Origin of the sequence: Pseudoalteromonas simplex, assembly GCF_015278155.1 — a bacterium.
Classification (GTDB): Bacteria; Pseudomonadota; Gammaproteobacteria; order Enterobacterales; family Alteromonadaceae; genus Pseudoalteromonas; species Pseudoalteromonas simplex.
Map to the genome: position 1 here is coordinate 1 of NZ_JADILN010000004.1, position 57,671 is coordinate 57,671.

Consider the following 57,671-nt stretch of genomic DNA (forward strand, 5'->3'; position numbering starts at 1 on the left):
GTCGTAGTGAAATGACAACACAAACGTATTTTTATATTGAAAAATACTACAACTCAGTAAGAAGGCATGGCACCCTAGGGTATAAAAGTCCCATGCAGTACGAACAAGTTAATTAAACCCCGTGTCTACTTTATCGGGGTCAGATCACTCGGCTAAAAACTGACAGCTGATGGCTGGTAGCTTTTTCAGACATAAAAAAACCCTAACCAATTGGCTAGGGTTCAAAAGTGGTACCAGTAGGCGGACTATTACTTGCTTCAGTGCCACGTCCCGCGTGGCGCTCAAGTCCGGTGACTACTTTTTCAGACATAAAAAAACCCTAACCATTTGGCTAGGGTTAAAAAGTGGTACCAGTAGGCGGACTTTTACTTGCTTCAGTGCCATGCCTCGCGTGGCGCTCAAGTCCGATGACTACTTTTTCAGGCATAAAAAAACCCTAACCAATTGGCTAGGGTTCAAAAGTGGTACCAGTAGGCGGACTTTTACTTGCTTCAGTGCCATGCCTCGCGTGGCGCTCAAGTCCGCTAACTACTTTTTTCAGGCATAAAAAAACCCTAACCAATTGGCTAGGGTTCAAAAGTGGTACCAGTAGGCGGACTTGAACCGCCACGCCCGAAGGCAACGGATTTTGAATTTGTGTAAGAGCATTGATTAAAACCTAAGTTATTGATATTTTAACACTTAATATTTTGTAACTGTGACAAAATGTTGTCACAATGGCAAAAAATCGTCACAGTTTTTTATATAATTTACTTGAAGCTAAACACTTACGATCACGGGCTTTGTGGCATTTTAGCCGTTGCTGTTAAGCTTAAAAAACACAAACCATCTGCACCTCAAACCGATAACTTTCTCGTTCTTCGTAAACCCTAACACTTAAAACCAGATCACTATGGCCTTCATTTCTCGTCCATAAATCCACTAGAACATCCCAATAACCTCTTTGCCAAACATAGACAGATGAATCCCATGCGTCTTCAGGTAAGCTAATCAACTCTTCACCGTAATCTTCAATGTAAGAATTGATTTGGATTGAGGTAGCCTCAGGTAATTTTGACACTAATGAAATTTTACTAATGGACTGGTAGTCATTTTTAACGAGGCACTCCACAACGGCGTGTAATATTTGTCGCCACTCAACAGGTATTGGTAGCTCTTTTTGTTCGTCCTTAATAACCATTGAGTTTCCTTATATCTATTTCTTATTTTCCCGTTATCGCCAATAGCGAACTTTCAACAATAACTCGTTTATGCCCCAAAACAAGCTAGAAAATTTTGCTTAACGGGGTATCATCGGTTCTGAGCGAATATTGCTTAGTCAGCATAAATTCGACGATATGGTTTAAAAATGGTGAACGAGTTCTCATTGAGTTAGTTCTAAATTTGACTGTACTTATATACAGTGATTCCGTATTTCTCCTATAGTCAAGAAAACGACCCATTGGGTCGATATTAAATTGTTATATTTATAGAGGAAGGTTATGAAACAAGTCCCTAACAAAAGGGTTTTTTCTTCAGCGAACCAATATCAAGATGCGGCTGTAGTATTGTCTAAAACCGATGGTTGTCTCTGGGTTGCCGCTATAAATGCAGCACTATCGATTGAAATCTATTTAAAGTCTTTCTTAGTCATCCAAGACAAAGTTGACGGCTATGAGGGATATAAAAAGGTTAAAAAAGGACATGATCTCCTTAAACTGTATTTAGAAATAGATCTCGATGATAAAGCAGCGTTAAAAGAAAAGCTGCCAAATCTTGACATTGAGTCGAAATTAGAACGCTATAAGAATCTTTTTACTCATGCTCGATACACGTTTGAACCTGTAAATGTTGATTCTGTTGGCACGGATATTATTCATTTGTCCAAGGCTTTTAGAAATGCAATCGAAGTAATAATCAGAGAAAGGTACCCAGAAAGAAACCCGCCACATTTACAAGAAGCTGTAAATTGCGCATTGGGAAAAGTGTAAATATAACAAGGCTATAAAAAGGGACGCTTTGTCAATGCGGAAGTTTTTCAAAGTGTTGTGAATATAAATGATTAAGCAGTTTTGGGCAGTTTGGTAAGCGCCCGTTATTGCGACGTTAAATGGAGTTGATAGCACGGTGAAAAATTTAAATATTGAAGAGTTAGAACATGCGAGAGTTTGTGTTTTACAAAATGCGCAGAGCTTGTATAAAGAAGCCCTATTACTTGAAAGCCATGGTTTTTATGCTCGTGCATACACATTAGCGCATATTTGTAATGAAGAGCTTTCCAAGCTTCCGATGCTCGTTGGCATAGCAATGGATGTAGCCAATGGTGAGTCAATCGACTGGAAAGTTTTTAACAAGAGGATATCTAGTCATATAAAAAAAATAGACTTCATGCATGTAGAAAACTATCTAAATAGTGAAATTCGTTCTGATGATTCAGATCTTCGTGATTTTCAAAACGGGTTGACGAGTACATCGAAATTAAATGCTCATAAAAACAATAGTTTATACGCAGGCGTTGTAGATAATAAGTTTACACAGCCGAATCATTTGTTTGATCAAACTAAAGTTCGAGAGTTGCTAGTTAAGTTAACGGAAAGGCTTGGTTATTATGAATCCGTTGAATCACAAACAGTCGGCAAGATAGCTCAAGCAAAAAGTTCTTTAAATTTAAGAAAAATAGCGAAAAAAACATTTAACAAGCAAAGGTAGCCGACGCTTACAGAGCAGCTGATTTGGGCGTTAGATGCTAGAGCAATTCACCATTGATTATGGAAATATTGAATGTTTAGTCCTGAACAAATAGACGCAAAGAAAGCTTATCTGACAATGCTTCTCACATTGGATGATATCACTGCATCTACAGAAATGATGATAGATGTTCGAAATGATGCTGATAGTTTATTGAGCTACTTTAGGAATTTCAGATTTCTCGTCATCACATTGACAAACCTAACAGATAATCTTAATCAAATAGAACGTTCCCTTAATGCTTTAGGTTTTAAAAGCTCGAATATGTCCCAGTTGAGGAGAAAACTCGATTTCATTAAACATATTAGAAATAAGGGCGTAGGCCATCTAGATGCTAAATTGCTTGAAAAGAGCATTCAATGGCAACCATCTCTCTTTAATTTAGAGATGAAAGGGAACTTGATACCAAGTGCAATTTTCTACAACATCGCTGTTTTGGAACTTGCAATTAACTCTTATGTAAAAGAATCAGGTGAACACAAGGTGTTTTCATCCTTTATTGACTTTGCATATCCTCCAGATTTCAAGGAAATAACTGAACATATACTGGCGGTATCTCAGGATTGTGTAGATTACATGGCTAGAAGATTAGAATTTCTTGAAGCGAATATAAAATATTATGAACCTTCAGAGAGACTTCATACCAGTAGTGTTGCTGCAAATACTGATTTCAATCTAAAAACACCTATTGATTATTCATACAATGAATCTGATTCTTTGGGTAGACTCCAAGATAGCTTAGAAAGATTATGTGATCTAATTGAGTCAGATGAAGAGAGAGAAAAAATAAGGGGGTTCCTTGAGTCTCGTCTTAAAGATAGAAGCATCTAACGGGGCCATCAACCCGACTCCTTCCGCTGAGCTTTTTGGGCTTGACGCAAGTGCCAGTTTAGCCCAAAGCACTATGGTCGGTTGTGGGTTATGGTCGCGCTAGCCATAGAAGTTTGTATGCGAAATTCATCAAATACAGCCGACGACCTAGCTCGTTTTTGTCCAAATATGAGTTTGTCCAACCACCTTTTCCTTGTTAAAAGCAGACCTTTAACGCTTTTACATTACCCTACTTTGAGAAAAAAATGAGTAAGCACTTATGATTGAAACCAGGCGAAGTCGTAAATACATATTAAACAGAACATACTGAATCAATAACAGGGTTTGAAAACTATAAAAGCCCACTAATGTGGGCTTTGGTAGGACTAACTACTAGGACAAAATTTTTAATTCTTTGCTTACGTAAACTAAGCTTTGCTTAACCTAAAAATCTGTATTATCACTGATACCTGCATCATCAAATCCCCAGTCCGTGGCACCATGGTCGTCATCAAACGTTATGATCCCGCCTTCATCCGATAACATAAAGCTATGGTCTGTGTGGTTTACATGGCACTCATCAGTACTCGATATTGACTCTGACAAAGCTAAGTTGTCATTAATATCAATTAACGATACAGGCTCTATAAAGTGCTCTGAAATATCGCTTTCACCTGTAAGCACGCAAGCAGTTGCAGCAGCCATATCTATCTGCGCTGAGAGATTTAAAGGGTTGGTCAGTATGTCATCACATACATCAATTGGGGTTACTTGTGTGTCTATATCTTCTTCTATAAATGGCTCTACAGAACAATGGCCGAATAGTTTTAAACTTAGTAACTCTGTCATAATTGCACCTTAATTTTAGTTTTGGTGCTATTTGACTTTAAGAATTTAAAACTCATTTGCAAACATATTTTTATAGAAACTTTTATCGGCTAAAAAGTTTTCAATGATAAAAAGTGTTGACTGCTTTTATCTATGGCTTTGCTTCTCGTGCAGCGCTAAACACCAGCCTGTTTACGGTTTAATCACAGCTAACGCTGTGCAGGCAAACCATCTTATCTATCTCATAATTCGTTCTCCTTGGCTCTTTGTAGAGCTTGTTCATTAATAAAAGCAAAGATACTCACCCCGCTACAATTCGAGATTGTGTATCTGTTTATTGTCAACGAGATAATCGTACACGCATTATCAAAGATTAATAAAAGTAGATTATGCAGAAAGTGTTCTGGTGTTAATTACAAAGCGAAGCGTCATCTCGCATCAAAGCAACCGCTTTGACTGCAATAAAAGCAGTTGTGAAACAACTCAATAAATCGCGTAGTAAGAATAATTGCGAAGCCAATTTTCGAGCGCAGCAGCGCATGTCCGACTGTGGCGGACTAACCCCGCTTTTGTTTTTGTGGAGCAAAAATTTACTGTGAAATAGCGAAGCAATGAAACAGTAAACCTAAAAGTGAGGACACGAACGACTGCCTGCTTTACAAGCAACATGATTTATCAATGCGCAGACTGGCATGGCAAAAGGGGGGTTAGTGCGGCGCAAGCCGGACATGCGCTAAGCGTCAACCCTAGAAGCGAACGCTTCGTGGAGCTAGCTCGTTGACGAATGTCAACATGAGAGCTGGCGTGGGTTGTAAGCGTTTAATCTCAAAGTGAAACCTTTGCGATTAATGAAGTGAAACTTCATATTTAGTTTATCTATAAGTATTTTCATTAGGTGCACGGAAGCGAATGCTTCTCCTAATGAAAAACCGATAATTCATTGCTATGTTTGCAAAATTCGTATCACTCAAACCTTCATATCTCCAAGTAAACAAATCACGATGGAGATAAAAATGACGATAGATAAAGATACTTCAGGTATTACCAACAGTAATGTATATCTGCCCTACTTTGACATCGATATGCATTACAAAAAATATAAAAACCGACGACAACAAGGCCAGGTAAAACTAGAGTGGACAATAAAACATGCAATGCGGTTTGGATTTGTATCAGCGATTGTATGTGCAGAAGTATGGCAAACAAGTAGAGCAAAAACCTTAGAGTTTTTAAACAAGCTCGTCGATATGGGGTTACTTCAAGCAGCTAAAACAATTCGTGCGGCAGATGGTCGCGTCTATGTATTATCATACGTAGGCGCACAATACGCGCGAGAGTTAACACAAATTGACTTCCCTTTTCGCTCAACATCAGAGCCAATACACCAAGTGAATCAAAATTCTATTATGCATGACAGCATTTTAAGCTTAGTTCTTGCGCTTGGTATTCAAAATAGTAATACAGACGGTACACCTAATCCGCTCTGGAAAGCCTATTTGACTGAGTTGGAGTTTAAACGCCTGTTCCCATCAAATGATATAAAAAACGTTGATGCGTTAGTATTACTGAACAATAACGAAGTCGCAGCAATTGAAATAGAGCACTCATTCAAGCGAAAACAACAGCATGAACAAAGCATTTTAAAATTTAAAAGCGCATTATTTGGAGAGCTGAAGTTATATGACAAAGTGTTTCTTATTGTGGCATCAACAAAAATTCAGCAAGACACCCAACGCTTCTACAAGCAGCTACTCAATGAAATGCCAACACGGTATGACAAAAAAACAAAGCAGCCACTGCTGACGGAGTCAGAAGCCGAGTTACTCAAAGAACAAATAATTATTAGAACTAAGTTTATTAATGTGATTGATGATAAGTTCTATTAGATTTCAATAATGCTTGCAATTGTGGTCACATGGTTTCCTGATTTGTATTAGCTCATACTTGATCTGACAGTTACCCTTTTTTCAATCAGTGACTGTCAGTTTAAATTTGAGCTAAACTCTTTTCTGCCCCAAAATGCGTTAATCTAAATACTGTAAAGCTCTGTTTTGAGAGAAGACTTTGTGAAATCTGCTTCTTTCTTTAATTTCTTTAGCTCTAAGTTAGAAACTGTAGAAGGTGATTGCGACTTTAATATTTTCTTATGCTCTGAATATGCTGTTTTCTGGCAAAGTAAATCAACCTCAAAAACTACTTAAAAAACTAAAAATAATATTTTAAGACTAATAAAAAAGTGTGTCGCAAATTTACTGTTTTAGCGTTATTGTAAGTAGGTACAAAGTATTGTGGGAAATCTAAATGGACAATTGCAGCGTTCTTATCATTGATGATGAAGAAATTAATACCTTACAGCTGGAGCATGCTTTAGAAGGAATTGGAGATATTTCAACATCTAACAACAGCTCTGAAGCAATACTGCTGATTGAAAAAATTAGACCAGACATTTTGATTCTTGATTTAGAAATGCCTAAAGTCAGCGGTTTTGACATTTTAGAAGTGATACAGCAAAAGCCTATTTTGGCACATATTAGAACTGTTGTTATTACGTCTCACAGCGATCCTGCGATTGAAGAAAAAGCCTTATCTTTAGGCGCGATAGACTTTATTTCTAAACCGCTAAACCTCAGACTCTGTCGAATTCGTATTGAAAATCATATAAAAATAAGAACGCAAGAAAAGGTATTACAGCTAACACAAGAAGAACTATTTGCTGAAAAAGAGCAGTTGAGAATTACGATAGATTCGATTGCGGATGCAGTTATTTCTACTGATAAAAACGCAAATATTGTGTACATGAACCCTGTAGCACAAAGACTAACAGGATGGTCACAAACTGCAGCAAAAGGTCGCCATATTGAAGAAGTCATGAAGTTATGCGACGCGACAACTAAAATACCATCCATTAATCCTTTATCTGTTGCTTTAAAAGAAAATAGACCTGTCGCCATGGCTTTAAATACGCAATTGATTAGTAAGCAAGGAATTGAACATCGAGTTGAAGACAGCGCAGCTCCAATTCTTGATAAAAACCATAATCAATGCGGCGCTGTTATGGTATTTCAAGATGTGAGCGAAGCCTTAGCTATGTCGATGCAGATGACATATCTATCTCATCATGACCAATTAACATCATTACCAAATCGAATGTTACTTCACGATAGACTTACGCAGGGTATTGCTAGGGCAGCTTTTAATGACACTAAGTTAAGCTTAATGTTACTTGATCTAGATAAGTTTAAGTTTATTAATGATGCCTTAGGGCACCATATCGGTGATGAGATAATTGCACATATTGGTCACAGCTTGGATCGATTCGCATGTAACGATATTACAGTCGCACGTGTTGGGGGAGATGAATTTGCACTCGTTGTTCCTCACTCGGCTAATTCTTTAAGTTTAGAGCCACTGGTTAATCAGGTTCTTAATGTTATTGGTAAGCCTTTCAGGTCAGGTGGTGAGCAGCATGTTCTTTCAGCAAGTTTAGGCATAAGTGTGTACCCTGATGATGCATCAAGTGTAGAAGAAATGCTTCGCCATGCAGACTCCGCAATGTACAAAGCAAAAAACGAATCTGCTAATAGTTACTTCTATTTTAGTGATGATTTACAGGTTGAAATGAATAGGCGTCTTGAGGTTGGAAATAAACTAAGAAAGGCATTAGATGAAGATGATCTCGACGTTCATTATCAACCTAAATATGATTTGAACACTGACACACTGATTGGTGTAGAAAGCTTAGTTCGTTTAAAAGATGGGCAAGGTGGCTTTATTTCTCCTGTTCACTTTATTGAATATGCAGAAGAAACGGGGCTTATTTTTCGCTTAGGAGAACAAGTTCTTAAAAAGAGCTGTATTGCAGCGAAAACTTGGCTTGATAAAGGTCTTCCTATTAAAGTTGCAGTAAACATATCTGCTAAACAGTTCACAGATACTAAACTTGTTGATACTGTTGCTGAGATTCTTGAAAGAACGCAATTACCTAGCCGTTATTTAGAATTAGAAGTGACAGAATCGGCCTTGATTGAAAATTTTGATTATACTGTAAGTCAATTAAAGCTTATTTCTGGAATGGGGGTGAGTATTGCTCTTGATGACTTTGGTACTGGATACTCAAGCCTTTCATATTTAAGATTATTCCCATTAGATGTGCTGAAAATAGATCAGTCTTTTGTTCGTGATATGCTTGATGATGCTCAAGCATTTAATATTGTTACTACTATAATTGAATTAGCTCATTCACTAGGACTGCAAATTGTGGCTGAAGGGATTGAAACTTTGGAGCAAAAAGGCAGACTGCAAGAGCTTGGTTGTCAAATTGGTCAAGGTTATTTACTAAGTAAGCCTTTGGATATCGACAGGGCTAACAAACTAATACAAAGTAGTACGGTTGAAGGAATATTATGCCCTTAAGTTTAAAACCATTATCACAATGTAAAGTATTCATTGTTGATGATGATGAGATGGTCAGGTTAAGTCTAGGTGTTATTTTAGAGGAGCATTTCTCCGTGGATGCATACTCTTCTGGTCAGGCTGTTTTAGAAGCCTGTGAGGATTTACTTCCAGATTTGATTTTACTAGATATTAATTTACCGGATATAAGTGGTCTGGATATTTGTAGGCGACTTAAGGCTAAAGCTACTTTCGAAAATATCCCAATAATTTTCATAACTTCGACTTTCGATACAGAGTGTCAAAATGCATGCTGGGAAGCCGGAGCTACCGATTTTATTGATAAACCCATCACAGCATCCACGTTGATACATCGTACAAAAAATCACTTAGAGAATAAGCTTCGATTAGAAAAGCTATTACAGCTTACTTATAAAGATTCGTTGACAGGCTTATTTAATCGGCACTATTTAGACCTTGAAGTTGCTAATGTTTTTAAACAAACTTCAAGAGAGAAGAAACCGTTCAGTTTGCTAATGCTTGATCTAGATTTCTTTAAGTTATACAACGATCAATACGGGCACCCGCAAGGAGATGCTTACCTGAAACTAATTGCTGATGTTATTGAGCGTTCTATTCAACGACCTCAAGATATAGCAATACGATATGGTGGCGATGAGTTTCTTATCATACTGCCATACACTGACTTCGAAGGTGTTAAATTCATATGTGACCGTATATCAACTGAGCTTGAGACAATTAATATCCCGCATGTTAAGTCTATTTGGGGCCGCGCGACAGTCAGTATCGGTGGGGTTATCTGTGAGCATCAAAATAAGGTGAGCTTTAATGAGCTAATTAATTGCGCAGATAAGGCGCTTTATGCGGCTAAAAATGATGGGCGAAACTGTTTTAGGCTTAGCTTTTGTGATTGATTTAGGCTTTTCTTACTGCTTTTTGTAGAAACCTCAGGAACATAGCCTATACTTTGGAGATTGTTAACTTACCAAGAAATACAATGGAACATTCCCAAAAGCGTCGAGATTTTCTAAAAACACTCGGTGTTGGTGCTGCGGCATCAACACTTGCGTTTAAAGCCCCTTATGTTTTTGCAAAGAACAAAGTAACCCTTCGTGTAATGGGAACACATGTTACGTTGCAAGAAGAGCTTAGACAAAGAGCAATGCGCGAACTAGGTATAAACATTGAGTTTTCGCCAATGGGAAGTGCCGCCGTTTTGCAAAAAGCAGCAGCAGACCCTAGTTCTTTTGATTTGTATGAGCAATGGTCTGACTCTATTAATATTTTGTGGCAAGCAGATGCCATTCAGCCAATCGAGGTTGATAGACTTGTTTATTGGGATGAAATAAACCCACTTTCCAAGATAGGCAAAATTGTACCGGATGCAAAGTTAGGTTCAGGCGATTCACCAAATAAGCTTCTTTATGCACAGCAGGATGGTTCGTTAGGAAAAACACCATCCAAATTAATTAGCTTCATGCCTTATGTACATAATGTAGATTCATTTGGCTATAACACGAATGTAATTGAAAAAGGTATTCCTTACGAAACAGAGTCTTGGGCATGGTTATTAGATGAAAAGAATAAAGGGAAAGTAGCATTAGTTAATGCACCAACAATAGGCATTTTTGACGCTGCTCTAGCTGCTCAAGCTAAAGGATTAATGAAATTTAATGATTTAGGCAATATGACTATTGCCGAGATTGACCAATTATTTGCCGTTTTATTTGAAAAGAAACGCCAAGGTCATTTTTCAGGCTTTTGGACGTCAGTACCACAATCTGTTGATTTTATGAAAATGAACCGAGTGACCATTCAAAGTATGTTCTCACCAGGTGTCAGTGCGCTAAATGGGCAAGGCATTCCAGTAACTTATGCATCGCCAAAAGAAGGTTACAGAGCATGGCATGGAGTTATGTGTTTATCAAAAAATACCCATGGGCATGTTAAAGATGCTGCGTATGAGTATATGAACTGGTGGTTATCTGGCTACCCAGGTGCATTTATAGCAAGGCAAGGATATTACATTTCTAACCCTAGTCGTAGCCAACCGCTTATGTCTAAACCTGAGTGGAACTATTGGTATGAAGGACAAGAAGCGTCAACTGACTTGAAGGGAACAGATGGAAAAGTATCTATTAAAGCAGGCGAAATAAGGGATGGTGGCAGTTATATTAAACGGTTTTCGAATATTGCGGTTTGGAATACTGTGATGCCAAATTATGATTACAGTTTAGATAAGTGGTATGAACTACTTAACGCATAAGGAAGTAAATTGTTAAGTTTTTTTTCAAAATCTCTTGCTGTCAAAATGTCGCTAGCAATGGTGCTTGTCTTAGTCGCTATGAGCGCGAGTTATTTGATTATGAATCAAAGGCTTAAAACGATTGAGGACTCTTTTAATAACATCGGTAAGATTAGCAACTATGCTGTAGATATTTTAAAAATTAATAAAGATATTGTTGAGATGCAAAGGGATATCTCAGTTTATGGTGCATCAGGTAGTGCACCCGTTTTTAAAAAAATCATGGAAAATTTTGAAAGTATTGAAAAGCGATTAGCTGAAATTAATGTAATAAAAGGCTCGGAAAGTATTCAAATTCATCTTGATGGTATGACGGAGCTTGTAAGTCGTTATGGCGCTAACTTAAAAGTACTGACATTTCGCTTTACACGACGGAATGACTTAATTGAAAAAGAATTACCGCAAATTTATTTGAACGCAATTTCACTTCTTGAAAATTTAAAAGCGAAGGCTACTGATACAAATGAGAAGTTGTTTGTTACAGAGTACCTTAATCTATGGCATATGCTGCATCGTGATGCTTATCAATTTTTAACAAAAAAAGATTATGCCAAAAGAGCTGAAGTTGAAAAAATACTGAACTCGCTATCTAAAAACGTTGCAGATAAATCTAAATTTAAAAATATGATCGATTTGTCTAATAGCTATCGAAATACTTTTTCAAAAAGTGTTCAGGCTAATCGAAACTATTTAAGCTTAGTAAATGTAGTAATGGCTGGAGATGCAATTGAATTTAGTACGCTTGCGAATAGCTTAAGGGAAGATTCGTTAACGCAACTAAAACAAATAAAACGGGATGCTCAAAAGACGGTTTCAATGACAGAAAGCATTTTAAATGTACTTGCTTTGATAGTTGTTATTTACATTGTCTCTCTATCAGCATTCTTTCACTTGCAAATTATACGTGCGATTAAACGCTTAACAAATAGCTTCACACATTTCTTAGACGGAGATTTGGAAGCGCAAATTTATGATTTAAAAAGAAAAGACGAAATTGGTATTTTAGCCAAGGCAGCTAATAAGTTTAGAGAGCTAAGTAAAGACCTATCTGAAGCGAAGCAAAGTGCTGAGCATACAACAAAAGTTAAGTCAGAGTTTTTAGCAAATATGAGCCATGAAATTAGAACACCGATGAATGGTATTTTAGGCATGGCTCGCCAGATGAGCCGCACGACACTCACACAAGAACAAAGCAAAATGCTACACCTCATACAGTCTTCAGGTGCTAGCTTATTAGTGATTATTAACGACATTCTTGATTTGAGTAAAATTGAGGCTTCAAAAATTGAACTTGAGTCTGAACCAGTAGATTTAAGCTATCTTTTAGAGGAGCTAAAACACCTATTTCAGGAGCAAGCAGCTAGTAAGAATATTCAGCTTTATATCTCTACAACTCCGGAAGTTGAAAAACTGACTTTTTTGGCCGATGAAACGCGCTTAAAGCAGGTATTGATAAATTTACTGGGTAACGCTGTTAAGTTCACAGAGAGAGGAAGCGTTTCGTTAACTGTAAACATACAAGAGATTGGGTTTGATGAAGTAAAGCTTACGTTTAATGTATCAGACACAGGGATCGGGATTGCAAGTGAACACTTGAATACACTATTTGAAGCATTTTCTCAGGCAGATACGTCTATTACAAGACGTTTTGGTGGTACAGGGTTGGGCCTCACTATATCAAATAAATTATTAGATTTGATGGAAGCACCTCTACAAGTCGAAAGTGCACTAGGAGAAGGATCTCATTTTTATTTTTCTCTGTTAGCAAAGCGCACACTATCTTCAATGGACTTAGATCATAAAGATGCTTCATTAACTACACCTAAAGAAGATATAGATTTATCGAATATTAATGCGCTTGTTGTTGAAGATAATGACATTAATCAGATAGTGATTGAAGCGATGCTCAATGAATTTAATATTACCTCTATAAATATGGCAAACAATGGTCAGGAAGCTGTTGAACAATGTGAACTAGGTGTATTTGATATTATCTTTATGGATATGCAAATGCCAGTATTAGATGGTCCGCAAGCCACTGTAAAAATTAGAGAGTTTTCTGCTTTCAAACATACACCAATTATTGCTTTAACTGCTAATGTATTAAGTGCAGATAAGCAGCGCTGTTTTGATGCCGGAATGGATGATTATATCGCAAAGCCACTCGAGTATGACGCTTTACGGTCTATCTTGCTAAAGTGGTGTAGAACAAATATTAAGCGGACATAGTATGGATATTTATAATAAAGGTGGTGCAAGTTTAGTTGGTTCGAAGGTATTTTTAACAATAGTTTCCTTTGTGTTTTTTATTTTTGCCTTATTTGCAGTTTATTTTTTTGAAGGACACGTTAAAAGTGATGTTTTAGGGTCAATTGATCAAGAGTTTACTGAGACACAAGAGCGCTTAAAAGAAATAGTAACTAGTTCAATTGCTGAGTCAAAATCAGATCTCCGCTTTTTATACTCAACCCCCCCTATATCGGGATTACCAAGAGCTGAATTTAATGATGGAATTGATCCATACGATGGTACTACATACAACCAGTGGAAAGAGCGTCTAGAAACCATATTTATTGGTTTTATGGAAAATAACCTCGCTGTTGAGCAACTTCGTGTTATTGCTGTTACTGCCGAGGGTAGAGAGTTAATACGCGTGCAAAGAGTAGGCGCATCTGTAGAGGCTGTGCCTGATTACTCATTGCAGGCTAAAAGCGGTGAGCTATACTTTTTACCAAGCTCTCAGCTTGAAACGAATCAAATTTACATGTCGCCACTTACTTTAAATAAAGAATTTGGTGAAGTGGTTTTTCCTTACCAGCCAATGTTACGTTTTTCTATTCCCATCTTTAGTGATAAAGGAAAGCGGTATGCATTTTTAATTATGAATGTAAATGCTAATGCACTCATTGATAATCTTAAACGAACCGTTTTTAACTACTCTGATTTAATTATTAGTAGCTCTGAAGGTGACTTTATTTACCATCCTGTAGAAGACTATCAATTTTCACGAGATTTAAACCCAGACCTAACGTGGGAAAAAGTTTATAGTCAGAAAGTTCAATATCAAGGGCTCTACACGGTAACATCAAAACTTAACCCTAACTTGCAGTTTTATGTACATTCTACAAAAGTGAAAACAAGACCTAGGAATAAATATGGATATATTAACTTTAATCTTTTAGTACCTGAAAAATACGTAGAAATGTTAGTTAATGAGAAACGTGAAATCACTTATGGCTTCCTAGCGGCTATTGGTGTTTTCACTTCCATATTACTTATAATGTTTTATAGAAATGCAACGAGGAGCCAGTTATTAGCGGAAGCTCGCAGAGAAGCATCTGCAATAGTTGATGGGTCAATCGATGCAATCGTTGGGTTAAATCTAGAGGGTGAGTTAACAAGTATAAATAATACAGCGGAGCGTTTGTTATCAATTTCTAAAGTGACAGCATTAGGGAAACCAGCAATAGACATTGAGTTTCTCTCAAAATTACCCACCCAGACCTACATTAATGATATACAAAGCTCAAAATCACAAATTAAAGATGAATTCTCCGAACAATTTGGCGAAACAACGTTTCATTTTGCGATATCTGTTAGTCCCGTATTTTCTGAACAAAGTACTTTAATTGGACTTGCTTTAATTATTAGAGATATAACAAAAGAAAAAGAAGCTGAAATAAAAGTAAAACGATTAAATACAGAGCTAGAAGCGAAAGTTAGAAAGCGTACTCAGGCACTTGCAGAGGCTAAAGATGATGCGATCAAGCATAGCGATATTAAAAGCGCATTTATATCGAACATAAGCCATGAGCTTCGAACTCCATTGAATGGGGTCATTGGCACTTTAAATATTTTAAAACGAGAAGAGTTGTCTGATAAATCACGAAACCTTGTTGAAATGATGGATCTAAGTGCATCAAATTTAAATCTATTAATTAATGACATACTTGATTTATCTAAGATTGAAGCAGGTAAACTGGATCTAAATCTTAAAACAATCAATCTACAACTACTAATTGAAAGACTAGTTGAATCAAGTGCTATTCGAGCCTTTGATAAAGGGTTAAATGTATATTTAGATACCAGTGACTTAAACTGTGAGAATATTAAAACAGATCCGCTCAGACTCAGCCAAATTTTAAATAACTTAATCAGTAACGCGATAAAATTTACTGACAAAGGCTATATAAAAGTCACTGTTAGTTCTGAGCGCATATCGGAAAAGTTACATGATTTAAAAGTGAAGGTCCAAGATACGGGAATAGGGATAGCGCCTAGTACGCAAGGACAATTATTTGATGCGTTTCAGCAGGCAAGTACGGCAATATCAGAAAAGTTTGGGGGGACTGGACTTGGCTTGTCTATTTGTAAACAATTATGCCAATTAATGGATGGAGACATTTCTGTAAGTTCAACGTTAAACCAAGGCAGTGTTTTCACCTTCAATATTAAAGTTCGCTGCAATGCAGAAAGCATTCAGGTTCCTGTAAAATATTACGAGAATAAAGCAATTTTGGTGGCGAGCAGTAATCAGAATATTTGGGAAGTTTTAGAAAAGGCAATCAGTTTACAGGGAGGTATTGTCAGCACATGCTCTATGGCGGAACTTAGCGTCCATAAAAACAAAGCTTTTGACTACGTATTCTTAGACTATGAAGATGATACAACGAATAACATAGGTTCAATCATTGAAGTTTTAAGCGAAAATAACAAAAGTGCTCAATTTATAACGTTTCATCAACCAGGAAATCCACTCCCTAAAGGTATTGCATCAAAAGTATCTCAAATCACTAAACCTATAACCCAAACAGAGCTGGTGCAAGTAGCTGGCTACGAAGTGCCAAAAAGTGAGCCATTATATCTACTTTCTGAAACTAGCGGCTTTGAACTTTCAGATGATGTCATTGAGCAAATAAAAGATTGTACGGTATTGATTGTCGATGATAACGAAATCAACATTGAAGTTGCTAAAGGCGCATTAGATGAGCTGCCTATAAATATTTTAACAGCAAGTAATGGACAAGATGCAATTGAACTTTTAAATCACTTCAACACAAATGAGAAGCAAATAAACTGCATACTGATGGATTGCCAAATGCCAATTTTAGATGGTTATCAAGTATGTGAAAAAATACGCACAGGAAAAGCCGGAGAGTCGTTTATTGATGTTCCTATCATTGCAATGACCGCAAGCGCGATGGCAGGTGAAAAGGAAAAATGCTTAGCTGTGGGGATGAGTGATTATGTGAGTAAGCCAATTGAGGCAGTTAAAGTATTAGAGAAGGTCGTTAAATGGTCTTTATCAAGCTACGAGGGGCAATCTAAAGCAATACCTCTTGTTGCTAATGAACTCGAAGAAAAGCTGTGGGACCGCGAACAAGCCCTTGCACGATTATTAAATAAAGAAGTCTTACTAAACAAAATTTGTGAAGTGTTTGTTGTAAAAGCACCAATTAAAGTGCAGGAACTAATAGAGCAACACAAAAAAGGGAATAGTGAAGAAGTCCGTCAAATAGCGCATGCGTTAAAAGGGATGTGTGGTGAAATAAGCGCTAACAAATTAAGAGAGTTATTCTCTGATATTGAGGTGATAGCTGAGAAAGGTAATTTGGATATCGGCACTCAGCTAGCCTCTGTTGAAGAAATGATGCCTAGGTTAGTAGAGGATGTTATAAAAAGTACAGAGCCTTACAAGTAAGCTCTGCTTAAGTCTTAGAGAGGCGGTGCTAATTAGGGGTCACTTTATATAAATTGCATAGAGCAATCCGCCGACACTAACTCTTTTTTGTCCAAAAATAAGTTAGACATAGCGTCAACAGCTCGACCACAAACTTCATTAAAAAAGCGCCCGTTGGGCGCTGAGTATTACAAGTATTTTTCTCTTAAGCTTAATTCTACATAGCCTAATATTTCTGCAAATATGAATGCGATAATAAGTCGTGCATATCCATCAATACCCGAAAATGAGTAACTTGATGCAGCTTTGTAGATGGAAAAATAGTCCACGACCCAAAATCCAACCGCAATAACCACAGATATATAAATTACATTCACGATAACTCGAACTAAATCTAGAACGAACTTTAAGCGTAATGTCTTCACACAGTTTCTCCTCTTTTATGTACTGTGCAAATACATAAGTTTGTTATGAGGAAATTTATACTTAATGAAAGTGACTAAGACCACCTACTTCATTACATTGATTTTTAGACTGAAACAAGTTCTTAAAAAGGAAAAAGGTTAGCCGCATTTGGGTAGTAAAGCCCATGACTCAACATACCTATAACTAAACTTAAAAAGGTGAATTATATTGATTCTGTTAATAGTAGTTTTAGTCACTTTTCTACTAATAGAACTCATAGGCTTGAGTTAGAAAAATGCAGAAGCTTCACGCTTATATTTAACCGCGAAAATCATTTACGCTACATCTGCAATCAAAGGATAATATAGTAAAACCCGATTAGATAATGAACAACCTTTAATGATTGAGGGTTTAGCAACCCTCAATCATTTATTTTAACTTAAATTTAACCACCACAGGCAGGCGCATTAATACCTGAGCAATCTTTGATTGTAACCGTTCCTGTTCTGATAGGGATAAAATAGTTGAAATTTTTTATGGTAATATTAATACTATTTGCTTGAGAAATAGTACCTACTCTAATTCTCAAATCAGCTAGCTCCTTTGCATTTTTAGGAATTATATTTCCATTCTCATCTACAACTTCATTTATTGTTGCTTCAATTTTAATTGGCTGAGAAAGTAATTTAAGAGACACTTTGATATGTCCTCCTGATGACAGCGGTATAATAAACTGATCTGGAATATCAGTTTTAATCAAACCAAAAGCTTTACCAATTGAGATCAAACTTGCTTCAGCTGTTCTCATTGAAGAATATATACTGTCATTTAGCTGAGAGTTAATTTCAGATTTGCAAAATGCACAATTTACAAATGACCACGCATTATCAATACCAGTGCTTCCACCAGTTTGTATCTCTATATTTTGGGCGCTTGCATGTAGACTTTGAATTGAACTCTTAACATCTTCTATGTATCTCTGCACTGTGCTAGAAGTTGCTGTTAAAGATGACCTAGGGGCAACCTCTGGTGGTCTTGGTGGTGGAAGTGGCGTTGACTCCAACCAAACTTTGTATGTAGAAATTTCTTTGTTATATAAATCTACAACATGAACCGTTTTAGAATTGCTTGAGCCAAGGTTTGATTTGCTAATGTTGTTCATAGCCCATGAATTTGCTTTAGATTGCCTCTCTAAGCTAGTGCACTGATAACACTCCGCTCCATTATATGTCTTAGCCTCTGAAACAGACGAACAAGCTATTAGAGTTGAACTTAATAACAGCAGCGAACTAATAAATCTCATAAATACTCCATTTAAAATTAATGATATTAGTTATCATTTGCATTCTACATTCTGTATTGTATATATGTAAATAGTGTTTAAGCAAATTTGGTCCTAACTGAGGGAATTTTACACAAAGAGGAAGGTATACTGACGATGTACGCAAGTATACCTATACTTTACAACTGTAAAGACATTGCAAATACATTAGTTTGGTCGATGAGAAATCTAAAGAGAAAAGCAGGCACATGGTGCCTGCTTTTCTCTTTTATTGCTCTGCCATTCATCTGAGTTTGCTGCAACGCATTCGTGCAACTCACACAGCTAACTCTCCCTACAGTTAACTCTTATCGCAAACCGCTTATATATGCGAGCTGACCTCCTAAAGAAGCCAAATCTAGGTCCTCCGCCAGGGTGCGGTGGTAACGACATTTGCTAAGTGATGATTGAGCGTCCTGCTTATTTCAGTATGTCTCGCACTATTAAGTAAGAAATAAACAAGCAAAATAAGTGCGTTTATTACCTGTTTAGTAAAGTGAATTCTGGTTTACTATCTTACTAGCGCCGCTATTTTTTACTTGAGCTAGCATGTGATGGATAGTAGAAATGACATTGCTATTGTTCTAAGGCCGTATAGTGAAATCATGCTCAGTTTGCGATGTGTTATAGTTAATTACTAGCAAAGGTAACGAGCTATATTTTTTCCTCACATTGAATTGGAGAAGTGCTATGAACTTTCAGATTGAATACTTAACTTTTCTGGTCCCCCTATCAATGATGATTGGCGGCGCTATTTGGGTATATCTAGATAATAAAAAAGCGAATGCCAACGAATAGTATCAGTGCAAGTAAGAACATGACGCTATCTGGTAGTAATATGTTCAAGAAAAAGCGACTCTTTCGAGTCGCTTCAATTAACCATCATTTTCAATGATTGTGTTCCAATGCCACTGCGCTAATTCGAAAAACAAATCAGGCGGCAGTAGAAAGAACTGTTCAAATTCATCAGCCCAGTGTTCGCAGAAATCTTTTATTTGGTCAATGTACAAGATAAGTATGCGATACATACCGCTCCCTTCAAGATACTGACTTTCAAGGCTATGCTCTCGAGCAATAGACTTACTAATACTAACCCCGACAACTTTTCCAACATCATCACGATGGACGTATATGTATTGTGAAAAGTCTAACTCAAGCCTGTCTTCGTTAGTGACACTTGCAAGCCATAGGCTCGTCGATGCGTCTTGAAAAGGTGACTTAGATTCTCTTGTGTACTTTCTGACAATTTGAAGTTTTGTTTGGCTCATGTTTATCTCCTATATGTACTTAAAGATAAACATGTTCACTGCAAGCGAATTAATGCGAGTTATCGAAGTCAAATTCTAACTGACGTTCATCAACAAAGTCTTCAGTATCACCAGCCTCATTACTCATTAATAAGTGAGTGTTGCTGCAAAGTAGTAATAATAGTGACCTAAGAAGAGATAACTGTTCATAGCTAAAACTAATTTTGTAGCTACTAGAAAAGCAGTGAAATAACAGTTTCTCTACATCAAAATTATCTTCTGTAAAGTTTAAGTCATAAATAGCGTCATACTCTTGATAAAGGCACTGACTAACTTTCTCTAAAAAATCGGCCGCTACAGCAGCATTAAATTTGTCATTTTCCATCATATTCACTCCATGTAATTTTAATTACAAATAAGAAGCGGCAGACCATGCAAATTTTGCATAAGTAGCTCGTATTTATTTTCGAAGACAAACTTTTTGGAGATGAATATGACTAACTCAAACGTTGTGGAACTATTTCAGAAGCGACCTGCAGTTGCTAATGATGAAGAATATATTGCTTTATATGAACAAAATGATGGCTACATATATTACGTAAGAAATTATGTAGCTCAGCAAGAGTTTATAGTCGTTAGCGACTCTTTTATGCAAGCGTTGCCTGAAGAGATGCGCCCAGCTACGAACGTGTTTTTCAGTTGTAATTTCTACTTATTGAAACAGTTCAAGCGAGATGTGCAATCACATATTCAACACACTGGACAATTTTTATATTTTTATCACTTGTTTGATAAATCAGTTAACGCGTTTTTTGACTCGTTATAACCTAAAGCCAGCTATGCTGGCTTTTCACTTATATAAATATAAAAATCAACAACTTATAAAATTTCATGCTTGAGTGAAAATTATTTAGTAAATACAAAGTTTGCATAATCTTTTTTAGTTTGAAAGTTTTTTTCATCTTAGAATTTTCACATTCTCAGATTAAAAAGACTTTGCATGCAACAATTGAACGCAGACCATAAGCAAAACACTATGCCTGATGGCATGGTGAGTTGTGCTGTGCGCTCAAATCAGTTTGCTAGCAGTTTACAAGATATAGCGTGTGTACTTGGTATTTCAGAAAGCGATGTGCAAGGTCTGGCTGACGATGGTCTTATCAACACTATTCGCCTTCGCTCAGGAGAGTGGTTATTTCCACCTATTGATAAGCTGGTAGTATTGTGGGGAGAATCTAGTAGCAACACTTCAACAGCAAGTGAAATGCAAACTCAAGTAAGAACACTTTATGACGATAATAAATTAAATACTAATGTAGACCATGAATTTGTTAGTGAATCGAATAAGGCCAGTTTCGAATCGACCGCTGTATCTCCTCTACCTTCTGGAAAGTCTATTAACGAAGATAAAGTGCCTAATGATTCAAAAGAGCGTACAGCTCAAACAGCCATTCAATCAACTGAAGCCTCGTCTGCTTCACTACCAAGCAAGAAAGAACAACAAAAGTCTCAATGCGATGATTATTTGCCAGAACATATAGATAAAATCGAATCTTATTCTGAACTAACAAGCAATCAAAAAACCAAACTAATTGACTCACACATAGATACATTTGAATCCGGTAAGATTCCAGACTATGTAACTCTCACAAAGTCAGCAATTACAAAGAGAAACGATAGCAAATACTTATGCTTATCGTTTAGGAGCAATAAAAAGTTAAAGATGTTATTAAATCAAAAAAGCGGCGTTATGAGTTTAAAGACAAGTGATCCTATTGAAGCAAAAGCTAGAGCTAATGAACTATTGCATCAAGCCTCTATCGATAAAGGAGTTAGCCTCATAGATTTCCAAGGAAAAACTCTCAACGATGCCTTTTTACTTTTATATAAAAAAAAGAACAGTGAAGATAAAAAATCAAAGAAAGCTAAAAGTAAAAAATCAAGTAGCACTAAAAACAAAAAGCTAGGAGCTCAATGCCGAAGATTGGTTGCTTTAAGCCACTTAATGGGCGACATTCCATTGTCTCAAGTAGATGAGACCTTTATATACTTTACTTTCATGAGCATGGAAGAGTGTGATTGGGCCTCTGCCACAATGAACACGTACGCGTCAGATATACGCCAATCGCTAGATCTTGCTAAATCTCTAGGTTTAATAAAGGCTGTTCCATCTATTCCATCATTTCAATCTAATCGTCGCGATTTAATAGAGCTGCCGTGGGATACCTGGTCTAAATTTATAGATGCATATGCTATAAACCCGCTAGATAAACTATTTTTGGAGCTACTATGGTGTACAGGACTTAGGCTCACATTAGTTCTCATGATGGAAGAAACTCAAATAGATTTAGATAAAAAGATATTCCATATACCTGAATCCAAGAACAAAGCAAAGGTTATGTGTGATGTACCTCTTAGTGATCAAGCTATAGCCTGTATAAAAAAGATATATGAATATAAAGCTAAGAATAATATTACTGATAAAAGACTTTTTGCAGATTCCAACGGAAAGATGCTAAAGCTATCAAGAGCTAGAATCCGCAAGGCATGTAAGCAGGCCGGATTACCTGAAAGCTTTGTGCTGCATCAAACCCGTCATTATTTTGCCACTGACATGAGACGTAAAGGGGCAACAATAGAAACAATAGCAGCCGCTGGAGGCTGGAAATCAAGAGAAGGTGTTCTACGTTATATTCATACAGGTGTTAATGAAGCTGAATTTCAAGCTGTAAATAGTCGAACATAAATAATAAACCCTTCTGTATTTTCCTCTTTTTATCATTAAGTTAATAGCATAGGTATTCACTGGAGCATAACCTATGATCTATAAGAAAAAAGAGAGTAAGTATTGGTACACAAAGTTTGAGCTAAGCTATGGAGATAAGCGCAAGCGTATAAACAAAAGCACCAGACAAACATCAAAAGCTAAGGCAGAAGCCTTTGAAGCATGCTTAAAGCAAGAACTTTGGAGGCAAATCACTGATCCGACGCCTGAAGCACACTGCTTTTCTGAAGCTGTTGAGATTTATCTTGAATCGAGACAATCAAATCGCACAGTTAAAGAAAAAGCATCAAAACTAGAATGGTGGAAGGTCAAATTAGCCGATCCTAATGTCCAGAAAATAGACACTCACTTAGTACTCTCGACTATTGCAAAAAAGCAAGAAATATCAATTGCTACTCGCAACAGATACTTGGCAGAGCTTAAGGCGTTTTTAAACTTCTGTCACCAAGAGCTTGGCTGGATAGATAGAGTACCCGTAATTAAGATACAGAAAGAGCCTAGACGTGCCTTTTTTAAACTAGATAACGCTGATGTTATAAAGCTCTTAGAATGCGCGCCCTACTACCTAAGAAGTGTCCTCATTTTCGCTTTACTCACAGGAATGAGGCGAAGCAATATTTTTTCACTACGATGGTCACAAATCGACTTCTGCAAACAGTGTATCTATATTGATGCGAAAGATCACAAATCGAAAGATCACGTCATAGTACCATTATCTCACAAAGCAATAACGATGCTTTCACAGCTAAAAGAGCAGAGAAGCTCTACTTATGTATTTGTAAATACTAACAATAACCCTGTTAAAGATATTAAAGATGCACTGTGGAAACGCATTACCAAACAGGCACAATTGGATGGTTTAAGGTTTCATGACTTAAGACACAACTGGGCAACAAGGCATATTGAGGCTGGTACAGATCTGTTGGCTTTAAAAGAACTAGGTGGCTGGAAAACTTTAGAAATGGTGCAACGTTATGCTCACCCTTCGCAAGAGTACCTTGCTGAACAAGCGAAAAATATTGATGGACCAAAATCCAGCTTACAAGAATCCAAGCTAATAGAAGTGAGCTGTGACAAAAACAACTCATGACCATTGTGACAAGTAAAAAGCAGAAACAAAACTGTGGCAAAAAATCGTCACAGTTTGGGTTAATTTTATAAAAAAATGGATGTGACTAAGAAAAAGCACATTGCAGAAAAGAAAAAACCCGTTGAAAATCAACGGGTTGAAAAGTGGTACCAGTAGGCGGACTTGAACCGCCACGCCCGAAGGCAACGGATTTTGAATCCGTCATGTCTACCAATTCCATCATACTGGCTTCATTTTTCTTTAACCTTCTAAACACGAGAAGATAAAGAAAAACCACTTTAGAGCGAAAGCTTTTTTTACTGCTTTTGTCTCTATGCCAAGCATTATACAAAGAATGGGTAAGGCAGCAAGCGTTTTGTGCGGCGTCACTGATCAACCGCACAATAATTAAACAAGTTGTTAACTTCAGAGTTTGTCAGTGCCCACTACCCTACTAGTTTTATAGGTATTGAAATTTTAAAGCTTGGATGATTAAAGGTATGGTGGGTTTCGCTTTAATAAATAGTGATGTTTGCATACTCATTTTGATTATGTAATTAAGGTTAGCAAAGCCAGTTCAGTTCCCAGCATACTAAACAGCCGTTAAGTATTTCTTGTTTGCGAAGGACTTTGCTAAACTACTGCGCAATTTAATTGGATGAGATTGTTTATGTCAGCTGAGTTTCCACGTGCCGGTTTCTGGCGCCGCTTTGCCTCTTTAATTTACGATACCTTGGTTATCATTGCCTTTGCGATGCTGACAACAGTACTCTATTTATTAGCTATTCAAGGGCTTATTTCTTTAGAGTTACTTAGCATTGGTGACGCCGAAGATGTCTCTGCTTTCATTCAAAATTCACCCTTACTATACGGTATCCGTAGCGCATTATTAGTAATAGTGAGTATCAGTTTCTTTAGTTACTTTTGGGCTAAAAGCGGTCAAACAATTGGTATGCGCGCGTGGCGTTTGAAGGTGCAAACCCTCGATGGCCATTTAATTAGCTGGCACCAAGGTGCAATCAGAGCAATTACTGCGTTATTAGGTTTAGGTAATTTAGTGGTGTTGATCGATTTTAAAAATAAACGCGCATTGCAAGATTACATTGCAAAAACTGAAGTGATCACTTTAACTAAAGAAGAAAACAAACGTATTTATCGCTCACTTGATTAAAGGCAAATCAAGCATAAAAAAGCGTGGTTCAAACCACGCTTTTTTATGATTTAAAACGAATTTTACACCCGTTTATTCAACAGGTATGTTGCAAACCCAATAAACAACAGACTTGGTAACACAGCACCAACCACTGCAGGTATTTGGTAAACCATTACCACAGGACCAAATATCTCATTGGTTAAGTGGAAAGTAATACCAGTTATGACACCCATGATTATACGTGCGCCCATGGTTACTGTGCGAAGTGGTCCGAATATAAACGACAGAGCAACTAATAGCATAACGGCGATAGATACTGGCTGCATGATTTTGCGCCATAGCGCCAACTCATAGGTGCTAGTATCTTGTTCATTTTGCTGTAAATAACCTAAATAAGACCAAAGCCCAGTAAACGACAACGATTCGGGCTTAACTGATACAACGCCTAATTTTTCAGCAGTCAGTTGCGAGTCGTAGAACTCTTCTTTGTACTGCTCAGTCGTGATCTGCTCTGGCGTGATCATGACTTTATTTACATCACGAAGTAACCAGCCATCTTTACGATTTAATGCTTCTTCTGCCTTGGTAATTTGCGTAAGTTGCAACGATTTATCAAAGTGATACATATGCACGCCACGTAAAGTACCTTGCTGATCGACATCTTCAATATTAATAAAGTTACTACCATCTTTCGCCCACACACCTTGCTTAGCATTAAATACATCACCACCATAAATCGCTTGGTTACGTATTTCTTTTGCTTTGAGCTGTGCTTCTGGGGCGCCCCATTCACCTAGCGCCATCATACAAATAGCCATAAACATCGCGGTTTTCATGACTGATACAATAATTTGCAAACGTGACATACCCGCCGCTTGCATAACAACCAACTCACTATTTGATGCCAATGCGCCTAGACCTGTTAAGCCACCAATCAATGCTGCCATTGGGAAGAAGATAACTAAATCACCTGGCATGCTATACAGGGTGTAAATCAACGCTGTTGCAATATCGTAGCTACCACGGCCAACTGATTTTAACTGCTCAATAAACTTAATGAGGGTACTGATACCTACCAGCACCATTAAAGCAAAACCGGTTGTTTGAATTATGCTGCGACCTAAATACCAGTCGAGTGTTTTCATCATGCGCTTAACTCCCGCTTAGTCACAACTGCCTTTAACCATGCGCCGAGCGGACGACCTTTAATAATCAAGAAACCACCAATAAACAAGGCTGATAAATGGATCCACCATAAGCCAATTGAAGGCGGTATTTTTCCATCTTCAACAGCAAACTTAGCGGCATTCAACAAAATGAAATACCCTAAATACAAGCTAATTGCGGGCACTAATTTAGCGAATTTACCTTGGCGCGGATTCACCACACTCAGAGGCACCGCGAGTAAAGTTAATAATGGAATTGAAAGTGGAATAGCTAAACGCCACTGCCACTGTGCAATGGCTTCAGAGGTTTTCATTTTCAATAAATCAAGGGTTGGAATTGCTTCTAACTTACGGCGCTGGTGCTCGATTTCTTGATCTTGAATTTGTACACTGTAACCATCGAACTCAGTTAAGTTCAAAGCAGCAGACTCGCCGTCTGTTTCGTAACGCTTACCATCATTAAGAACAAGTTGCTGTTCACCGTTATCTTGTTCAATCACCACACCACGCTCTGCATACACTAAACGGGCTAAGTCACCTTTTTCACGATCAGGTAACTGCGCAACAAATACCTTGTGTAGCTCTTTACCACTGTTTTCAATGTTGTGAATAAAAACGACCGCTTTTTCGTTACCTGTTTGCTGGAAACGCCCAGCACGTAATGCCGATAAGCCAGCATCGGCTTTTGCTTGTTCTTTTAATTGATATTCTTGCTCACTGGCCCATGGTGCGACATAAAGAGTTAGGGCACCAGCTAAAATAGCCATGGCAGTACTTGAGATAAGCGTTACCCGAACTACGTACCACTCACTGACACCGCAGGCTCTGAAAACTGTCATTTCGCTGTCAGCATAAATGCGACTGTACGCCAAAATAATACCCAAGAAGATACTCAAAGGCAGGATAAGTGAAGCAAGTTGAGGAAGTTTTAGCGCAATCATCGAAAGCACAAGTTTAGCTGGAAGACCCCCTTCAGAGGCGTCTCCTAAAATAACAACAAACTTTTGAGACACAAAAATAGTCATCAAAGTTAAAAATACGGCGACCTGCGACTTGAAGACTTCAGTGGTCAAATAACGAAAAATTAGCAATGCTCGCCCCTGTTAAACATCGAGTTTCACTGGAATAGTAAGGATTTTTGAGTAAACTAGTTATTTTACTCACTTTATTATATGTCATCAGTGTCAAATATCATACCTAGCAAGCGCATATAATCTTGCATTAATGGTACAGATGACATCTATTATGTGATATTGATATTCACATTAAGATAAAGTTCAAAAACACATAAATAGAGTCATGGTTTATGTACTAAGATTAGTGCTACTAAACTAAAAAATGTAAGAAAAGACTCGAAAAAGAAATTCTTACCCTTATAAATTAAGGTTATACGACTCAATATCAGGAGCAACAATGGAATTTAGCGTAAAAAGTGGTAGTCCAGAAAAGCAACGTAGCGCATGTATTGTAGTAGGCGTTTATGAGCCACGTCGTTTATCCCCCATTGGTGAACAATTAGATAAAATCAGTGACGGTTATATCTCAAACTTATTGCGCCGCGGCGATCTTGAAGGTAAGCCTGGCCAAGTATTATTATTACATCATGTACCTAATGTACTAAGCGAACGAGTATTATTGGTAGGTTGCGGCAAAGAGCGCGAGCTTGATGACAAACAATACAAACAAATTATCTCAAAAACGATAAACACACTTAACGAAACAGGTTCAATGGAAGCGGTATGCTTTTTAACTGAGCAACATGTTAAGAGTCGTGACACTTATTGGAAAGTACGCCAAGCAGTTGAAACAACTCAGGACTGCTTATACACCTTCAATCAACTGAAGAGCAAAAAAAGCGACCCTCGTCGTCCTTTACGTAAAATTGTTTTCAACGTACCAACGCGTCGTGAGTTAACCATTGGCGAAAGTGCAATTGAGCATGGCTTAGCCATCGCTGCAGGTAGCAAGTTATGTAAAGACGTTGCCAATATGCCGCCAAATATCTGTAATCCTGCGTATTTAGGTGAGCAAGCGCAAGAAATCGCTGATAACTTCGATAATGTGACTGTTGATATTATCGGTGAACAAAAAATGGCAGAGCTTGGCATGAATTCATACCTGGCGGTTGGCCGTGGTAGTGCTAATGAATCGGTTATGTCGGTGATCAACTATCAAGGTGGCGACAAAGACCAAGCGCCAATCGTGTTAGTCGGTAAAGGCTTAACTTTCGACTCAGGCGGTATTTCAATCAAGCCAGGCGAAGCCATGGATGAAATGAAATACGACATGGGTGGTGCAGCGGGTGTTATTGGTACTATGCGCGCACTTGTGCAAATGCAATTACCAATTAACGTTGTCGGTGTTTTAGCGGGTTGTGAAAACATGCCTGGCTCAAACGCTTATCGCCCAGGTGATATCTTAACAACCATGTCGGGGCAAACAGTTGAAGTGTTAAACACCGATGCTGAAGGCCGTTTAGTACTGTGTGATGCACTAACCTATGTTGAGCGCTTTGAACCAGATACCGTTGTTGATGTAGCAACACTAACAGGTGCGTGTATTATCGCGCTGGGTTCGCATGCCACAGGTTTACTATCAAACCACAACCCTCTTGCTCATGACCTACTAAAAGCATCTGAGCAAAGTGGCGACCGTGCATGGCAATTACCTTTATGGGATGACTATCAAGAGCAACTTGAAAGCCCATTCGCTGATTTCACCAACTTAGGTGGTCGTGCAGCAGGTACGATTACAGCGGCATGCTTCTTATCTAAATTCACCAAAAAATATAACTGGGCGCATTTAGATATTGCAGGTACAGCATGGCGCAGCGGCGGTAAAAACAAAGGCGCAACCGGTCGTCCGGTGCCTATGTTGACTCAGTATTTGCTAAACCGCGCAGGCGTGAGTGAAGCAAGTCACGATTAAGCCTTACCGCAAGCTTAAAACTAACCCTAAATAAGGCGCCAAATGGCGCCTTATTAATTGAAGCAATTCGCGTTCTATGTCAAAATCCCTGCTTTGATCTGTGTATCTGTGGGGACGAAAGTCACTATGAATATGAACGCACAATTTTACGTTCTAAAACAAGATGATAGTGCCCACCAAGCGGCTGGCGCTGTTTTCGATCTGGCAGCTAAAATTGCTGCGGATCAGTATCGTCTAGGTCATCGCGTATTTATTTATGCTGATAACACCGACACGGCCCACACAATCGACGACATCATTTGGTCATTTGAACCAGATAGTTTTGTACCACACAACTTACAAGGTGAAGGCCCTAAAGGTGGCGCTCCGGTTGAAATTGGTATGACTCCACCTGTCGGCAACAGAAAAATATTAATCAACCTAGCTGAACACCTACCGGATTTTATTCGCCGTTTTCAGCAGGTTTATGATTTCGTACCCGTTGAGCCAAATGCTAAGCAAGCCGCCCGTGAGCGGTTTAAAAAGCTTCGCCAACTGGGCGCCCATATTGCAACGCAAGAAATTGACATTTAAGCATTTATTTAAGGTTCTGTGTAATGGATAAAACCTATAATCCGCAAGATATTGAACAGTCTTTATACCAAGGCTGGGAAGAAAATGGCTACTTTAAACCGTCTGGCCAAGGTGACGCATACTCAATTATGATCCCGCCACCAAACGTCACGGGTAGCTTACACATGGGCCACGCGTTCCAAGATACCATCATGGATACGCTAACGCGTTTAAAGCGTATGCAAGGCAACAACACATTATGGCAAGTAGGTACTGACCACGCGGGTATCGCAACACAAATGCTTGTTGAGCGTAAGCTTGCTGCTGAAGAAGGTAAAACTCGTCACGACCTAGGCCGTGAAGCATTCATCGATAAAATCTGGGAATGGAAAAACCACTCTGGCGGCACGATCACTAAACAATTACGTCGTTTAGGCGCCTCTGTAGATTGGGACCGTGAGCGTTTCACTATGGACGAAGGCCTTTCTGAAGCGGTAAAAGAAGTATTCGTACGTCTTCACAAAGAAGATTTAATCTACCGTGGTAAGCGCCTAGTTAACTGGGATCCTAAACTTCACACGGCTATTTCTGATCTTGAAGTTGAAAACAAAGACAAACAAGGTCACATGTGGAACCTACGTTACCCTCTTGCTGATGGCGTAAAAACCAAAGATGGTAAAGACTACATCATTGTTGCGACAACACGTCCTGAAACAATGCTAGGTGATACAGGTGTTGCTGTTAACCCTGATGATGAGCGCTACCAAGATCTGATCGGTAAAGACATTTTACTGCCTATCGTAAACCGCCGTATTCCAATTGTTGCCGATGAACATGCAGACATGGAAAAAGGCACAGGTTGTGTGAAAATCACGCCTGCCCACGACTTTAACGATAACGAAGTAGGTAAACGTCACCAACTACCAATGATCAACATCTTCAATAAAGATGCAGCGGTATTAAGCGAAGGCGAAAGCTACACATTCGACGGTAAAGAGCTTGAATTAGATGCGCCAATTCCTGAGCGCCTACATGGCCTTGACCGCTTTGATGCACGTAAAGCGATTGTGAGCGAATTTGAAGAACTTGGTCTATTAGAAAAAATCGAAGATCACAGCTTAACTGTACCTTACGGTGACCGTTCTGGCGTAGTGATTGAGCCTCTTCTTACTGATCAGTGGTACGTGCGCGTAGCACCTCTAGCAGAGCCTGCAAAAGAAGCAGTTAAAAATGGCGATATTAAGTTCGTACCTCAACAATACGAGAACATGTACTTCTCGTGGATGAACGACGTACAAGATTGGTGTATTTCACGTCAGCTTTGGTGGGGTCACCGCATCCCAGCTTGGTACGACAACGAAGGCAACGTATACGTTGGTCGTGACGAAGCTGAAGTACGCCGCGACAACAACCTTGCTGATGATGTTGCACTTAAGCAAGACGAAGACGTTTTAGATACCTGGTTCTCATCTGCGCTTTGGACTTTCTCAACGCAAGGCTGGCCGGCAAACACTGATGATTTAAAAACGTTCCACCCGTCTGACGTATTGGTAACAGGTTTCGACATCATCTTCTTCTGGGTTGCGCGTATGATCATGATGACCATGCACTTCATCAAAGATGAAGACGGCAAGCCACAAGTACCATTTAAAACCGTTTACGTAACAGGCCTTATCCGTGATGAAAACGGCGATAAGATGTCTAAGTCGAAAGGTAACGTACTTGATCCTATCGACATGATTGACGGTATCGACCTTGAAAGCCTAGTTGAAAAGCGCACTGGTAACATGATGCAGCCACAACTAGCGAAGAAGATTGAGAAAAACACTCGTAAAACATTCGAAAACGGTATCGAAGCACACGGTACAGACGCACTGCGTTTTACCCTTGCGGCAATGGCTTCAACGGGCCGTGACATCAACTGGGATATGAACCGCCTTGAAGGTTACCGTAACTTCTGTAACAAGCTATGGAACGCGAGCCGTTACGTATTAATGAACACTGAAGAGCAAGACTGTGGTTTCGCTACAGATGCTGAGAAACAGTACTCACTTGCTGATCGTTGGATTTTAGGTCAATTTGAAGCAACGGTTAAAACCTATACTGAGCATCTAGAAAACTATCGTTTTGACCTAGCAGCAAACACCATTTATGAGTTCACTTGGAACCAATTCTGTGACTGGTACCTAGAACTGACTAAACCTGTACTGTTTAAAGGTAACGAAGCACAACAACGTGGTACTCGTCATACCCTAATCACGGTATTAGAAAGCCTACTTCGCTTAATGCACCCGTTAATGCCATACATCACAGAAACGATTTGGCAACGTGTTGCACCACTTGCAGGTATCGAAACTGCGGGCACTAGCATCATGGTTCAAGGGTTCCCTGTATATAATGAAGCAAATGTTGATAGCCAAGCGATGGACGACCTTGAGTGGGTTAAACAATTCATTCTTGCTATTCGTAACATCCGTGGTGAAATGGATATCAGCCCAAGCAAACCATTATCGGTATTGCTTGCGAATGCGTCTGACGAAGACAAGCGCCGCTTAACGGATAACGAAGCATTCTTAGCGTCGCTTGCTAAGCTTGAAGAGTTCACGCTTCTTGATAACAAAGACGATGCACCAGCGTGTGCAACATCGTATGTTGGTAACCTTGAGATCATGATCCCAATGGCTGGCCTAATCGATGTTGAAGCTGAATTAGCTCGTATTGCGAAGCAGCTTGAAAAAGCAGAAAAAGGCTTAGCACAGGTTCAAAACAAGTTAGCTAACGAGAAGTTCGTAAATAATGCGCCAGAGGCTGTACTTGCTAAAGAGCATGCTAAGCTGGCTGAGTTTACCGATGCGAAAGACAAACTATTAGCGCAAAAAGCGAAAATCGAAAGTCTATAACAGCATATATCAAGCGCGATTTATTCGCGCTTACAAAAAAGCCGCGCTATAACAATGTTATAGCGCGGCTTTTTAATGCTCTGTAGCAGCGACTTTACGTCGCGTTACAATTAAAATTTGTAGTTGTACTGAGCACCTACTAGAACTGCGTGACCTTTTGATTCATAGTCCCATGAAACATCTTGGCCAACTGATGCAGCTAGGCTGTCTTTTTCAGAGAAGTTTTGTGTTTTACCACGAAGAATACTTACACCTAGGTCAATATTTGAGTTTTCGCTGAATGCGTAGTTACCACCAAATGAGAACCAGAAACGATCTGTATCAGGGATAGAGATTGAAAGGTGAGATTGGTCTGCTGGCGACTCATCGTATGCAATACCTGCACGAAGTAAAAGAGCGTCGCTGTACTGGTAGTCAGTACCGATAGAGTAACGCATTGAATCAGAGAAGTTCTCTTCTTTAGAGAATACAGGTGCTTCTTGACTAGGCGTATAAGCTTCTAATTTTTGGAAGCTATCCCAGCCAGTCCATAAAATGCTGTAGTGCACGCCAAGCTTCTTATCGATTTGGTGTGAACCAGAGAACTCAGCAATGGCTGGTAAGGTTAATTTTAACTCACCCGGAACTTTAGTACCCGCTAAACCGCCAACAGCAGCTGGTAGTTGGTTTGAGTACTCACCTTCAAAGTCGATATCTGTTTCGCTGCGGTAGTTAAAACCAAAACGGTTGTTTTCGTCTAACTGATACATAGCACCAATGTTCCAACCAAAGCCGTAGTCGTCACCTTCAAGGTGAGCGATTTGCGTGCTCGCTGGTAAACCTAATGGGTTTGCACCTGCATTACGCACCACTTTCGCATCAGCATAAACATAGTTTAAACCAAGGCCTAGGCTGAACTGTTCGTTGATTTTGTATGAAGCACTTGCATTCATGTTAACAGTCACGATTTCAGTTTCGCCTGCGATAGAGCCTGCTGCGTAATCGTCTTTAAATTCAGTTGAAAGACCAAAGTTTGAAAAAGCACCAAAGCCTAAAGATACTTTGTCGTTTAATGGCATAGTGAAGTAACCAGCAGGAATAAATGCTGATGGCGCGATGCTATCGTCATCGATAGAGCTTTCATCTAAGCCGTATGCAGCACTTTCACCTTCTAAGCTAACATCTGGAATTACAGCAATACCTGCCACTGAGATTTGCTTGTCTTTAAATAAAGACATAAGTGCAGGGTTACGAGCAACAACTGAGGCATCGTCAGCAACGGCTGCTTCACCAGCGTATGCACGGCCTAAACCTGAAACGTTTTGCTCTGCTAATTGGAAAGCTGCAGCAAAGCTGTCAGCAGAAACAACAGCAAGTGATGCTGCAATTAGTGTTTTTGTGAACTTCATAAATCTGTGTCCTCTTGCAAACTTGTGCGAAAACTAATCCAACAATGAGGGCAACCTATTAGTTAAGCATAAAAGATCAGCACTGTATGTTGGCATTAGATGTTTTATTCTAATGATTATAAACTTTCGAACATTACCTTAATTAAGATCAAAAAACTGTAATTTTTCGTTAGAAATAGGTAAAAAACCCGCATTTTAACAACAAGATAACAACTTATTAAAACTCATCAGATCTCTGATTACAAACCAAACAAACGATATTAATTATCATTTGCATTGACTTATCGCATTTGTAGCTTTAGACTAAAAATAAAAGTTTCTCAGTTGAGTTTGAGTATGGAAATCGCCTTTATTATTGTGGCACTAATGTTATGCGGTGTGAGCGTTCATTATTTTTGTAAAGCAAATTATTGTGCATGTACTAAAGCAGGTGATTGCGACAACCCAGTCAATCACTATTGGTTAGGCGCTATGTTTAGCTCAGTTTTGTCTCTTTTATTGTGTTGCGTAGCCTTACATGTCGAAAAAGGGACGCTATTGTGGTTAGTTTTAATGATAAGTTGTTTTAGTGGGGCATTTATTTCAGCTAAACGCAGCGCCAAAAAACGCTGTGTTAAGTCTAAACAAGCAGATGCTCTTTTAACAAACGAGCCAAATTAAGCTGATAATCTAAGGGTTTAATACTGGCAATAATTTTTAGTTCTTTTTCCACGTTCAAATCGACATCTTTCGCCGTCACGTGGTGCTTATGTTTAGCATTATAAAATACTTTTACTTTTGGTTTGATTGGATTCTCGTGATTCCCTTCCATTACTAACGCTAAACGATCATTATTTAACTTAACAATAGTACCGACAGGGTGTACACCTAGACATTTAATAAAGCGCTGCACTAATTCAGAATCAAACATTTGTTTGTTCGCAAGTAAATAACGCAAAGCCGAAATAGGTTCTTCTCCCATTTGATGAGGCCTATCTGCCGTCATAGCATCATAAACATCAACAATTGCCATCATTCTTGCAGGGCGGCTAAGCTTTTCAGCGGTAATACCGCGTGGATAACCTGTACCATCTAAACGTTCATGATGATTTACTATCATATCAAGCATTAGTGGAGTAATGCCCTTCTCGCCTTTCACTAAACCTAAACTCTGCGCCACATGTTTTTTAACGACTTGCAATTCGTTATCATTCAATGCGCTTGGCTTAGATAAAACACCTTGCGGCATTTTAGCTTGGCCAATATCATGCAGCAAAGCTCCCATCGCCAGTTCTTTGATCGTCTTTTCTTTATAGCCTAAATACTTAGCAAACACACTCACCAAAATCGCAGTGTTGATCATGTGACGCCAGTTATAAATATGTTTATCTTTAAGACGAGTTAAAATAGTTAATGCATTGTGATTTCGAAAAACGGAGCCGACTATATCAACAGCAATGTCGTCAAGCACCGCCATATTCATTTTTAGTCCAGCTGTAATATCGGAATATAAACTTTGTAGCTTACGACTATGCTGCTCATAGTGAACACTAGCTTTTAGAAACTCTTGTTGAACCGTGATCCCTTGCGGCTCTTCATTAGCAGCAGGTTTTTGTTCAACCTTCGGTTTAGCCGGTTCAGGCTTTGGTTGGTATTTTTTAGGGAGTGCAACATCGCTTTGTGTAAAGTCGATGAGTAGCTCTTCAACCCCCTCAGAGATCAGGCGCTGAATAATTGTTTTATCACGCACTAAACCACGTGTTTTGATCTTAATACTATTTACATGCTCTTGTTGCTTACTGACACTGTCAACAAACATCCCTGGAACAAGTTCGGCAATGGGTAAAGTAATAAGCATAGGTAAGCTTAGCGCATATAAACATCGAGTTTTTTATTATCGCTAATTGATTACAAATGTCTATAGATTGAATAACGAATACGAAATAGGTATTAGTCAGAAGGGTAAACTAACGAGTCAAGCAACTCGCTAGATTGTGGTAGTTCAGTCTAAGAGCTGACGGCAGATAGCTGACAGCTCTCTAGCTGTTTATTCCTGAAAGTAAGTGCCCCAGCCGTCGTATTCAACGTCTGTTTGCTGAGCAAGCGCTTCTAACTTGTCTACGTCTTCCATAATGGCTTCTACATCAAGTTCACACTCAACAACCACGTCAAAGCTCCATACTTTCTCGCCGTCTTCTAGCTCAAGTTCAGCTGGTTCTTCAACATCGTAACCTAGTTTAAAAGCGGCTAGAGCTGCTTGCTCTAATTTTTCAAAATTTTCGCTAACAAAGTGGTGTTCCACTTCATAAAGTACTTCAGGATCTGAGCCATCTTCAAGCAATGAAGTAACGATGTCTTCAGTAATTTCGCGCCAATTTTCCATTATTTGTTTCTCACTTGAGCATCTAATTCAGTTATTTTAGCGGCCATAATCTGATGAACATGTGAAGCATGGTCACGAGCAGATACGTCTTTATCAAGATAAATCGGCGCTAACATTTCGAGGTAAATTGTACCATTATCCCAGCGATTTAGCTTAATAGTTTTGTGCGTTGTACTCATACAAACTGGTACAACTGGCACATCAGCACTCATTGCTGTGTGAAATGCCCCGGTTTTAAAGGGTAATAAACCGCGACCATAGCTTCGCGTGCCCTCAGGAAACATCCACACCGACAAGCCTTTTTGTTTTATTTTCTCAGCTGATTTAGAAATTGTGCCCGCCGCTTTTGAGCGGTTAGCACGGTCAATTAAGATATTGCCCGATAACCAATATAGCTGACCAAAAAACGGGATCCATTTGAGGCTTTTTTTACCAAGGCTTACACAGTTCTCTGGCACCATGGCAGGTAAAGTGAATAGGTCATAGTTATTTTGATGATTTGCTACATAGACAGCAGGGCCAATATTTTTTGGAGTCTCGTGATATTTAAGCTCTAGCTTGACACCTAAAATTTTAGCTACCTTGCAAAACCAACCCGCAATAATATGCACGTTATTGGTATGAAATGGCTTCACAATGCATAAAAGCAGCCCAAAAACACAGCTTAAAACAATAAATAACGCCATGAAAATTATGCGAAAAATAGCTAACAAACGAATTCTCCTCGTACTAATCAGCGCGCATTATAACGTGAAAAATAGCATTTCCATAGCTTTAAGCGCACATGTGTACGCTTAAAATTTCATAACGTTTTAACAATAAAAAGGCCTGCAATTGCAGGCCTCTGGTTTTTACTCTGTTACTTCGCTTGGCGACTCATCACTATCATCAGTTTGAGTCACTTCGACTACAGCTTCATCAACTCGCTGTAAGCCTCGGGGTAACTTATTACCTCGTCTACCGCGTTCACCATGGTAGTGCTCAAGATCAGCCGGTTTCAGTGTCAGTTTTCGTTTACCTGCATGCAGGGTTACGCTACTGCCCGCAGGCACCACAGCCAGCACTTTTACAAACTCTTCACGGGCTTGCACTTTCGCACTTGGGATAGAAATAATCTTATTTCCTTTACCTTTACTAAGCTTAGGTAAATCGCGCAGTGGGAATAACAACATGCGGCCTTCGTTAGAAATTGCCATACAGTAATCTGTTGCTACGTCAGTTACTCTAATTGGCGCGAGTAATTCACCGCCTTTAGGAACACTGACCAGCGCTTTACCGTTTTTGTTCTTACTCACCAGATCTTTAAAGTCACTTATAAAGCCATAGCCTGCATCTGAAGCCATTAACAACACTTGGTTGTCTTCTGCCATCACCACATGCTCAAAGTTGGCGCCAGAGCTTAAGTTAAAGCGCCCTGTCATTGGTTCGCCTTGGCTTCGAGCTGAAGGTAAACTATGTGCATCAGTAGCAAAAGCACGACCACTTGAGTCTAAGAACACTGCAGGCTGGTTGCTCTTACCTCGTGCTGAGGCTTTATAGCTGTCGCCTGACTTATAACTCAGCCCTTCAACATCTAAATCATGGCCTTTACCAACTCGTGCCCAGCCTTTTTCAGATAACACAACAGTCACTGATTCTGAAGGGATAAGGTCTTTTTCACTTAGCGCTTTTGCTTCTAAACGTTCAACAACTGGTGAGCGACGATCATCACCATACATTTCAGCCGCTTCTTGGATTTCTTTTTTCATCAACGTCGACATACGACGCTCTGAACCAAGCGTTTGCTCTAACTTGTCACGCTCAAGGGCAAGCTCATCTTGCTCACCTTTAATCTTGAACTCTTCAAGTTTTGCTAAATGACGTAGTTTTAACTCTAAAATCGCTTCCGCTTGAATATCTGTTAAACCAAAACGCTCCATTAAAACAGGCTTTGGTTTATCTTCAGTACGGATAATTTCGATAACTTCATCAATGTTTAAAAAGGCCGTTAATAAACCTTCTAAAATATGTAAGCGTGCTAATACCTTATCTAAACGGTGCTGTAAGCGACGGCGAACCGTTTCACGGCGGAACGTTAACCACTCAGTTAAGATACTACGTAAATCTTTCACTTGCGGACGACCATCAAGACCAAGCATGTTTAAGTTTACGCGGTAGTTCTTTTCTAAATCTGTGGTTGCAAATAGGTGCGCCATTAATGGCTCAGCCTTGATGCGGTTTGAACGCGGTACAATCACGATGCGGGTTGGGTTTTCGTGATCAGATTCGTCACGTAAATCAGCAACCATCGGCAACTTTTTAGCATTCATCTGCGCTGCAATTTGCTCAAGTACTTTTGCACCTGAACACTGATGAGGCAGCGCGGTGATCACGATGTCACCTTGCTCTTCAGTGTAAATTGCACGCATCTTGATAGAACCACGTCCAGTTTGATAAATCTTACGAATATCGTCTTTCGGTGTGATAATCTCAGCTTCTGTTGGGTAGTCAGGCGCATGCACTAACTCAAGCAACTCTTCGATTTCAGTTTTTGGCTTATCAAGTAATAAACAACAGGCACTGGCAACTTCACGCACATTATGTGGTGGAATATCGGTTGCCATACCTACAGCAATACCCGTTACACCATTGAGTAAGATGTGCGGTAAACGCGCAGGTAACACCATTGGCTCATCAAGTGTGCCGTCAAAGTTTGCGGTCCAATCGACAGTGCCTTGACCCAGCTCTTTTAGTAAAACTTCTGAGAACTTAGATAAACGCGCTTCGGTGTAACGCATTGCAGCAAATGACTTAGGATCATCGGCAGCACCCCAGTTACCTTGACCGTCCACCAGCGGGTAGCGGTAAGAAAACGGCTGCGCCATTAACACCATGGCTTCGTAACAAGCACTATCACCATGAGGGTGATATTTACCCAGTACATCACCCACGGTACGGGCTGATTTTTTATATTTTGCTTGCGCCGATAACCCCAGTTCGCTCATTGCATAGATGATACGACGCTGTACAGGCTTTAGACCGTCACCTACATGAGGTAAGGCACGGTCCATAATGACGTACATTGAGTAGTTTAAGTAGGCGTCTTCAGTAAAGCGCCCCATTGTTTGTTGTTCTATGCCTTGCATCAGCAAGGTATCTGTATCACTCATTAACGCTTACCTATTTTTTCTTAGCACTAACGCGATAGATCACATTAGCAAAGTCGTCTGAGATCAATAAGCTGCCATCTGCAAGCTCTGCAAATGCAACTGGGCGACCAAATGTTTCTTCGTTTTGCATAAAGCCTGTGATGAACGGGGTGTACTTAGTAATACGACCTTGTTCAACATTCGCTAGCATCACTTTGTAGCCTGACTTTTTACTGCGGTTCCATGAACCATGCTCAGCAACAAAAAGCTGCTCTTTGAATTTAGCAGGAAACTGCTTACCGTTATAAAAATGAATACCTAAAGGAGCAACATGAGCACCAAGTGCAAGGGCTGGCGATTTGTAGTCAGCAATACTTTTACCTTTACCAAACTCAGGATCTAAAATCGCCCCAGCGTGAACATAAGGGAAACCATAATGCGCACCCTCTTCACCTTCACCAACACGGTTAATTTCACAAGGTGGCATGTCATCGCCCATCATGTCACGGCCGTTATCACTAAACCAAAATGCATTCGTTGTAGGGTGATAATCAAAACCAACTGAGTTACGAACACCTTTGGCGATTGTTTTAATTTCTTTTGTATCAACATCTAACGAGAAGATACGACCATATTTTTCGTCTTCAGCACAAATGTTACATGGTACACCCACTGGCACAATTAACTCACCAGTTGGCGCAAAACTAATGAATTTCCAGCCATGGTGACGATCAGTTGGAAACTTATCGTATACCACGTCGTATTTAGGATCTTTTAAATTTTTATCAACGTCTTTAAAACGGATGATACGTGACACTTCAGCCACATATAGATCACCATCTTTAATCGCTAAACCTGATGGCATTTCAAGACCTGTGGCAATAACCATTTTTCTGTCAGCCACACCATCACTGTTATGGTCAATCAACGCATAAACATTGCCTGCTTTACGTGAGCCTGCGTAAACAATACCTCTTTTTGATACCGCAATTTGACGTGCATTTTCTACATCATCAGCAAACAGGCTAATAGAAAACCCATCAGCAACTGTTAACTTATCAAGAATATCTTTTGCCATTGCAGGCGCTGATAACAAGCTCAGCGACAATAATGAGGTCAGTAGTTTTTTCATTTTTTCTTGCCCTTTAATTCGTTGCTAGCAACTAGGTTGCTACACCTTTAACTAAACTTCTGCGCGGTTACCGTGATCTTCTAACCACTGACGACGATCTGACGAACGTTTCTTTGCAAGAAGCATATCCATCATTTCCATGGTTTGCTCTTCTTCATCTAAGGTTAATTGCACTAAACGACGCGTATTAGGATCCATCGTGGTTTCGCGTAATTGTAACGGGTTCATTTCACCTAACCCTTTGAAGCGTTGAACATTAACCTTACCGCGTTTTTTCTCAGCTTCAATGCGCGCTAAAATACCGTTCTTTTCGTCTTCATCAAGGGCGTAGTAAACCTCTTTACCAATGTCGATACGAAATAGCGGCGGCATAGCTACATACACATGGCCTTGTTTAATAAGCGATGGAAAGTGACGAACAAACAGCGCACAAAGCAAGGTAGCAATGTGTAATCCATCTGAGTCAGCATCGGCCAAGATACAAATCTTGTTATAACGCAGACCAGATAAATCACTTGAATCAGGGTCAATACCCAAAGCGACAGAAATATCATGTACCTCTTGCGATGCTAAAATCTGCCCAGATTCAACTTCCCAGGTATTTAAGATTTTACCGCGCAGCGGCATGATTGCTTGGAATTCACGGTCACGTGCTTGTTTTGCTGAACCACCTGCTGAATCACCCTCTACTAAAAACAGTTCAGTACGGTCATTATCTTGGGCACTGCAATCCGTTAATTTACCCGGTAATGCAGGGCCTGAGGTAACACGCTTACGCACAACTTTTTTAGCAGCACGTAAACGGCGCTGCGCATTTGAGATACATAACTCAGCTAATAATTCTGCCGTTTCTGTATGCTCGTTTAACCATAAACTAAATGAGTCTTTTACCACACCTGATACAAACGCAGCGCATGAGCGAGAAGACAGCTTTTCTTTTGTTTGGCCAGCAAACTGTGGGTCTTGCATTTTAACCGACAATACGTAGCTACAACGCTCCCAAATATCATCTGGTGTTAGCTTTACACCACGTGGTAATAGGTTTCTAAATTCACAAAATTCACGCATTGCTTCAAGCAAGCCTTGGCGTAAACCATTAACGTGTGTACCACCTTGTGCAGTAGGAATTAAGTTTACATAACTTTCAGCGATTGATTCACCGCCTTCAGGTAGCCAAACAACCGCCCAGTCAGCGCCTTCGGTTGAACTTGAAAAGTCACCAATAAACGGCTCTTTTGGTAATACTTCAAAGCCTTTGACTGCTTCAACTAGGTAATCTTTTAAGCCTGTTTCGTAATACCACTCTTGGCTTTCTTTGGTTTGCTTGTTAGTAAACTTAATGCGCAAGCCTGGGCACAATACCGCTTTGGCTTTTAATAAGTGATTAAGCTTAGTAATTGAAAAGTTAGCTGAGTCAAAATAGCTCGCATCAGGCCAAAAACGTACAGTTGTCCCTGTGTTACGTTTACCCACACTACCAATGACGTTTAGATCTTCAACCTTGTCACCGTTTTCAAAAGCCATACGAAATTGCTGCGCATCACGGCGCACAGTCACTTCAACACGAGTCGATAGCGCATTTACAACCGAAATACCTACCCCGTGTAAACCACCTGAGAACTGATAGTTTTTATTAGAGAACTTACCACCGGCGTGCAGCTTGGTAAAAATAAGTTCCACACCCGGGATACCTTCTTCAGGGTGAATATCAATCGGCATACCACGGCCATCATCGATAACCTCAAGAGAGTTATCTTCATGAAGGATGACATCTATTTTAGTGGCATGGCCTGCCATTGCTTCATCGACACTGTTATCGATAACTTCTTGACCTAAATGATTAGGTCGAACCGTGTCGGTATACATACCTGGGCGGCGTTTTACGGGCTCTAATCCGTTTAAGACTTCAATTGCTTCGGCGTTATAATTTTGCTGACTCATAGTTTTTATATCTTTTATGCGCTTAGCTATGTTTTACGTGATTTTAAGAAAATCTACAATACTTGCAAAGGTTTGTTCGAAGCCGATAAAACTATGATCGCCTCCAAATTCAACGTGTTGCTTACACTGAGAATAATATTTAACCGCCTGCTGAAATGGCAGTACTTCATCGCCCGTTTGCTGTAGCAAATAAATCAATGAAGGGGTGTCTAATTGCGGCAAATATAAACTGCGCAATGCATCCATGTGACGAGTACCAAGTTCATAATGACTATCTTGATACGGGTTATAATTTTCCCCTAAATAGTTACCGAGTAACTCAAATGGGCGAACCGCAGGGTTAATGACTACCGCGGGTATTGAATAACGTTGCGACAAATAGGTCGCATAAAAACCACCTAATGAACTACCTAGTAATACAGTATCATCATTTAGCAGTTGTTCTAATTGTAAAATTGCATGTAATGGCTCATGAGTTAATCGCGGCACCTGATAATCGACATCAAATTGCGCCATGTGCTCACCAAAACGAACAGCTTTGTAAGATTGCTCAGAGCTATTAAAGCCATGAATATAAATTACTCGTTTAGCCATACTACATCCGTGGTTAGCAGTAAGCTTTGTTGCTCATCAATTATTAAGTCGATGAGTCGAAATGCGGGGCCCAAATCTTCTTGCTGCCACGCCATCGTGTGTTTGCTAAATTGTATTGAGCAGGCCGGTGTCGCATACACACTAAGGTTACGGTAATTTTGCGTGTACTCATGATGCACATGACCATGGAACACGCCTACACACTGCTCAGTATTGACGCAGGTATTTAAAAATTGCGGGCCATTTTCTAGCATATGTTTATCTAGATAGGCTTGAATAGGCAGCGGGTTATGATGACAAAACACCACACTTTGAACCTGCCCTACCGCTTGGCTTAATTCATCTAAATGCGTTTGTGTTACCCAGCCGGCCGGCGTCGGGCCTTTTGAGTTAGCTAACAGCAACTGCCCACCTAAAAAGGTAATGCGTTTATTGTTTAAAATTTGCGGGCTTATAAGCTTTTCATATTCAGCAAGTTCATCATGATTACCCGGCAGCCAAAACACCGGACAACTGAGCGCTGAGTCTGCTATTAATTTAGCAAAAAGCTGATAAGAATCGTTGCTGTGATCTTGTGTTAAATCTCCACCAAATACCACACAATCCACATCTAATTCAGCAATCGCTTCTAAACAGCGTGAAAAATACGCTGCCGTATTCACGCTAAAGTATTCACCATGGATGTCTTTTGATAAGTGGCAATCAGTGATGTGGGCAACTTTCAGTGCTGTTTTATCAAAATGGAAGGCGTCACTAAACCAAGCCATTATTTACATCCCAATTTAAAACTGCTCGGCCGTTTTCAACACAAGCCACCAGCCAGTCATACAAAAAGGCGTTAAGCTGATATTTTTCATCTTTTTGGTGCATATTCGGATTAGGGTAAGCATAGGAAGGCTTGATGCGCTGATGAAAATCATGATGCACGATTTCGGCTACTTTCGCATCATGATACATGCGCACAGTTAAATACAAAGGCTTAACCGAAGGCAAATGACCGGCTTCTTGTCTGATAGAAATATCTGTGGTGTATTTTGCTGTATCGTCAACTTTAACCGCAAAAGTGCTGTGCCCTAATTGCACTTTACGTTCCTGACCTATACGTCGCTCATTAGGTAATAGTTTTAGCGCACGCACGTAATTATGCTCACACAAAGTTAAGTACTTAGGTAAGCTTTGAATATAACGCTGCTGGGCACTGACGTACGACAAAATAATCCCCTATGAGTTTTTCCAATCAGACAGTATACGTTGCTTATTCAGTGCTAACCACTGTAATGAGATAACTGTCGCTGCATTATCTATTTCACCCTGTTCTAGGCGCAGCATAGCTTCATCATATGACATTACATGAGTTTTGATATCTTCATCTTCATTATCAAGGCCAAAAATACCGCCTTGATACCCTGCTAAGTCAGTGCGCGCTAAATATAAATACAAACGTTCAGTGGTGCCGCCGGGGCTTGAAAGATACGACATCATAAATTCCAGCTCGTTAAGCTCAATACCGGCTTCTTCGAATGCTTCACGTTTGGCAACATCTTCATAATCAGTACTGCCATCAGCCATGCCTGCAATACACTCAAGTAACCAAGGTGACTGCTTTGATGCGAGTGCCCCGATTCTAATTTGTTCAATTAATAAAACTTGGTCAGTTTTAGGGTCATAAGGAAGTACAGCAACAGCATGGCCGCGCTCTAAAATTTCACGTTTAACTTCTACTGATTTACCACCCGCAAACAAGGCATGATGAAAGCGATAGATATTAATTTTAAAGAAACCATTATAAACACGCTCAATTGGCTTTAACTCTATGTCATCATGGTTAAATTGTGAGATTGCTGATATTTTCATCCTTTATTTCCTTTACACTGCAAGCAAAAATTACGACCAATTATATTCTGTTACACTTGGACATGCAGATTTACGTAATTTTTTTTTGGTTATTCATTAAAAAAGAGTACCATGGTGATAGTACAAAATTGTCTAAGGACTGAACGAACAATGAAAAAAACTCTACTCGCTGCGCTGATCGGGTTTTCAAGCGCACTGACTGCAACAGCTAGTTATGCTGAAGACTTACTACAAGTTTACGAGATTGCTACAGCAAACGATCCTACCGTACTTAAAGCAAAAGCCCAAGCAGATGCGCAAGCTTATGAAAGTGATCGCGCGTTAAGTGCACTATTACCACAAATTGGCTTAAGCCTTGGTTATGAAACAACCAAGTCTGATCTTTATGAGGGTAATGATACTACAGGTTATGCTGGTTATGATTACGATCCTGATGTTTTCAGCCGTGGTATTAGCCTAAACCAAACACTATTTGATTTAGGCGCTTGGAACTCGCTAGGTATTGCTGATAAGCAAGCATTACAAGCAGACGCTCAGTATGATTTTGCACGCCAAGATCTAATCGTTCGTGTAGCTGAGGGTTACTTCAACGTACTAAGTGCAATCGATAACCTTGAGTTTGTTCAAGCAGAAAAGCGTGCCATCGAGCGCCAATTGCAACAAACTAAAGAGCGTTATGCGGTAGGTTTAACAGCAATCACTGACGTACACGAAGCACAAGCTCAATATGATAACTCTGTTGCACAAGAAATTGTTGCTAAGAACAGTGTTGAAACAGCGCGCGAGCAACTTCGCGAAATTACTGGTAAATACCACGCAAAACTAGACATGTTGAATACAGATACATTTTCAACTGTTGCGCCAAATAAACAATCGTCTGAGTACATCAAAATTGCTGAAGACAACAACTTAAATCTGCAAGTTTCTAAAGTAACGGTTGATATTGCAAAAGATCAAATTGATTTAGCAAAAGCGGGTCACTATCCGAAGCTAACATTAAGTGCTTCTTACGGTGACAGCCTAACCGATCTAAATAGCAACTCACATCAACCTCGTGAAGATAGCGCTAAAATTGGCGTTAACTTTAGCCTACCGATTTACTCAGGTGGTGCTACAACTGCAGCAACAGATCAAGCTCGCGCTTTTTATGTTGCCGCAAGTGAAGATTTAGAAGCAAGTTTACGTGCAGTAACTCGCTCGGTTATTACATCATATAACCAAGTAGTGTCTGACATTGCCACGTATAAAGCCTTACAACAAGCTGTTGTTTCTGCAGAAAGTGCACTTAAAGCAACTGAAGCAGGCTTTGAAGTTGGTACACGTACTATCGTTGACGTATTGATCAGCACGCAAAACTTATATAACGCAAAAAGTAACTTAGCAAATGTTCGTTACCGCTATGTTGTTTCAACACTTCGCTTGAAACAAGCTGCTGGTACACTAACTAGTGAAGACCTTATTGCTATTAACCAAGGTTTAAAAGAAATCTAAGTATTTCTTCGAAACTTATACCAACAAAGCCAGCCTAGCGCTGGCTTTTTGTATTTTTAAACACTTACAGTTAAACTAGCTTTTTTATTTTTAGAGATTTTTTTGTGGTTAGTTCATCACCGTTTAAAGCGTCTTTTTTGGGCCCTCGCTACTGGTTAACTTGGGTTGGCATTTTCTTTTTATATCTTATCTCTTGGTTGCCACATAAATTGCAACTAGCGCTTGGAAAACTGCTCGGCCGCCTAGTACACCGTTTTATGAAACGTCGTCGCCATATTGCTGAGGTGAATATTCGTTTGTGCTTTCCTGAAATGCCAGAGCATGAACAACGCGAACTAGTTCGTAAAAATATGGAAAATACCGGTATTGCGATGATGGAAACCGGCATGGCTTGGTGGTGGCCCGAGTGGCGAGTTAAAAAAGTGTATGGCTCGATAAAAGGGTTAGAATATTTTCAGCAAATTCAGCAATCAGGCAAAGGCGTTTTGCTTCTTGTTCCACACATTTTACACCTTGAAATGGCAAGTCGGGTAATGGGCTTAAAGCACCAAGGTATTGGTTTTTATCGCCCACATAATAATCCTCTAATGGAGTATTTTACTACCAATGGTCGCTTACGCTCTAATGAATATCTAATCGGTAAAAAAGATGTCAAAGGCCTACTGCAAGCCCTCAAAAACAAGAAGGTTTGTTACTACCTGCCAGATCAAGACTATGGCCGTAATCGTTGCGAGTTTGCACCGTTTTATGCGGTAAAAGATACAGCAACAACTACAGGTGCACTGCTGTTTGCCAATAGTAAGAACTGCGAAACCGTAAGTTTAACGAGTCGTCGTGATGAGAATGGATGCTATCATCTAGAAGTGCTTCCTATTTTAGAAAATTTCCCTAGTGGCGATAACCTTGCTGATGTAACACGCGTTAACCAGCGTATGGAACAAGCAATAAACGTGGCTCCTGAGCAGTACATGTGGCTACATCGCCGCTTTAAAACTCGTCCAGATAAGAATGCACCTTCTTATTACAAGTAGAGTGACATTTTGCTGTATGTATGGTTTTATTAAGCTAATTAACAACAAGAGTATTAGAAATGTGGTTTTGGGTTAAGCATTTATCATTAGCTGTCATTTTGATTGCTGCTGCTATTTATTTTTTATTTGGCAGCGGTCCCGTATTAGATATCAAAAATACTCAAAATGCAGCGGCCCAAGGTCTATCACGCTTTTATTCAGCCCTTCGAAATCAGGTCAATGACAAAGATAACGAGCGAGATAAATATGTTCTTAAATTACCGACACCTGAAACTAGTCTAGATGTCGCACTATTTGAGCGTGAAAAAGTCGTTGAGCCTTCATCGCCAAACTGGACCGGAGATATACAACCTCGTCGCTTTGAAAATGGCACGACTTTAAAAGATGTATTATCTGATTATGCTAAAAATGAAGATATTGTGTTGTACTGGTACCTTAGTAAAGACTACGTAGTAAAAGATCACTTTCGAGTTGATAGCAACTTCGTTTCTGCATTGTATCAAGTAGGTCGAGCAATCAACGATGATTTCGAAAATGAGGTTTACACTTATTTTTGTTTTAAGCAAAGAGCGGCTGTGATCACTGAGCTGCCCTCTGCTTATGTACGTGAAAATTGCCGCCGTTTAAAAAGCTAAAACACCTGTAACCACGCCTGACTAACTAAGTCGATATGCTGAGTTAACTCAGCACGTGGCGCACAACGCCCCTGCTGATTCAAACTCATTACATGATAACGTGAACGATAGGCTATATACGCAGCCACTAACTCTTGCTGCATTTGCTCACTAATACAGCCTAAACGCGCCGCATCGGCTAGTATACGCACATTATCAGACCAGCTCGTTAGCTCTGGATGTTGCTTAGCATTATTTAGCACCAGATACTGAGTAATAAATTCAATATCTGTAATACCGCCCCTATCTTGCTTCAAATCAAACAGCTCATCGTTACCCTTAGCAAGGTGAGCGCGCATTTTTTCGCGCATCTCAACAACATCCGTTTTTAATTTTTCGTTATCACGGGTTTGGCATAACACATCTATACGAATTCGCGCGAAACGATCTTTTAATGATGCTTGACCGTAAATCATGCGTGAGCGAACGAGAGCTTGATGTTCCCAAGTCCATGCTTGAGTTTGCTGATAGTGGTAGTAACTTTCTAAATTAATAGCCAGTAAGCCTGACGCCCCTTCAGGACGTAAACGAGTATCAAGCTCGTACAAAATACCAGACGCCGTGCGAGTATTGAATAAATGCATTAAGCGCTGTGCAAGTTTTAAATAAAACTGACGCGAATCAATCGACTTATCACCATCGGTATAACTGCTGCCATCGTGGTTATGCACAAACACAAGGTCTAAGTCTGAATCGTAGCCAACTTCGAAACCACCTGTTTTACCGTAGGCGATTACCGCAAAGCCTTTTTCTTGCTCTGACGTATTAACGGGCTGACCAAAGCGTTCAACACACGCATGCCATGCAATATTGACCGCTTGCTCTACAATTGCCTCAGCAAGCGCTGTAAGGTGGTCGCTTACCTTCATCACGCTGAGTACACCTGTTGCATCAGCCGCTGCAATGCGTAGCTGATGCGTTTGCTTAAACTGACGAAGAGCTTCCATTTGCAGCTCTAGATCACCATGCTCAATGCGCAAGAAGTATTGTCTAATTTCATCTTTGTAAGCAGATAAAGGTGTCGGTTTATAAAGCACCTGAGGATCGATCAGCTCATCAAGTAAAATTGGGTAACGAGAGATATGTTCGCCAATCCATTTACTATGACAGCATAGTGCAACCAGTTGATTTAAGGCTCCAGGGTTTTCATACAACAGCTCTAGATAAGCGGTTCGTGAAATGATCTTATTCAATACTTGGCAGATCATCATAAAGGCGTCACTGCTCGCTTTTGCTATCGTTAATTGTTTAAGTAAAAGCGGCATTAATTTATCTAAAATGTCACGACCTCGACTACCAACCTTCGCCTTAGTTAAACGCGCCTTAAAATCTTCCAATGCTGCTTGCCAATCAAGGTTCGGCTCACACATCAGGCTAACATCCGTCATTTCCCATGCGCTGATGTACTCATTTTCACACGGGTCGCTGGTTTCACTTTCAAAACCAATCACCTGTTCGAATTCACCATGGACTTGAGACATGATCTGCTCGATACTAGACAAACACTGATTAAAATCGTCTTTATTGAGCAAATAACATAAACGTTGTTGGTTTAATTCGTCATCAGGTAGAGTTTGCGTTTGCTTATCAGCAAATATCTGTAAGTACTGCTCAATTTGACGTAAGTCTAAATAGTTTTGTGTAAGTAAATCAGCCTCTTTGTTGGACATAACCTGATTGTTAACCAGTTCTTTTATAGCAACTAATAATGACTGAGTTTGCAGGTTAGCTTCGCGACCACCTCGCACCATCTGCAGCGCTTGTACCACAAATTCCACTTCTCGAATGCCCCCTGCGCCTAATTTAATATTGTTTGTAAGGCGTTTTCGGCGTACTTCTTGAGCTATCATTTGCTTCATTTTACGCAGCGATTCAATCACCGAGAAATCAATATAGCGGCGATAAACAAATGGCCGTAGCAATTCATAAAACTCATTCCAATAACGGTTTTCTGTGCCGATTAATCGCCCTTTTAGCATGGCGTAGCGTTCCCATTCACGTCCTTGCTCTTGATAATAATCTTCCATAGCATGAAAGCTCATCACCAAAGGCCCACTTTCACCAAATGGGCGCAGGCGCATATCAACCCGAAAGACTTGGCCATTTACCGTAGTTTGATTAAGCGCCATAATCAGCTTTTGCGCCACTTTGGTATAAAACACCTGCGCTTCAATAGAGCGACGCCCACCTTGCGTTGCAACATCACGAGGGTAAGAAAAAATTAAATCAATGTCAGAGGAGTAATTAAGCTCTCCTCCGCCTAGTTTACCCATGCCTAAAACTAACATGTGCATTGCATTACCGTCATCATCAAGCGGCATACCACTCACTTTAGCTACTTGCGCAAACGCCCACTGATTGGCACTATCGATAAGCTGATTTGCAAGCGCAGAGATATAAGCGATGCTATCAGCGATTGGGTTTGCACAGCACAAGTCAAGAAAAGCCACTTTCAACCAGTACTTTTCTCGATACAAACGCAGTTTTGCCATTGCAGCATTGTCGTCAAGCTCATTGATTTCTGTACTACTTAACGGAGCTTCAACTGCACGATTAGCAAGCTCCTTATCATCAAGTAACCAGTCTTTTAAGTTTGGCTGAGATTGTAGACAGTTCCACGCAAAGTCGCTTAAGGACAACAAGTTAATAATTTTCTGTTGTTCAGTTTGCCCCTCATACAAGCTAGCGAAGCGGGTTTGGCCTAACTGATGAAGTGACTCTGGAAGCGCGTGTAAATTACTCATTAAATACTCTCTTTTAACTTGCCAATAACCGTACTAGAATGATTATCAAAGAATTATTTAGCAGGGACCTGCATGTCATATTTATCACTATCTAACACTAGTTTAGTCGCGATTGCTATTAGTTTCGCTGTAATCTGCGCCACTATAGTACTGCTACGTATTCTAACGCAAATCAAAGCAAAACAAGCGCTTAAAGAAGAGCTTGCGCAACATGATAACTTTGCCATGGGAATAAGCTTTGCCAGCGAAATCATGGTCGTTATAGCGACTATCGCTTATATATTTGATGAGATTAGCTTAAGTGCGGCCCAATCTAATCCGCTAAAAGTACTTTTACTCATTGTGCTGTTGTTTGCTTTTATAAAAATAGGCCATTTAATTCATCGTAAATGGATTTTGCATCGCTTTAATGAAGAAGCCGCTATTCTAAAGCAAAATGTCTGCGCCGCCTTGGTCGATTCAGGCATGCTAATCGCAAACTGTATTATTGCTCTTGGTCTTTATAACTGGTGCCATACCCAAGGCTATAGCAGCTTATTGATCGCCACAGTGAGCTTTTTTGTGCTGCAAGGTATGTTTTCTCTTGATAGTAAAATCCGTGAGTATCGTTTTGCAAAAGCTAACCAAGGCGCATCGCTACAAAGTAATTTTAATCTAGAAAATACATCCATCGGTATTCGCTACGCGGGTAAGTCTATTGGCCTTGCTCTTGCCGGTTATGCTGGTCTTGCCAGTGCATCATTTATTAGTGGTAAGATGGTAGAAAACTTATTCACTTTGGTATCTCATTGCGGTGCTATGTGGGTATTACTTTATATTTTGAGCTACATTATTAAGTATATTTCTTTACCGAATATAGATACTTCTCTTGAAGTTGATCATCAAGATAATATTGGTATTGCGTGTATTGAGTTTGCCGTTTTTGGCGCAATAGGCTATTTACTTATTAGTATGTTTTCAATTTGATACGGAAGTTTTAGTACCGTGAGACTCTATGCCCTTTAAAGTTAATGATTATTTACTAGTTGATATAGACAATGAGTTTAGCCGAGCCTTTACTGAGCATTATTTTGCGAGCGTTGAAGGCTCAACGCTTGTTGTGGCAGGCGCAAATAGCCGCCACATGGTCAAACTTATGTTTGATGAATTAATAAAAGATTACTGTTATTGCGACTTCAGTAATGAAATAAGTGTCTCTGAACTGGCCAGCTACCTGCATGAACACCACAACATTAAAGGTGTTTTAATTAATTTAACCGATTACCAATTAGCGGATGATGCACAAAAATTTATATACAATTCCCTACATAAAATACGTTATTTAGTAAAACAAGAAGAACAAGGTTTTAGCTTTGCGCCCTGCCCCGACAGCGCCCATGTTAATCACCTTTCCTGTCAAACAACTATCGCTGAAACGACGACAGATCTTTTACCATTAGCTGAAGAGTTAAATAGAAAATAAATAATTGCACCTAAGCCGCTGTATACTTACCATATTGCTAAATTTATTGATAAGTGACAGTCATGCGAGTTCCACACATTTACCAACCTTCAGCGATTTCTTTAAACACCCCAGTAGCACTAGATGATGATGCCGCAGGTCATGTTGGCCGCGTATTGCGCATGCAAGTCGGTGATAAGGTCTCGATTTTTAATGGTGAAGGAGGTGAATACCTCAGTGAAATTATTGAAGTGAGCAAAAAAAACGTGGTTGTTGAGCCACAGGAATTTGTTGATCATGATGTTGAGTCGCCTTTAAAGATTCACTTAGGCCAAGGTATTTCTCGTGGTGATAAAATGGATTTCACTATTCAAAAATCAGTCGAGCTTGGTATTACAGAAATCACCCCTATTTTTAGTCAACGTTGCGGCGTAAAACTAAGTGGCGATCGCCTTGCTAAAAAACATCAACAATGGCAAAAAATTGCAATTGCCGCTGCTGAACAGTCTGGCCGCAACTTTGTGCCTGTTGTGCACCCTCCTATCGACATAAAAGACTGGCTAGAACAAGCAAGTGATGCGATTAAACTTACTTTGCACCCGCGTGCTGAGCACAGTATTAAAACGATTCAAATCCCCAGTGAAGGGGTACGCTTTTTAGTCGGTCCTGAAGGTGGATTTACCGATGAAGAAATTAACATTGCTAAACAGCAAGACTTTGTTGATATCCGCTTAGGGCCACGTGTTCTGCGAACAGAAACAGCCGCTCTGACGGTATTGAGCGCATTACAATTGCAGTTTGGCGATTTAGCGAATTGAAAACAGTAAAAATACCCATATATCAAAGTAACAAAACACAGTATGGCATACGATTCTAAGGCAAAAATATGGCAATTAAGCTAGGCATAATCTCTGATCCAATTAGTGGCTTTAATATTAAAAAAGACACTGGCTTTGCAATGATGATGGAAGCACAAAAGCGCGGTTACGAAATTTACTACATGGAAATGGATGACCTTTCTCTACGTCAAGGTCAAGGCTATGCAACAGCTGCCAAAGCCCGTGTATTTGATGATGTTAATCACTGGTATGAATTAGAAGAAAAAGCCACCATTGCTTTAGCTGATTTAGACGTTATTTTAATGCGTAAAGATCCGCCTTTTGATACTGAGTACATCTACGCTACCTATATTTTAGAGCGTGCTGAGCAAGCTGGTACGCTGGTTATCAATAAGCCGCAAAGCTTACGCGATGCCAATGAAAAGCTATTCACGGCTTGGTTTAGCGAACATACGCCAGATACTTTAGTAACACGTAGCCAAGCAGACATTCGTGCATTTTTAGCTGAGCATAAAGATATTATTTTAAAACCCCTTGATGGTATGGGTGGTGCTTCTATCTTTAGAGTTAAAGAAGATGATGCCAATATTGGTGTGATCTGCGAAACATTAACCGAGCATGGTAGTCGTTTTGCAATGGCACAAAATTATATCCCTGAAATCAAGCAAGGCGATAAACGCGTTCTTGTGGTTGATGGTGAAGTAATGCCGTACTGCCTAGCGCGTATCCCGCAAAATGGCGAAACGCGCGGTAACTTGGCAGCAGGTGGTAGAGGTGAAGCACGTCCAATTAGTGATTCAGACCGTAAAATTGCAGAGGCTGTTGCACCTACACTGAAAGAAAAAGGCCTTATTTTTGTTGGTCTAGATATCATTGGCGATCGTTTAACTGAAATCAATGTCACTGCGCCAACGTGTGTAAAAGAGATTGAAGCTGCTTATGACATTTCAATCACTGGTCACTTATTTGATGCCATTGAAAGAAAACTAAGCCATACTTAATTTAAACAACAAAAGGGGCGACCTATGCAGTCATTAGAGAACCATTTCTTAATCGCAATGCCAAGCATGCAAGACCCTTTTTTTAAGCGTGCTGTTACGTATATTTGTGAGCACAACCAAGATGGTGCGATGGGCTTGGTAATTAACCAGCCTATCAATATCACCGTGGGCGAGCTTCTCGATAAAATCGAAATTGATAACGATAAAAGTAAACAAGCAGCAGGCTTAGCTGTATATGCTGGCGGGCCTGTAAAAACCGATCGCGGTTTTGTTTTGCACTCACCAAAGCCTGGTTATGCAGCGAGTCAAAAGCTCAGCAGTGATATTATGATCACCACTTCAAAGGATGTGTTAGCAAGCCTAACAACGAGTGAAGCACCAGAACAATTTATTATCACATTGGGTTATGCTGGTTGGGATCAAGGACAGTTAGAGCAAGAACTGCTGGAGAATTCATGGTTAATTATCAAAGCAGACCCTGAGATCATCTTTAATACACCTGTTGAAAAACGTTGGGAAAAAGCGGTTTCGATGCTGGGTTTTGATGTCGGTCAATTAAGCTCTGAAGCAGGCCATGCTTAACATTTATAATTTTTAAGACTATGACAAAACGAACGTTTAAGGCACTCGGTGAACGCACCGTAATGGGTTTTGACTTTGGCACCAAAAGTATTGGTATTGCCATTGGTCAAGAACTCACAGGAACAGCATCAAGTTTACAAGCTGTAAAAGCGAAAGATGGTATTCCAGATTGGCAACTAATTAAAAAACAAGTGGACGAGTGGCAACCCGATTTAATGGTGGTTGGTTTACCGCTTAATATGGATGGCACCAATCAAGAAGTTACTTTTAAAGCTAAGAAGTTCGCTAACCGCTTACACAACCACTTTGCTATACCGGTTGAAACGCAAGACGAACGACTAACCACCGCAGACGCAAAAGCGCGTTTATTCGAACAAGGTGGCTACCGAAACCTCGGCAAAGGTAATGTTGATAACATGTCTGCTGTGATTATTTTAGAAAGCTTTTTTGAGCAGTTTTATGGTGAGTAGGCGCCTTCAACGTATTTAAAGAGTGCCAGCACAGACAGTGCTGGCATGTAATTCCCTTTTGTTTTAACTAAGATTTACCTTTTTCGTCCAGGCCATCAATAGTCACACCCTGTAAGAAACCAGCCCCTTTTTGTTCATTGTTTTGTAGCTTAATCATTAGGCGTAAGTCATTTGGCGAGTCAGCATGGTGCAGCGCATCAGCATAGTTAATGCGGCGCTGTTTATAAAGCTCAAATAATGCTTGGTCAAAGGTCTGCATGCCCATTTCTTTCGATTTAGCCATAGTCTCTTTAATAGAACCGATATCGCCTTTTTTAATAAGCTCTGCCACCATGGGTGAGTTAAGCAAAATTTCGATAGCAGCGACACGCCCTTCCCCATCGGCAGTTGGCACCAACTGCTGAGCAACAATGGCGCGAAGGTTTAGTGCAAGGTCGTACTTTAACTTATCGTGCTTTTCTTTAGGCACCAAATGCATGATACGGTCAATGGCTTGGTTGGCATTGTTCGCATGCAGTGTTGCGACACATAAGTGACCAGTTTCGGCAAAGCTGAGTGCATATTCCATGGTTTCTTGTGAGCGGATCTCACCAATTAAGATCACATCAGGTGCTTGACGCAACGAGCTTTTCAGCGCTGATTCAAAGCTTTCTGTATCAAGACCAACTTCACGTTGAGTGATAATGCTTTTACGGTGCTCATGCACAAATTCGATAGGATCTTCAATAGTAAGAATATGACCACGTTGATTGCGGTTACGATAACCTAGAAGCGCAGCAAGCGAGGTTGACTTACCCGTACCAGTACCACCTACAAATAGCACTAAGCCACGTTTTGCCATAATCACGTCGGTTAACGTTGATGGCAAACCAAGTTCATTCACATCAGGAATTTGTGTTACGATACGGCGAATAACCATTCCAGCCCTGTCTCGTTGCCAAAAAGCAGAAACACGGAAACGACCTTCATCAGTAGCAATCGCAAAGTTACACTCTTTACTGTCATGAAATTCTTTGCGCTGTTTGTCGTTCATTGCTGACTCGACCAAAGCGAGTGAATCCTCATCTGAGAGTTTTTCATCGCTTAAAGGTATTAATTCACCGTTTACTTTTGCACTGACTGGCAGTTGGCTAGAAACAAACAAGTCAGAGCCTTTTTTGTCGATCATGACTTGCAAAAAATGATTTAAAGGTAAAGACATTTTATATAGCTCCGTTAGCCACCAAACTGGGTTTTATCTTGCGCTTTAGCTCGCGCATCAACATTAGTAATAATGCCGTAGTTAACCAAATTACCTAAACATTGGTCCATGGTCTGCATGCCATGCGATGCACCAGTTTGAATTGATGAGTACATTTGCGCAATTTTATCTTCACGGATCAGATTTCGGATTGCAGGAATACCGATCATGATTTCATGGGCTGCTACTCGGCCGCCGCCTACCTTTTTAAGTAAAGTTTGCGAGATTACGGCACGCAATGATTCTGACAACATTGAACGCACCATGTCTTTTTCTTCACCTGGGAACACGTCAATAATACGGTCAATGGTTTTTGGTGCAGAGGTAGTATGCAAGGTTCCAAACACTAAGTGCCCCGTTTCTGCCGCAGTCATTGCTAAGCGGATTGTTTCAAGGTCACGAAGCTCACCCACTAAGATTACATCCGGATCTTCACGTAGTGCACTTCTAAGTGCATTAGAGAAGCTATGCGTATCACGGTGAACTTCGCGTTGGTTAATAAGGCTTAGCTTATTTTCATGTACGAATTCGATAGGATCTTCGATAGTTAAAATATGATGATGTTTTGTTTGGTTAATGTAATCGACCATCGCCGCCAAAGTCGTTGATTTACCCGAACCCGTTGGCCCAGTGACTAGCACCAAACCACGAGGGTTATCGGCAATGGTTTTAAAAATATCAGGCGCACCTAAATCATCCAACGTTAAAACATCACTTGGGATAGTACGAAACACCGCCGCAGGACCACGGTTTGAATTAAATGCGTTAACACGAAAACGCGCAAGGTTTGGCACTTCGAAAGAAAAATCCACTTCGAGATTTTGTTCATAGTCCTTACGCTGATTATCGTTCATAATATCGTATACCAGACTATTTACATCTTTTTGTTCTAATGCTGGAATATTAATACGACGCACATCACCATCGACACGTATCATAGGTGATACGCCTGATGACAAGTGTAAATCCGAGGCTTTGTGTTGCACACTAAAGGCCAATAATTCGGTAATATCCATTTATGACTCCACAACCAACTGATAATTATATGGTTACAATAGCAGAACGACTTACATCCGCCTACGCAAGAATTGCTCAAGCTGCAAAAAATAATCACCGCGATGAGCAATCAATCAACCTATTGGCTGTTTCAAAAACAAAACCTGCCGACGATATTATTGCTGCCTATAAGCATGGACAACGCCAGTTTGGCGAATCATACGTTCAAGAAGCGGTAACAAAAATCACAGCATTGGCTGATTATAAAGACATTATTTGGCACTTTATCGGCCCTATTCAATCAAATAAAAGTGCCCAAGTAGCCACGCATTTTGATTGGGTACAAAGTGTTGACCGCACTAAAATTGCAAAACGTCTTAATGAGCAACGACCAGCCGACAAAGCCCCACTCAATGTATTAATTCAAGTTAATATTAGTTTAGAAGAGGCTAAGTCAGGCTGCCACCCAGACGA

The 57,671-nt window shown here is 39.8% G+C and carries 50 protein-coding genes and 1 tRNA gene (1 of these 51 running past the window's edge); 28 read left to right on the forward strand and 23 right to left on the reverse strand.

Going from position 1 to position 57,671, the window contains the following annotated elements:
• Positions 1 to 11 precede the first annotated feature (11 nt).
• Entirely contained in the window at positions 12 to 116 is a 105-nt protein-coding gene (locus IRQ78_RS20785) for an IS3 family transposase (protein ID WP_138602026.1), read from the forward strand.
• 695 nt (positions 117 to 811) lie between these two features.
• On the opposite strand, the gene IRQ78_RS09355 is transcribed toward IRQ78_RS20785, so the two are convergent.
• Entirely contained in the window at positions 812 to 1,180 is a 369-nt protein-coding gene (locus IRQ78_RS09355) for a DUF7668 domain-containing protein (protein ID WP_194441866.1), read from the reverse strand.
• A gap of 301 nt (positions 1,181 to 1,481) precedes the next feature.
• Between IRQ78_RS09355 and IRQ78_RS09360 the strand changes: the two genes are divergently transcribed.
• The 3 genes from IRQ78_RS09360 (at position 1,482) to IRQ78_RS09370 (ending at position 3,558) form a co-directional block, all read left to right on the forward strand.
• Positions 1,482 to 1,970, forward strand: a complete 489-nt coding sequence (locus tag IRQ78_RS09360) for a hypothetical protein (protein ID WP_194441868.1) — start codon at positions 1,482 to 1,484, stop codon at positions 1,968 to 1,970.
• A gap of 136 nt (positions 1,971 to 2,106) precedes the next feature.
• A complete protein-coding gene (locus IRQ78_RS09365) occupies positions 2,107 to 2,688 on the forward strand; it encodes an AbiV family abortive infection protein (RefSeq protein ID WP_194441870.1) in 582 nt (193 codons plus the stop codon).
• A gap of 72 nt (positions 2,689 to 2,760) precedes the next feature.
• Positions 2,761 to 3,558 carry a hypothetical protein gene (locus tag IRQ78_RS09370; RefSeq protein WP_194441872.1) on the forward strand — a complete coding sequence of 266 codons (798 nt, stop codon included), beginning with the start codon at positions 2,761 to 2,763 and terminating at the stop codon, positions 3,556 to 3,558.
• Between the two features lie 423 nt (positions 3,559 to 3,981).
• On the opposite strand, the gene IRQ78_RS09375 is transcribed toward IRQ78_RS09370, so the two are convergent.
• A complete protein-coding gene (locus IRQ78_RS09375; RefSeq protein ID WP_194441874.1) occupies positions 3,982 to 4,386 on the reverse strand; it encodes a hypothetical protein in 405 nt (134 codons plus the stop codon).
• Positions 4,387 to 5,378: 992 nt separating this feature from the next.
• Here IRQ78_RS09375 and IRQ78_RS09380 point away from each other — a divergent pair.
• The 6 genes from IRQ78_RS09380 to IRQ78_RS09405 all read left to right on the forward strand — a co-directional run bounded on the left by IRQ78_RS09380 (position 5,379) and on the right by IRQ78_RS09405 (position 16,784).
• Positions 5,379 to 6,251, forward strand: coding sequence for a hypothetical protein (locus tag IRQ78_RS09380; protein ID WP_194441876.1), 873 nt, complete (start codon positions 5,379 to 5,381; stop codon positions 6,249 to 6,251).
• Between the two features lie 415 nt (positions 6,252 to 6,666).
• Entirely contained in the window at positions 6,667 to 8,778 is a 2,112-nt protein-coding gene (locus IRQ78_RS09385) for a two-component system response regulator (protein WP_194441878.1), read from the forward strand.
• Positions 8,769 to 9,692 (forward strand): GGDEF domain-containing response regulator, encoded by a 924-nt coding sequence (locus IRQ78_RS09390; protein WP_194441880.1) that lies wholly within the window; start codon positions 8,769 to 8,771, stop codon positions 9,690 to 9,692. Before IRQ78_RS09385 ends, IRQ78_RS09390 begins: the two co-directional genes overlap by 10 nt.
• Before the next feature lie 83 nt (positions 9,693 to 9,775).
• A complete protein-coding gene (locus tag IRQ78_RS09395) occupies positions 9,776 to 11,044 on the forward strand; it encodes an ABC transporter substrate-binding protein (RefSeq protein WP_194441882.1) in 1,269 nt (422 codons plus the stop codon).
• A 9-nt stretch (positions 11,045 to 11,053) separates the two neighbouring features.
• On the forward strand, positions 11,054 to 13,312 hold the full coding sequence (locus IRQ78_RS09400; RefSeq protein ID WP_194441883.1) for a hybrid sensor histidine kinase/response regulator: 2,259 nt from the start codon (positions 11,054 to 11,056) through the stop codon (positions 13,310 to 13,312).
• A 1-nt stretch (position 13,313) separates the two neighbouring features.
• Positions 13,314 to 16,784 carry a PAS domain-containing hybrid sensor histidine kinase/response regulator gene (locus IRQ78_RS09405; protein ID WP_194441885.1) on the forward strand — a complete coding sequence of 1,157 codons (3,471 nt, stop codon included), beginning with the start codon at positions 13,314 to 13,316 and terminating at the stop codon, positions 16,782 to 16,784.
• A gap of 167 nt (positions 16,785 to 16,951) precedes the next feature.
• Here IRQ78_RS09405 and IRQ78_RS09410 read toward each other — a convergent pair whose 3' ends face one another.
• The 4 genes from IRQ78_RS09410 to IRQ78_RS09425 form a co-directional block, all read right to left on the reverse strand.
• Positions 16,952 to 17,188 (reverse strand): hypothetical protein, encoded by a 237-nt coding sequence (locus IRQ78_RS09410; protein ID WP_194441888.1) that lies wholly within the window; start codon positions 17,186 to 17,188, stop codon positions 16,952 to 16,954.
• A 425-nt stretch (positions 17,189 to 17,613) separates the two neighbouring features.
• Positions 17,614 to 18,471 carry a hypothetical protein gene (locus tag IRQ78_RS09415; RefSeq protein ID WP_194441890.1) on the reverse strand — a complete coding sequence of 286 codons (858 nt, stop codon included), beginning with the start codon at positions 18,469 to 18,471 and terminating at the stop codon, positions 17,614 to 17,616.
• A gap of 893 nt (positions 18,472 to 19,364) precedes the next feature.
• Positions 19,365 to 19,757, reverse strand: a complete 393-nt coding sequence (locus IRQ78_RS09420) for a hypothetical protein (RefSeq protein WP_194441891.1) — start codon at positions 19,755 to 19,757, stop codon at positions 19,365 to 19,367.
• Between the two features lie 49 nt (positions 19,758 to 19,806).
• Positions 19,807 to 20,124: a hypothetical protein gene (locus IRQ78_RS09425; protein WP_194441893.1), complete on the reverse strand. Its 318-nt coding sequence runs from the start codon at positions 20,122 to 20,124 to the stop codon at positions 19,807 to 19,809.
• Positions 20,125 to 20,229: 105 nt separating this feature from the next.
• Between IRQ78_RS09425 and IRQ78_RS09430 the strand changes: the two genes are divergently transcribed.
• From IRQ78_RS09430 to IRQ78_RS09440, 3 genes are all read left to right on the forward strand, one after another.
• A complete protein-coding gene (locus IRQ78_RS09430; protein WP_138598903.1) occupies positions 20,230 to 20,562 on the forward strand; it encodes a hypothetical protein in 333 nt (110 codons plus the stop codon).
• 174 nt (positions 20,563 to 20,736) lie between these two features.
• Positions 20,737 to 22,482 carry a tyrosine-type recombinase/integrase gene (locus tag IRQ78_RS09435; RefSeq protein ID WP_194441895.1) on the forward strand — a complete coding sequence of 582 codons (1,746 nt, stop codon included), beginning with the start codon at positions 20,737 to 20,739 and terminating at the stop codon, positions 22,480 to 22,482.
• 73 nt (positions 22,483 to 22,555) lie between these two features.
• Positions 22,556 to 23,611, forward strand: a complete 1,056-nt coding sequence (locus tag IRQ78_RS09440; protein ID WP_194441897.1) for a tyrosine-type recombinase/integrase — start codon at positions 22,556 to 22,558, stop codon at positions 23,609 to 23,611.
• 144 nt (positions 23,612 to 23,755) lie between these two features.
• Here IRQ78_RS09440 and IRQ78_RS09445 read toward each other — a convergent pair.
• Positions 23,756 to 23,840: transfer RNA gene (locus IRQ78_RS09445), tRNA-Leu, on the reverse strand.
• Between the two features lie 420 nt (positions 23,841 to 24,260).
• Here IRQ78_RS09445 and IRQ78_RS09450 point away from each other — a divergent pair.
• On the forward strand, positions 24,261 to 24,761 hold the full coding sequence (locus IRQ78_RS09450; protein ID WP_194441899.1) for an RDD family protein: 501 nt from the start codon (positions 24,261 to 24,263) through the stop codon (positions 24,759 to 24,761).
• A gap of 62 nt (positions 24,762 to 24,823) precedes the next feature.
• Here the strand turns inward: IRQ78_RS09450 and lptG are convergent, their stop codons facing one another.
• Positions 24,824 to 25,891 carry an LPS export ABC transporter permease LptG gene (gene lptG / locus IRQ78_RS09455; protein ID WP_054552636.1) on the reverse strand — a complete coding sequence of 356 codons (1,068 nt, stop codon included), beginning with the start codon at positions 25,889 to 25,891 and terminating at the stop codon, positions 24,824 to 24,826.
• Entirely contained in the window at positions 25,888 to 27,000 is a 1,113-nt protein-coding gene (lptF, locus tag IRQ78_RS09460; protein WP_054552637.1) for an LPS export ABC transporter permease LptF, read from the reverse strand. Before lptF ends, lptG begins: the two co-directional genes overlap by 4 nt.
• A gap of 322 nt (positions 27,001 to 27,322) precedes the next feature.
• On the opposite strand from lptF, the gene pepA reads away from it, so the two are divergent.
• The 3 genes from pepA to IRQ78_RS09475 all read left to right on the forward strand — a co-directional run bounded on the left by pepA (position 27,323) and on the right by IRQ78_RS09475 (position 32,289).
• Positions 27,323 to 28,837, forward strand: coding sequence for a leucyl aminopeptidase (pepA, locus tag IRQ78_RS09465; RefSeq protein ID WP_194441901.1), 1,515 nt, complete (start codon positions 27,323 to 27,325; stop codon positions 28,835 to 28,837).
• Positions 28,838 to 28,963: 126 nt separating this feature from the next.
• A complete protein-coding gene (locus tag IRQ78_RS09470; protein ID WP_054552639.1) occupies positions 28,964 to 29,410 on the forward strand; it encodes a DNA polymerase III subunit chi in 447 nt (148 codons plus the stop codon).
• Positions 29,411 to 29,433: 23 nt separating this feature from the next.
• Positions 29,434 to 32,289 carry a valine--tRNA ligase gene (locus IRQ78_RS09475; protein ID WP_138616286.1) on the forward strand — a complete coding sequence of 952 codons (2,856 nt, stop codon included), beginning with the start codon at positions 29,434 to 29,436 and terminating at the stop codon, positions 32,287 to 32,289.
• Positions 32,290 to 32,399: 110 nt separating this feature from the next.
• On the opposite strand, the gene IRQ78_RS09480 is transcribed toward IRQ78_RS09475, so the two are convergent.
• On the reverse strand, positions 32,400 to 33,677 hold the full coding sequence (locus IRQ78_RS09480; protein WP_054552641.1) for an outer membrane protein transport protein: 1,278 nt from the start codon (positions 33,675 to 33,677) through the stop codon (positions 32,400 to 32,402).
• A gap of 336 nt (positions 33,678 to 34,013) precedes the next feature.
• Between IRQ78_RS09480 and IRQ78_RS20585 the strand changes: the two genes are divergently transcribed.
• A complete protein-coding gene (locus IRQ78_RS20585; protein ID WP_054552642.1) occupies positions 34,014 to 34,337 on the forward strand; it encodes a hypothetical protein in 324 nt (107 codons plus the stop codon).
• Here IRQ78_RS20585 and IRQ78_RS09485 read toward each other — a convergent pair.
• The 10 genes from IRQ78_RS09485 to IRQ78_RS09530 form a co-directional block, all read right to left on the reverse strand.
• Positions 34,297 to 35,514, reverse strand: a complete 1,218-nt coding sequence (locus IRQ78_RS09485) for an HD-GYP domain-containing protein (RefSeq protein ID WP_194441903.1) — start codon at positions 35,512 to 35,514, stop codon at positions 34,297 to 34,299. The genes IRQ78_RS20585 and IRQ78_RS09485 overlap by 41 nt on opposite strands.
• Before the next feature lie 189 nt (positions 35,515 to 35,703).
• Positions 35,704 to 36,039: a ribonuclease E inhibitor RraB gene (rraB, locus tag IRQ78_RS09490; RefSeq protein ID WP_054552644.1), complete on the reverse strand. Its 336-nt coding sequence runs from the start codon at positions 36,037 to 36,039 to the stop codon at positions 35,704 to 35,706.
• Positions 36,039 to 36,725 carry a 1-acylglycerol-3-phosphate O-acyltransferase gene (locus tag IRQ78_RS09495; RefSeq protein ID WP_082389235.1) on the reverse strand — a complete coding sequence of 229 codons (687 nt, stop codon included), beginning with the start codon at positions 36,723 to 36,725 and terminating at the stop codon, positions 36,039 to 36,041. Before IRQ78_RS09495 ends, rraB begins: the two co-directional genes overlap by 1 nt.
• Before the next feature lie 165 nt (positions 36,726 to 36,890).
• Positions 36,891 to 39,188, reverse strand: coding sequence for a DNA topoisomerase IV subunit A (gene parC, locus IRQ78_RS09500; RefSeq protein WP_054552646.1), 2,298 nt, complete (start codon positions 39,186 to 39,188; stop codon positions 36,891 to 36,893).
• 10 nt (positions 39,189 to 39,198) lie between these two features.
• Positions 39,199 to 40,299 (reverse strand): PQQ-dependent sugar dehydrogenase, encoded by a 1,101-nt coding sequence (locus tag IRQ78_RS09505; protein WP_138616282.1) that lies wholly within the window; start codon positions 40,297 to 40,299, stop codon positions 39,199 to 39,201.
• A gap of 51 nt (positions 40,300 to 40,350) precedes the next feature.
• A complete protein-coding gene (gene parE / locus IRQ78_RS09510; protein ID WP_138616280.1) occupies positions 40,351 to 42,240 on the reverse strand; it encodes a DNA topoisomerase IV subunit B in 1,890 nt (629 codons plus the stop codon).
• Between the two features lie 33 nt (positions 42,241 to 42,273).
• Positions 42,274 to 42,834, reverse strand: coding sequence for a YqiA/YcfP family alpha/beta fold hydrolase (locus IRQ78_RS09515; RefSeq protein WP_054552649.1), 561 nt, complete (start codon positions 42,832 to 42,834; stop codon positions 42,274 to 42,276).
• Positions 42,819 to 43,601, reverse strand: a complete 783-nt coding sequence (locus tag IRQ78_RS09520; protein ID WP_054552650.1) for a metallophosphoesterase — start codon at positions 43,599 to 43,601, stop codon at positions 42,819 to 42,821. The genes IRQ78_RS09515 and IRQ78_RS09520 overlap by 16 nt, the downstream gene beginning before the upstream one ends.
• Positions 43,588 to 44,046: a DUF1249 domain-containing protein gene (locus tag IRQ78_RS09525; RefSeq protein ID WP_138598894.1), complete on the reverse strand. Its 459-nt coding sequence runs from the start codon at positions 44,044 to 44,046 to the stop codon at positions 43,588 to 43,590. The genes IRQ78_RS09520 and IRQ78_RS09525 overlap by 14 nt, the downstream gene beginning before the upstream one ends.
• 9 nt (positions 44,047 to 44,055) lie before the next feature.
• Positions 44,056 to 44,688: an NUDIX domain-containing protein gene (locus IRQ78_RS09530; protein WP_054552652.1), complete on the reverse strand. Its 633-nt coding sequence runs from the start codon at positions 44,686 to 44,688 to the stop codon at positions 44,056 to 44,058.
• 150 nt (positions 44,689 to 44,838) lie between these two features.
• Here IRQ78_RS09530 and tolC point away from each other — a divergent pair, with 150 nt between their 5' ends.
• The 3 genes from tolC (at position 44,839) to IRQ78_RS09545 (ending at position 47,845) form a co-directional block, all read left to right on the forward strand.
• Positions 44,839 to 46,179, forward strand: a complete 1,341-nt coding sequence (gene tolC / locus IRQ78_RS09535; RefSeq protein WP_054552653.1) for an outer membrane channel protein TolC — start codon at positions 44,839 to 44,841, stop codon at positions 46,177 to 46,179.
• Between the two features lie 104 nt (positions 46,180 to 46,283).
• Entirely contained in the window at positions 46,284 to 47,210 is a 927-nt protein-coding gene (gene lpxL, locus IRQ78_RS09540; protein WP_054552654.1) for an LpxL/LpxP family Kdo(2)-lipid IV(A) lauroyl/palmitoleoyl acyltransferase, read from the forward strand.
• Positions 47,211 to 47,269: 59 nt separating this feature from the next.
• Entirely contained in the window at positions 47,270 to 47,845 is a 576-nt protein-coding gene (locus tag IRQ78_RS09545) for a TcpQ domain-containing protein (protein WP_054552655.1), read from the forward strand.
• Here IRQ78_RS09545 and glnE read toward each other — a convergent pair.
• Positions 47,842 to 50,628, reverse strand: coding sequence for a bifunctional [glutamate--ammonia ligase]-adenylyl-L-tyrosine phosphorylase/[glutamate--ammonia-ligase] adenylyltransferase (gene glnE, locus IRQ78_RS09550; RefSeq protein WP_194441905.1), 2,787 nt, complete (start codon positions 50,626 to 50,628; stop codon positions 47,842 to 47,844). The two genes, IRQ78_RS09545 and glnE, sit on opposite strands and share 4 nt — an antisense overlap.
• Before the next feature lie 72 nt (positions 50,629 to 50,700).
• Between glnE and IRQ78_RS09555 the strand changes: the two genes are divergently transcribed.
• The 6 genes from IRQ78_RS09555 to ruvX all read left to right on the forward strand — a co-directional run bounded on the left by IRQ78_RS09555 (position 50,701) and on the right by ruvX (position 54,961).
• Positions 50,701 to 51,594, forward strand: coding sequence for a DUF350 domain-containing protein (locus IRQ78_RS09555; RefSeq protein ID WP_194441907.1), 894 nt, complete (start codon positions 50,701 to 50,703; stop codon positions 51,592 to 51,594).
• A gap of 28 nt (positions 51,595 to 51,622) precedes the next feature.
• Positions 51,623 to 52,090 (forward strand): hypothetical protein, encoded by a 468-nt coding sequence (locus tag IRQ78_RS09560; protein ID WP_194441908.1) that lies wholly within the window; start codon positions 51,623 to 51,625, stop codon positions 52,088 to 52,090.
• Positions 52,091 to 52,152: 62 nt separating this feature from the next.
• Positions 52,153 to 52,887, forward strand: coding sequence for a 16S rRNA (uracil(1498)-N(3))-methyltransferase (gene rsmE, locus IRQ78_RS09565; RefSeq protein ID WP_194441911.1), 735 nt, complete (start codon positions 52,153 to 52,155; stop codon positions 52,885 to 52,887).
• A 68-nt stretch (positions 52,888 to 52,955) separates the two neighbouring features.
• Positions 52,956 to 53,909, forward strand: a complete 954-nt coding sequence (gene gshB / locus IRQ78_RS09570) for a glutathione synthase (RefSeq protein WP_054552660.1) — start codon at positions 52,956 to 52,958, stop codon at positions 53,907 to 53,909.
• 24 nt (positions 53,910 to 53,933) lie between these two features.
• The gene (locus tag IRQ78_RS09575; RefSeq protein WP_054552661.1) at positions 53,934 to 54,491 is read left to right on the forward strand and encodes a YqgE/AlgH family protein; all 558 of its coding nucleotides are present in this window, start codon (positions 53,934 to 53,936) and stop codon (positions 54,489 to 54,491) included.
• 20 nt (positions 54,492 to 54,511) lie between these two features.
• Positions 54,512 to 54,961, forward strand: coding sequence for a Holliday junction resolvase RuvX (ruvX, locus tag IRQ78_RS09580; protein WP_054552662.1), 450 nt, complete (start codon positions 54,512 to 54,514; stop codon positions 54,959 to 54,961).
• 67 nt (positions 54,962 to 55,028) lie between these two features.
• On the opposite strand, the gene IRQ78_RS09585 is transcribed toward ruvX, so the two are convergent.
• Positions 55,029 to 56,162, reverse strand: coding sequence for a PilT/PilU family type 4a pilus ATPase (locus IRQ78_RS09585; protein WP_054552663.1), 1,134 nt, complete (start codon positions 56,160 to 56,162; stop codon positions 55,029 to 55,031).
• A 14-nt stretch (positions 56,163 to 56,176) separates the two neighbouring features.
• Positions 56,177 to 57,217: a type IV pilus twitching motility protein PilT gene (locus IRQ78_RS09590; RefSeq protein ID WP_054552664.1), complete on the reverse strand. Its 1,041-nt coding sequence runs from the start codon at positions 57,215 to 57,217 to the stop codon at positions 56,177 to 56,179.
• A 2-nt stretch (positions 57,218 to 57,219) separates the two neighbouring features.
• On the opposite strand from IRQ78_RS09590, the gene IRQ78_RS09595 reads away from it, so the two are divergent.
• Positions 57,220 to 57,671, forward strand: the 5' portion of a protein-coding gene (locus tag IRQ78_RS09595; protein WP_187490293.1) for a YggS family pyridoxal phosphate-dependent enzyme. Its footprint extends 262 nt past the window's final position; the window shows 452 of its 714 coding nt (coding positions 1–452); its start codon is at positions 57,220 to 57,222; its stop codon lies off the right edge, out of view.

Excerpts from the sequence above, each read along its gene's own strand:
- IRQ78_RS09495 (WP_082389235.1), bottom strand. The coding sequence starts at position 36,725 with ATGGCGTTATTTATTGTTTTAAGCTGTGTTTTTGGGCTGCTTTTATGC.
- IRQ78_RS09480 (WP_054552641.1), bottom strand. The coding sequence starts at position 33,677 with ATGAAGTTCACAAAAACACTAATTGCAGCATCACTTGCTGTTGTTTCT.
- IRQ78_RS09530 (WP_054552652.1), bottom strand. The coding sequence starts at position 44,688 with ATGAAAATATCAGCAATCTCACAATTTAACCATGATGACATAGAGTTA.
- glnE (WP_194441905.1), bottom strand. The coding sequence starts at position 50,628 with ATGAGTAATTTACACGCGCTTCCAGAGTCACTTCATCAGTTAGGCCAA.
- IRQ78_RS09360 (WP_194441868.1), top strand. The coding sequence starts at position 1,482 with ATGAAACAAGTCCCTAACAAAAGGGTTTTTTCTTCAGCGAACCAATAT.
- IRQ78_RS09355 (WP_194441866.1), bottom strand. The coding sequence starts at position 1,180 with ATGGTTATTAAGGACGAACAAAAAGAGCTACCAATACCTGTTGAGTGG.
- IRQ78_RS09415 (WP_194441890.1), bottom strand. The coding sequence starts at position 18,471 with ATGAGATTTATTAGTTCGCTGCTGTTATTAAGTTCAACTCTAATAGCT.
- IRQ78_RS09375 (WP_194441874.1), bottom strand. The coding sequence starts at position 4,386 with ATGACAGAGTTACTAAGTTTAAAACTATTCGGCCATTGTTCTGTAGAG.
- IRQ78_RS09590 (WP_054552664.1), bottom strand. The coding sequence starts at position 57,217 with ATGGATATTACCGAATTATTGGCCTTTAGTGTGCAACACAAAGCCTCG.
- IRQ78_RS09435 (WP_194441895.1), top strand. The coding sequence starts at position 20,737 with ATGCAACAATTGAACGCAGACCATAAGCAAAACACTATGCCTGATGGC.
- IRQ78_RS09405 (WP_194441885.1), top strand. The coding sequence starts at position 13,314 with ATGGATATTTATAATAAAGGTGGTGCAAGTTTAGTTGGTTCGAAGGTA.
- IRQ78_RS09420 (WP_194441891.1), bottom strand. The coding sequence starts at position 19,757 with ATGAGCCAAACAAAACTTCAAATTGTCAGAAAGTACACAAGAGAATCT.
- IRQ78_RS09555 (WP_194441907.1), top strand. The coding sequence starts at position 50,701 with ATGTCATATTTATCACTATCTAACACTAGTTTAGTCGCGATTGCTATT.
- IRQ78_RS09370 (WP_194441872.1), top strand. The coding sequence starts at position 2,761 with ATGTTTAGTCCTGAACAAATAGACGCAAAGAAAGCTTATCTGACAATG.
- IRQ78_RS09545 (WP_054552655.1), top strand. The coding sequence starts at position 47,270 with ATGTGGTTTTGGGTTAAGCATTTATCATTAGCTGTCATTTTGATTGCT.
- IRQ78_RS09470 (WP_054552639.1), top strand. The coding sequence starts at position 28,964 with ATGAATATGAACGCACAATTTTACGTTCTAAAACAAGATGATAGTGCC.
- IRQ78_RS20585 (WP_054552642.1), top strand. The coding sequence starts at position 34,014 with ATGGAAATCGCCTTTATTATTGTGGCACTAATGTTATGCGGTGTGAGC.
- IRQ78_RS09485 (WP_194441903.1), bottom strand. The coding sequence starts at position 35,514 with ATGCTTATTACTTTACCCATTGCCGAACTTGTTCCAGGGATGTTTGTT.
- parC (WP_054552646.1), bottom strand. The coding sequence starts at position 39,188 with ATGAGTGATACAGATACCTTGCTGATGCAAGGCATAGAACAACAAACA.
- IRQ78_RS09520 (WP_054552650.1), bottom strand. The coding sequence starts at position 43,601 with ATGGCTTGGTTTAGTGACGCCTTCCATTTTGATAAAACAGCACTGAAA.
- lptG (WP_054552636.1), bottom strand. The coding sequence starts at position 25,891 with ATGATGAAAACACTCGACTGGTATTTAGGTCGCAGCATAATTCAAACA.
- IRQ78_RS09505 (WP_138616282.1), bottom strand. The coding sequence starts at position 40,299 with ATGAAAAAACTACTGACCTCATTATTGTCGCTGAGCTTGTTATCAGCG.
- IRQ78_RS09560 (WP_194441908.1), top strand. The coding sequence starts at position 51,623 with ATGCCCTTTAAAGTTAATGATTATTTACTAGTTGATATAGACAATGAG.
- IRQ78_RS09395 (WP_194441882.1), top strand. The coding sequence starts at position 9,776 with ATGGAACATTCCCAAAAGCGTCGAGATTTTCTAAAAACACTCGGTGTT.
- IRQ78_RS09380 (WP_194441876.1), top strand. The coding sequence starts at position 5,379 with ATGACGATAGATAAAGATACTTCAGGTATTACCAACAGTAATGTATAT.
- IRQ78_RS09440 (WP_194441897.1), top strand. The coding sequence starts at position 22,556 with ATGATCTATAAGAAAAAAGAGAGTAAGTATTGGTACACAAAGTTTGAG.
- IRQ78_RS09575 (WP_054552661.1), top strand. The coding sequence starts at position 53,934 with ATGCAGTCATTAGAGAACCATTTCTTAATCGCAATGCCAAGCATGCAA.
- IRQ78_RS09390 (WP_194441880.1), top strand. The coding sequence starts at position 8,769 with ATGCCCTTAAGTTTAAAACCATTATCACAATGTAAAGTATTCATTGTT.
- rraB (WP_054552644.1), bottom strand. The coding sequence starts at position 36,039 with ATGGAAAATTGGCGCGAAATTACTGAAGACATCGTTACTTCATTGCTT.
- IRQ78_RS09430 (WP_138598903.1), top strand. The coding sequence starts at position 20,230 with ATGACTAACTCAAACGTTGTGGAACTATTTCAGAAGCGACCTGCAGTT.
- ruvX (WP_054552662.1), top strand. The coding sequence starts at position 54,512 with ATGACAAAACGAACGTTTAAGGCACTCGGTGAACGCACCGTAATGGGT.
- IRQ78_RS09385 (WP_194441878.1), top strand. The coding sequence starts at position 6,667 with ATGGACAATTGCAGCGTTCTTATCATTGATGATGAAGAAATTAATACC.
- parE (WP_138616280.1), bottom strand. The coding sequence starts at position 42,240 with ATGAGTCAGCAAAATTATAACGCCGAAGCAATTGAAGTCTTAAACGGA.
- IRQ78_RS09515 (WP_054552649.1), bottom strand. The coding sequence starts at position 42,834 with ATGGCTAAACGAGTAATTTATATTCATGGCTTTAATAGCTCTGAGCAA.
- IRQ78_RS09475 (WP_138616286.1), top strand. The coding sequence starts at position 29,434 with ATGGATAAAACCTATAATCCGCAAGATATTGAACAGTCTTTATACCAA.
- IRQ78_RS20785 (WP_138602026.1), top strand. The coding sequence starts at position 12 with ATGACAACACAAACGTATTTTTATATTGAAAAATACTACAACTCAGTA.
- pepA (WP_194441901.1), top strand. The coding sequence starts at position 27,323 with ATGGAATTTAGCGTAAAAAGTGGTAGTCCAGAAAAGCAACGTAGCGCA.
- IRQ78_RS09450 (WP_194441899.1), top strand. The coding sequence starts at position 24,261 with ATGTCAGCTGAGTTTCCACGTGCCGGTTTCTGGCGCCGCTTTGCCTCT.
- tolC (WP_054552653.1), top strand. The coding sequence starts at position 44,839 with ATGAAAAAAACTCTACTCGCTGCGCTGATCGGGTTTTCAAGCGCACTG.
- rsmE (WP_194441911.1), top strand. The coding sequence starts at position 52,153 with ATGCGAGTTCCACACATTTACCAACCTTCAGCGATTTCTTTAAACACC.
- gshB (WP_054552660.1), top strand. The coding sequence starts at position 52,956 with ATGGCAATTAAGCTAGGCATAATCTCTGATCCAATTAGTGGCTTTAAT.
- IRQ78_RS09425 (WP_194441893.1), bottom strand. The coding sequence starts at position 20,124 with ATGATGGAAAATGACAAATTTAATGCTGCTGTAGCGGCCGATTTTTTA.
- IRQ78_RS09585 (WP_054552663.1), bottom strand. The coding sequence starts at position 56,162 with ATGTCTTTACCTTTAAATCATTTTTTGCAAGTCATGATCGACAAAAAA.